The organism is Azospirillum sp. VT-I1, from assembly GCF_055698305.1.
The window spans coordinates 2,189,127-2,246,797 of record NZ_CP168800.1 but is presented as its reverse complement, the minus strand read 5'-3'; the positions used below and the strand labels follow the sequence as shown (position 1 = coordinate 2,246,797).

The 57,671-nt window shown below is 67.3% G+C and carries 45 protein-coding genes, 2 tRNA genes and 3 pseudogenes (2 of these 50 cut by a window edge); 31 read left to right on the top strand and 19 right to left on the bottom strand.

The window, feature by feature from the left end:
• A protein-coding gene (locus AB8P05_RS10780) for a hypothetical protein (RefSeq protein WP_472757928.1) crosses the window boundary here: on the top strand, positions 1-533 show its 3' portion. It extends 460 nt beyond the left edge of the window; the window shows 533 of its 993 coding nt (coding positions 461-993); its start codon lies beyond the left edge, outside the window; it ends in the stop codon at positions 531-533.
• Between the two features lie 128 nt (positions 534-661).
• Positions 662-874, top strand: a complete 213-nt coding sequence (locus AB8P05_RS10775) for a hypothetical protein (RefSeq protein WP_085090343.1) — start codon at positions 662-664, stop codon at positions 872-874.
• Between the two features lie 42 nt (positions 875-916).
• Here AB8P05_RS10775 and AB8P05_RS10770 read toward each other — a convergent pair whose 3' ends face one another.
• Complete coding sequence (locus AB8P05_RS10770; RefSeq protein WP_472757927.1) at positions 917-1,390, bottom strand: ferritin-like domain-containing protein; 474 nt, start codon at positions 1,388-1,390, stop codon at positions 917-919.
• Positions 1,391-1,567: 177 nt separating this feature from the next.
• On the opposite strand from AB8P05_RS10770, the pseudogene hrpB reads away from it, so the two are divergent.
• A pseudogene (hrpB, locus tag AB8P05_RS10765) lies at positions 1,568-4,125 on the top strand (ATP-dependent helicase HrpB).
• 352 nt (positions 4,126-4,477) lie between these two features.
• The gene (locus AB8P05_RS10760) at positions 4,478-4,798 is read left to right on the top strand and encodes an HVO_A0114 family putative DNA-binding protein (RefSeq protein ID WP_472757926.1); all 321 of its coding nucleotides are present in this window, start codon (positions 4,478-4,480) and stop codon (positions 4,796-4,798) included.
• An 849-nt stretch (positions 4,799-5,647) separates the two neighbouring features.
• Here the strand turns inward: AB8P05_RS10760 and AB8P05_RS10755 are convergent.
• From AB8P05_RS10755 to AB8P05_RS10735, 5 genes are all read right to left on the bottom strand, one after another.
• On the bottom strand, positions 5,648-6,781 hold the full coding sequence (locus AB8P05_RS10755) for an RNA-directed DNA polymerase (RefSeq protein WP_472759337.1): 1,134 nt from the start codon (positions 6,779-6,781) through the stop codon (positions 5,648-5,650).
• A 53-nt stretch (positions 6,782-6,834) separates the two neighbouring features.
• On the bottom strand, positions 6,835-7,473 hold the full coding sequence (locus AB8P05_RS10750; RefSeq protein WP_472757925.1) for a hypothetical protein: 639 nt from the start codon (positions 7,471-7,473) through the stop codon (positions 6,835-6,837).
• Positions 7,474-7,925: 452 nt separating this feature from the next.
• Positions 7,926-10,619 carry a pyruvate, phosphate dikinase gene (ppdK, locus tag AB8P05_RS10745; RefSeq protein WP_472757924.1) on the bottom strand — a complete coding sequence of 898 codons (2,694 nt, stop codon included), beginning with the start codon at positions 10,617-10,619 and terminating at the stop codon, positions 7,926-7,928.
• Between the two features lie 355 nt (positions 10,620-10,974).
• The gene (locus AB8P05_RS10740) at positions 10,975-12,633 is read right to left on the bottom strand and encodes a putative bifunctional diguanylate cyclase/phosphodiesterase (protein WP_472759336.1); all 1,659 of its coding nucleotides are present in this window, start codon (positions 12,631-12,633) and stop codon (positions 10,975-10,977) included.
• 879 nt (positions 12,634-13,512) lie between these two features.
• Positions 13,513-17,265: a vitamin B12-dependent ribonucleotide reductase gene (locus tag AB8P05_RS10735; protein WP_472757923.1), complete on the bottom strand. Its 3,753-nt coding sequence runs from the start codon at positions 17,263-17,265 to the stop codon at positions 13,513-13,515.
• 752 nt (positions 17,266-18,017) lie between these two features.
• On the opposite strand from AB8P05_RS10735, the gene AB8P05_RS10730 reads away from it, so the two are divergent.
• The gene (locus AB8P05_RS10730; protein ID WP_472757922.1) at positions 18,018-18,470 is read left to right on the top strand and encodes a PRC-barrel domain-containing protein; all 453 of its coding nucleotides are present in this window, start codon (positions 18,018-18,020) and stop codon (positions 18,468-18,470) included.
• A 378-nt stretch (positions 18,471-18,848) separates the two neighbouring features.
• Here the strand turns inward: AB8P05_RS10730 and rpsA are convergent, their stop codons facing one another.
• The 3 genes from rpsA to aroA form a co-directional block, all read right to left on the bottom strand.
• On the bottom strand, positions 18,849-20,555 hold the full coding sequence (gene rpsA / locus AB8P05_RS10725) for a 30S ribosomal protein S1 (RefSeq protein WP_455170787.1): 1,707 nt from the start codon (positions 20,553-20,555) through the stop codon (positions 18,849-18,851).
• 190 nt (positions 20,556-20,745) lie between these two features.
• Positions 20,746-21,444 carry a (d)CMP kinase gene (gene cmk, locus AB8P05_RS10720; RefSeq protein WP_472757921.1) on the bottom strand — a complete coding sequence of 233 codons (699 nt, stop codon included), beginning with the start codon at positions 21,442-21,444 and terminating at the stop codon, positions 20,746-20,748.
• A 4-nt stretch (positions 21,445-21,448) separates the two neighbouring features.
• On the bottom strand, positions 21,449-22,825 hold the full coding sequence (gene aroA / locus AB8P05_RS10715; RefSeq protein WP_472757920.1) for a 3-phosphoshikimate 1-carboxyvinyltransferase: 1,377 nt from the start codon (positions 22,823-22,825) through the stop codon (positions 21,449-21,451).
• A 405-nt stretch (positions 22,826-23,230) separates the two neighbouring features.
• On the opposite strand from aroA, the gene AB8P05_RS10710 reads away from it, so the two are divergent.
• The 5 genes from AB8P05_RS10710 to AB8P05_RS10690 all read left to right on the top strand — a co-directional run bounded on the left by AB8P05_RS10710 (position 23,231) and on the right by AB8P05_RS10690 (position 25,481).
• Positions 23,231-23,626 carry a TIGR02300 family protein gene (locus AB8P05_RS10710; RefSeq protein WP_455170784.1) on the top strand — a complete coding sequence of 132 codons (396 nt, stop codon included), beginning with the start codon at positions 23,231-23,233 and terminating at the stop codon, positions 23,624-23,626.
• A 160-nt stretch (positions 23,627-23,786) separates the two neighbouring features.
• A tRNA-Ala gene (locus tag AB8P05_RS10705) sits at positions 23,787-23,862 on the top strand.
• Between the two features lie 177 nt (positions 23,863-24,039).
• Entirely contained in the window at positions 24,040-24,858 is an 819-nt protein-coding gene (locus tag AB8P05_RS10700; protein ID WP_472757919.1) for a hypothetical protein, read from the top strand.
• Positions 24,845-25,273 (top strand): hypothetical protein, encoded by a 429-nt coding sequence (locus AB8P05_RS10695; RefSeq protein WP_472757918.1) that lies wholly within the window; start codon positions 24,845-24,847, stop codon positions 25,271-25,273. The genes AB8P05_RS10700 and AB8P05_RS10695 overlap by 14 nt, the downstream gene beginning before the upstream one ends.
• Complete coding sequence (locus AB8P05_RS10690; protein ID WP_472757917.1) at positions 25,233-25,481, top strand: hypothetical protein; 249 nt, start codon at positions 25,233-25,235, stop codon at positions 25,479-25,481. Before AB8P05_RS10695 ends, AB8P05_RS10690 begins: the two co-directional genes overlap by 41 nt.
• A gap of 62 nt (positions 25,482-25,543) precedes the next feature.
• Here the strand turns inward: AB8P05_RS10690 and AB8P05_RS10685 are convergent.
• Positions 25,544-25,618, bottom strand: a tRNA-Val gene (locus AB8P05_RS10685).
• Between the two features lie 181 nt (positions 25,619-25,799).
• Here AB8P05_RS10685 and AB8P05_RS10680 point away from each other — a divergent pair.
• The 7 genes from AB8P05_RS10680 (at position 25,800) to AB8P05_RS10650 (ending at position 32,875) form a co-directional block, all read left to right on the top strand.
• On the top strand, positions 25,800-26,765 hold the full coding sequence (locus AB8P05_RS10680) for an N-formylglutamate amidohydrolase (protein ID WP_472757916.1): 966 nt from the start codon (positions 25,800-25,802) through the stop codon (positions 26,763-26,765).
• A gap of 559 nt (positions 26,766-27,324) precedes the next feature.
• On the top strand, positions 27,325-28,734 hold the full coding sequence (gene otsA / locus AB8P05_RS10675) for an alpha,alpha-trehalose-phosphate synthase (UDP-forming) (protein WP_472757915.1): 1,410 nt from the start codon (positions 27,325-27,327) through the stop codon (positions 28,732-28,734).
• Between the two features lie 37 nt (positions 28,735-28,771).
• Positions 28,772-29,776 carry a glucokinase gene (locus AB8P05_RS10670; RefSeq protein WP_472757914.1) on the top strand — a complete coding sequence of 335 codons (1,005 nt, stop codon included), beginning with the start codon at positions 28,772-28,774 and terminating at the stop codon, positions 29,774-29,776.
• A gap of 163 nt (positions 29,777-29,939) precedes the next feature.
• On the top strand, positions 29,940-30,341 hold the full coding sequence (locus AB8P05_RS10665) for a winged helix-turn-helix domain-containing protein (RefSeq protein ID WP_472757913.1): 402 nt from the start codon (positions 29,940-29,942) through the stop codon (positions 30,339-30,341).
• Positions 30,342-30,646: 305 nt separating this feature from the next.
• Complete coding sequence (locus AB8P05_RS10660; protein WP_472757912.1) at positions 30,647-31,225, top strand: YgjV family protein; 579 nt, start codon at positions 30,647-30,649, stop codon at positions 31,223-31,225.
• A gap of 171 nt (positions 31,226-31,396) precedes the next feature.
• Complete coding sequence (locus AB8P05_RS10655) at positions 31,397-31,975, top strand: YqaA family protein (RefSeq protein ID WP_455170776.1); 579 nt, start codon at positions 31,397-31,399, stop codon at positions 31,973-31,975.
• A 33-nt stretch (positions 31,976-32,008) separates the two neighbouring features.
• A complete protein-coding gene (locus AB8P05_RS10650) occupies positions 32,009-32,875 on the top strand; it encodes a TrmH family RNA methyltransferase (protein ID WP_472757911.1) in 867 nt (288 codons plus the stop codon).
• 33 nt (positions 32,876-32,908) lie between these two features.
• On the opposite strand, the gene AB8P05_RS10645 is transcribed toward AB8P05_RS10650, so the two are convergent.
• The gene (locus tag AB8P05_RS10645) at positions 32,909-33,370 is read right to left on the bottom strand and encodes a hypothetical protein (protein WP_472757910.1); all 462 of its coding nucleotides are present in this window, start codon (positions 33,368-33,370) and stop codon (positions 32,909-32,911) included.
• A 178-nt stretch (positions 33,371-33,548) separates the two neighbouring features.
• Between AB8P05_RS10645 and msrA the strand changes: the two genes are divergently transcribed.
• From msrA to AB8P05_RS10620, 5 genes are all read left to right on the top strand, one after another.
• Positions 33,549-34,190: a peptide-methionine (S)-S-oxide reductase MsrA gene (msrA, locus tag AB8P05_RS10640; RefSeq protein WP_472759335.1), complete on the top strand. Its 642-nt coding sequence runs from the start codon at positions 33,549-33,551 to the stop codon at positions 34,188-34,190.
• Between the two features lie 168 nt (positions 34,191-34,358).
• Positions 34,359-34,904, top strand: coding sequence for a PAS domain-containing protein (locus AB8P05_RS10635; protein WP_455170773.1), 546 nt, complete (start codon positions 34,359-34,361; stop codon positions 34,902-34,904).
• Between the two features lie 415 nt (positions 34,905-35,319).
• The gene (locus AB8P05_RS10630) at positions 35,320-36,849 is read left to right on the top strand and encodes a DNA translocase FtsK (protein ID WP_472757909.1); all 1,530 of its coding nucleotides are present in this window, start codon (positions 35,320-35,322) and stop codon (positions 36,847-36,849) included.
• A 249-nt stretch (positions 36,850-37,098) separates the two neighbouring features.
• Positions 37,099-37,599 carry a DinB family protein gene (locus AB8P05_RS10625; protein ID WP_472757908.1) on the top strand — a complete coding sequence of 167 codons (501 nt, stop codon included), beginning with the start codon at positions 37,099-37,101 and terminating at the stop codon, positions 37,597-37,599.
• Entirely contained in the window at positions 37,596-38,210 is a 615-nt protein-coding gene (locus AB8P05_RS10620) for a pyridoxamine 5'-phosphate oxidase family protein (RefSeq protein ID WP_472757907.1), read from the top strand. Before AB8P05_RS10625 ends, AB8P05_RS10620 begins: the two co-directional genes overlap by 4 nt.
• A 103-nt stretch (positions 38,211-38,313) precedes the next feature.
• Here the strand turns inward: AB8P05_RS10620 and AB8P05_RS10615 are convergent.
• From AB8P05_RS10615 to AB8P05_RS10600, 4 genes and pseudogenes are all read right to left on the bottom strand, one after another.
• Positions 38,314-39,126 (bottom strand): annotated as a pseudogene (locus AB8P05_RS10615) (helix-turn-helix domain-containing protein); the annotation flags it as partial.
• Positions 39,127-39,180: 54 nt separating this feature from the next.
• On the bottom strand, positions 39,181-39,996 hold the full coding sequence (locus tag AB8P05_RS10610) for an alpha/beta fold hydrolase (protein ID WP_472757906.1): 816 nt from the start codon (positions 39,994-39,996) through the stop codon (positions 39,181-39,183).
• A 378-nt stretch (positions 39,997-40,374) separates the two neighbouring features.
• Positions 40,375-42,501: a sensor histidine kinase gene (locus tag AB8P05_RS10605; protein WP_472757905.1), complete on the bottom strand. Its 2,127-nt coding sequence runs from the start codon at positions 42,499-42,501 to the stop codon at positions 40,375-40,377.
• Between the two features lie 79 nt (positions 42,502-42,580).
• Positions 42,581-43,312: an MgtC/SapB family protein gene (locus AB8P05_RS10600; RefSeq protein ID WP_455170766.1), complete on the bottom strand. Its 732-nt coding sequence runs from the start codon at positions 43,310-43,312 to the stop codon at positions 42,581-42,583.
• A gap of 262 nt (positions 43,313-43,574) precedes the next feature.
• On the opposite strand from AB8P05_RS10600, the gene AB8P05_RS10595 reads away from it, so the two are divergent.
• From AB8P05_RS10595 to AB8P05_RS10575, 5 genes and pseudogenes are all read left to right on the top strand, one after another.
• A complete protein-coding gene (locus tag AB8P05_RS10595) occupies positions 43,575-43,769 on the top strand; it encodes a periplasmic nitrate reductase, NapE protein (protein WP_455170765.1) in 195 nt (64 codons plus the stop codon).
• A 10-nt stretch (positions 43,770-43,779) separates the two neighbouring features.
• Positions 43,780-44,046, top strand: coding sequence for a chaperone NapD (locus AB8P05_RS10590; RefSeq protein WP_455170764.1), 267 nt, complete (start codon positions 43,780-43,782; stop codon positions 44,044-44,046).
• 71 nt (positions 44,047-44,117) lie between these two features.
• Positions 44,118-46,618, top strand: a pseudogene (napA, locus tag AB8P05_RS10585) (nitrate reductase catalytic subunit NapA).
• A 160-nt stretch (positions 46,619-46,778) separates the two neighbouring features.
• Positions 46,779-47,168: a nitrate reductase cytochrome c-type subunit gene (locus AB8P05_RS10580; RefSeq protein WP_472759334.1), complete on the top strand. Its 390-nt coding sequence runs from the start codon at positions 46,779-46,781 to the stop codon at positions 47,166-47,168.
• Positions 47,165-47,782: a cytochrome c3 family protein gene (locus tag AB8P05_RS10575; protein WP_455170761.1), complete on the top strand. Its 618-nt coding sequence runs from the start codon at positions 47,165-47,167 to the stop codon at positions 47,780-47,782. Before AB8P05_RS10580 ends, AB8P05_RS10575 begins: the two co-directional genes overlap by 4 nt.
• Positions 47,783-47,996: 214 nt before the next feature.
• Here AB8P05_RS10575 and AB8P05_RS10570 read toward each other — a convergent pair whose 3' ends face one another.
• Both AB8P05_RS10570 and AB8P05_RS10565 read right to left on the bottom strand, forming a co-directional pair.
• Positions 47,997-48,368, bottom strand: a complete 372-nt coding sequence (locus AB8P05_RS10570) for a hypothetical protein (RefSeq protein WP_455170760.1) — start codon at positions 48,366-48,368, stop codon at positions 47,997-47,999.
• A gap of 64 nt (positions 48,369-48,432) precedes the next feature.
• Complete coding sequence (locus AB8P05_RS10565) at positions 48,433-49,260, bottom strand: PAS domain-containing protein (RefSeq protein ID WP_472757904.1); 828 nt, start codon at positions 49,258-49,260, stop codon at positions 48,433-48,435.
• A gap of 261 nt (positions 49,261-49,521) precedes the next feature.
• On the opposite strand from AB8P05_RS10565, the gene carB reads away from it, so the two are divergent.
• Both carB and greA read left to right on the top strand, forming a co-directional pair.
• A complete protein-coding gene (gene carB / locus AB8P05_RS10560) occupies positions 49,522-52,770 on the top strand; it encodes a carbamoyl-phosphate synthase large subunit (protein WP_472757903.1) in 3,249 nt (1,082 codons plus the stop codon).
• A 96-nt stretch (positions 52,771-52,866) separates the two neighbouring features.
• Complete coding sequence (gene greA, locus AB8P05_RS10555) at positions 52,867-53,340, top strand: transcription elongation factor GreA (protein ID WP_063633617.1); 474 nt, start codon at positions 52,867-52,869, stop codon at positions 53,338-53,340.
• 184 nt (positions 53,341-53,524) lie between these two features.
• Here the strand turns inward: greA and AB8P05_RS10550 are convergent, their stop codons facing one another.
• Entirely contained in the window at positions 53,525-54,454 is a 930-nt protein-coding gene (locus AB8P05_RS10550; RefSeq protein WP_472757902.1) for a dienelactone hydrolase family protein, read from the bottom strand.
• A gap of 170 nt (positions 54,455-54,624) precedes the next feature.
• Here AB8P05_RS10550 and chrA point away from each other — a divergent pair, with 170 nt between their 5' ends.
• Positions 54,625-56,031: a chromate efflux transporter gene (gene chrA, locus AB8P05_RS10545; protein WP_472757901.1), complete on the top strand. Its 1,407-nt coding sequence runs from the start codon at positions 54,625-54,627 to the stop codon at positions 56,029-56,031.
• On the opposite strand, the gene AB8P05_RS10540 is transcribed toward chrA, so the two are convergent.
• A complete protein-coding gene (locus AB8P05_RS10540; protein ID WP_472757900.1) occupies positions 55,983-56,549 on the bottom strand; it encodes an Lrp/AsnC family transcriptional regulator in 567 nt (188 codons plus the stop codon). The two genes, chrA and AB8P05_RS10540, sit on opposite strands and share 49 nt — an antisense overlap.
• Before the next feature lie 152 nt (positions 56,550-56,701).
• Between AB8P05_RS10540 and AB8P05_RS10535 the strand changes: the two genes are divergently transcribed.
• On the top strand, positions 56,702-57,671 hold the 5' portion of the coding sequence (locus tag AB8P05_RS10535) for a mitochondrial fission ELM1 family protein (protein WP_455170754.1). Its footprint extends 8 nt past the window's final position; only the first 970 of its 978 coding nucleotides appear in the window; its start codon is at positions 56,702-56,704; its stop codon lies off the right edge, out of view.

Genomic DNA, 57,671 nt, shown 5'->3' with positions numbered 1-57,671 from the left:
CCAGCCGCGGCCCGATGGACGAGTTGGAGCGCTACGGCCACGGCCTGATGCGCCTCTATCGCGGCCAGACCCATGTGCAGGATCAGGTGGCGCTGCAGTACCGGCGCGGCTGCGGCCCCACCCCGTCGGCGTGGCTGACCGGCGGCACGCCCGACGCCGTCACCGGCAGTTCAGCCACCGCGCGGCAGGTGCGCGCCTTCATCGACCGCGCCTGGGCCGCCGGCATCCGCGTCGCCCTGATCGAAGTGCACAGCCGCCCCGCTCCGCGCTCCACCGGCCTGATCGCCACGGCCTCCGCCGCCGAGCCCGCCGCCACCCTGCCGCTGTGGAACTATGCCGCCGGTCAGGATGATGACGGGATGGACGCCACCCCCGCCTGCGCCGACCGCGGGACCGGTGCCGATGGCCGCAACGCCTTCTCGGCCTGGCTGACCGGCGGCATCGCCGGTGCGGTCGCCGGAGCCCAGCCCGACCGCATGCCCGGCCGCGCCCCCGGACATGGCAAGGTGACGGAGGCGGCGGCACTCCCCTGACGCCCCGATACAGGACGCCCCGATACTCTATGCCGCACTGCAACCGGCTCCGTTCTTTCCGCCTTCCGGTTAAACCACTTTTTGATTATGGTTTTCCGGTCGGGCGAGTCGCAACAGGAGACGGATGCATGGCTTCCATCATGATCAAGAAGGCTGGCGAAGGGCTGGTCTCGCAGGCCCACCGCAACGCCGACGTCGGCCCGACCAGCGGCAGCTCGGTCGTTTACGAAATCCAGAATGTGCCGGGCGACGTCACCGTCGACGACGTGATCGCCGCCTTCAAGACCTACAAGCCGGCCGACAAGGTGTACGAGATCGACTGGTCCGCCCTGTCAAAGTGATCAGGGAAGGGGGCAGCCAACGCCCCCTTCCTCACACGCCGTTTACTGCTGCAGCGCCGGATAGCGCTTGGCCCACACCTCCAGCTGGGCGACATGCTCGGCCTCTTCGGCGGCGAACTCCTCGGCCATCATGCGGACTTCCTGGTCGGTGGTGGTCTTCGCCACCTCGGCGTAGAAGGCCTGCCCGCGCTTTTCGCTCTCCAGCGCCAGTTCCAGCGCGTATTCCACCGTCATCAGATAGTGCGAACCTTCCATGGAGGCCGCTTCCGGACTGTCGCCGTCCGGCCACTGGAAGTCCTCCGGCGCAAGGTCCGGGATCTTGCGGAAGCCCGACCGTTCCCGCGCCTCGGCCAGATGCATGCGCGAGAATTTCGCCATCTGGCCGAAGAAGGCCGCGACCTCCTGGTTGCCATAGGTTTTCATCGCCTCCGACAGGTCGGAGAAGCGGTTGGCGGCGTCCTCCTCCAGCGCGCAGGCGTGGGCGAGGAACAGGGCGGCGTCGTGGATATCGGTCATGGATCCCTTTGAGGTGCGAATAAGCCCGACGACCCCAAAACCATACAGTTTTTGCGGTCATCGGTCGTGCGTCCGCGCTCCCTGCCCCGCCCCTGCGACCTTTTGGCGCGCGCCGCCCCGCCCTCCTCGCGAAATCCATTGCCTTTCGCCCCGGTTCGCGGCAGCAGACTCCCCCTCATGAGCAAGCCCGCCTTCCCCGCCCTGCCAATCGATCCCGTCCTGCCCGCCCTGCTGGAGGCGCTGGACCGCCGCGGCACCGCAGTCCTCCAGGCCCCGCCCGGCGCCGGCAAGACCACGCGGGTGCCGCTGGCCCTGCTGGAGGCCGGTTGGTTGAAGGGCCGCAAGATCCTGGTGCTGGAGCCGCGGCGCCTCGCCGCCCGCGCCGCCGCCCGCCGGATGGCGTCGATGCTGGGGGAGGCGGTCGGCGAGACCGTCGGCTACCGCGTCCGCCTCGACACCAAGGTCGGCCCGAAGACCCGGATCGAGGTGGTGACCGACGGCCTGTTCCTGCGCCAACTGCAGGAGGACCCGGAGCTTCCCGCCGTCGGCGCCGTCCTGTTCGACGAGTTCCACGAACGCGGCATCGACAGCGACCTTGCCCTTGCCCTGGTGCAGGAGGCGCGCGGCGCGCTGCGCGACGACCTGCGCCTTGTCGTCATGTCGGCGACGCTCGACGCCGCCCCGGTCGCCACCCTGCTGGCCGACGCGGACGGCCCCGCCGCGATGGTGACCAGCGAGGGCCGCGCCTACCCCGTCGAGACCCGCCACCTCGACGCCCCCACACAGGGCACCCGCATCGAGGATGCCGTCGCCGCCGCCGTCCGCCGCGCCTTGCGCGAGGAGCCCGGCAACGCCCTGGTCTTCCTGCCCGGCGTCGGCGAGATCCGCCGCGTCCAGTCCCTGCTCGACCAGTCCGACCTGGGTCCGAACGTCATCCTCGCCCCACTCTATGGCGACCTGTCGGCCGAGGCGCAGGACCGCGCCATCGCCCCCACCCCGCCCGGCCAGCGCAAGATCGTGCTGGCGACCTCCATCGCCGAGACCAGCCTGACCATCGAGGGCATCCGCATCGTGGTGGACAGCGGTCTGATGCGGGTTCCGCGTTTCGACCCGCGTGGCGGCATGACCCGTCTGGCGACGGTGAAGGTCAGCCAGGCCTCGGCCGAGCAGCGCCGCGGCCGCGCCGGCCGTCTGGAGCCCGGCGTCTGTTACCGCCTGTGGCCGGAGGCGACGCACAAGGCGCTGGCCCCCTTCACCACGCCGGAGATCGCCGACGCCGACCTCGCCCCGCTGGCGCTGGAGCTTGCGGTGTGGGAGTCTCCGACCCCGCCAGCCTGTCCTGGCTCGACCAGCCGCCGGCCGCGGCGATGGCCCAGGCGCGCGAGCTGCTGACCGGCCTCGGCGCCCTCGACCGATCAGGCGCCATCACCCCGCACGGCCGCCGCATGGCCGGTTTCGGCGTGCATCCGCGTCTGGCCCACATGATGCTGGCCGGCAAGGCGATGGGCCAGGGCGCGCTCGCCTGTTTGGTCGCGGCCCTGCTGGGCGAGCGCGACATCGTCCGCAGCCAGCCTGGGTTCCGCGACGCCGACCTGCGCCTGCGCGTCGATCTGCTGCGCGGTGAGGAGCGCGGCGGCCATGGCGCGGCGCGCGGCCTCAGCGTCGACCGCGGCGGCGCCCAGCAGGCGGTGAAGCAGGCGCGGCAGTGGCGCCGGCAGCTCGGCGTGCGCGACGACGACGCGATGGACTCGAACGCCGTCGGCATTCTGGTGGCGCTGGCCTATCCCGACCGCATCGGCCAGCGCCGCCCCGGCGGCCAACCCGGCGGCGTTGCGGCGCAGTATCGCCTGTCGGGCGGGCGCGGCGCCTATTTCCAGGATGCGGAGCCGCTGTCGGCCGAGGAGTGGCTCGCCATCGCCGACCTCGACGGCGCCGCCCGCGAATCGCGCATCTTCCTGGCCGCCCCGGTCACGCTGGCCGATCTGGAGGAGAGCTTCGCCGACGACATCCGCACAGAGACCATCGTCGCCTGGGACGCGCGCGAGCAGATGGTTCTGGCGCGCCGCCGCCGCATGCTGTTCGCCCTGATCCTGAAGGACGAGAAGCTGGCCAAGCCGCCGGCCGACGCGATGACCGCCGCGATGATCGAGGGCATCCGCGCGCTTGGCCCCGCCTGCCTGCCCTGGACCGACGAGCTGCGCAAATGGCGCACCCGCGTGATGTTCCTGCGCGCGCGGGAGGGCGACGTCTGGCCCGACCTGTCCGACGCGGCCCTGATGGACGGCCTGGAGGAGTGGCTGGCCCCCTTCCTCGACGGCGTGTCGCGCCGCGCCCATCTGGAGCGCATCGACTTGTCGAGCGCCTTGCGCGCCCTGCTGCCCTGGGAGTTGCGGACCCGCCTGGACGCCGAGGCCCCGACCCATGTCGAGGTGCCGAGCGGCTCCCGCATCCCCATCGACTATGACGGCGAGGAGCCGGTGCTGGCGGTTCGCCTGCAGGAGATGTTCGGCTTGGCCCAGACCCCGCGCATCGCCGGCGGCCGGGTTCCGCTTCTGCTGCACCTGCTGTCCCCCGCCCGCCGCCCGGTGCAGGTCACCCGCGACCTCGCGAGCTTCTGGGCCAACGCCTACAAGGCGGTGAAGGCGGATTTGAAGGGCCAGTACCCGAAACACTACTGGCCCGACAACCCGCTGGAAGCCGAGCCGACCGCCAGGGCGAAGCCGAGGGGTCGGTAACGGCCCGCCCCCTCCCCTCCCCTCCGCAAACTTCCCCTCTCCCCCTGGGGAGAGGGTCAGGGTGAGGGGGCCGCAAAGGCGCCAGCCTTTGCCAGGGGATCGCGAAGGGGCAGCATGCCCCTTGGCGGCGCGCGACAGCGCGCCCGACCACCCTCTCCCGCCCCGGGAGAGGGCGGGGACCCGCGCCGAAGGCGTGGGGAGGGTGAGGGGTGGATCAAGAATCCAGAACCGCATGGCCCCTGCACATTCCCAACCAAAGCCGGGCGCAAATGTGGTAGCCGCATCCCCTCGCCAAGCGCATATTAGATGCGCCTCACCGACCACTACGCCGAAGACACCAGGGAACCCGACCATGCGGACCTTGCATGATTTGCGCGACGAGATGCTGGCGGTCGCCCAGGGCACCCGCCCGGTTCCCCCGGTACAGTCCGTGACGGATGGCGAGTCGGTCTCCGGCCTTCTCGGCGTGCTGACCCCGGCCAACCGCGTGTTGATGCAACTGATCGCCACCGAACGCCCGGAGACGGTCTCCCGCCTCGCCCAACCCGCCAACCGCGCCGAACCGAGCCTCTCGCGCGCTCTGCAAGACTTGGCGAAGCACGGTCTGGTGCGACTGGTCCGCGACGGCATGAGCATTCGGCCGGAACTGGTCGCGGTGGATAACATAATATAGCTGATTCCATTTTAGAGCGCGGACCATATTCAATCAAAGATTGAAAAAATGATACCTTCAGCGCATCAGACTGGGGTTTTGATAGACGCTTTTTAATATGCTCGCGCGCCTCATGGAACAAAATCGCCACCGACCATCTCAGTCAGAGAAGAAATTATGTCAACTCTCCCAACTCCAGGCAAAGATGATTTTAGGAGAAGATCGAACTTTGCGATCACTCCGCACCCTCTTCTAGGATTTATAAGCGCGACTTCACTCCAACATGTCTCACTCTTTTCCAAAAATCTAGCATACTTTAACATAAAATACATAAGAACTTGTCGATAATCGCTAGAAATGAAGTTTCTGTCAGTATGCTTGACTTCTATAAGTAAAGGTCCAACTGAAAAATCACCATTGCCTGTGGCAATCCATCCCAGCCCTGGAATTCTCGGTGCAATTTCGAGAGAATAACTACTGTACATCGATTCCAGATGTCGTATCATTTTTATTAAATTGTCGCACGCTTGGGACGCGATTTCGCAATCCACGATCTCTAGCACACTTGGTTCTCTAACGTCATAATATCTCTTCTGCCTATCAAGTGCAGATAAAAGACAATCTCCCCAATCTATGCTCCTACTACCAGACAAAATACGCTCAGCGCGGACTGTAGATAGCTCAAACAAAATGGATTTTTGCAGTCTAGACTTTTCTATTAGGTCGCTACCTATAGGATCAACTCCACTAAAATGGAAGATGCCCTTATTCAAAGATGCAACAAATCCCCCACTCAGTCGCGGGAATAGCATGTCAAGTATACCAGGTATATCTCTCGCGACATTCCTGGGATCTCTAACCGCAATTCTACTACGTGACATTCTTCACCCAACCCTCATAGCACTGAGCAAAATTCTTATGGTCCTCTTTTTCAAACCCAAGCCGCCAAGCTTCTCCAAGTGAGCTTCGAAGTTGATCCATTGATTTTTTCCCCTCGTCTCCAAACCTGTCCGCATAATACCAAAATGTTCTTTTCTCATCGAAGCTCAGGCTATACCACTTATTTCTGAGATAGTTAAATTTCTGCCTGTCTTTCCAATGACTCCAAACCTCAATGCAAGAACGCTTAACCATATCTGACTTGCTGCTTTCATAGAGATTATGAACAAATGCACTCCTCAACTCTGTTTTCCTAAAGCGGACATTCTTCATGAAGTGAAGAACATTTGATTCAGGCACCAAAAGGTGAGAGCACTCTTTTATAACTTTATCTAAAAGGTTATCTATTTCATCAAAAACATCTTTATAATCATCATTTGCCCTAACAGAGTAAACTCCACGCATTATTTTTGACCAAGATGCCCTGAAAGAGTCTAGATTTCCCGGATCTAAAAGCGTTGCACATAACTGTTTTGCTACTTTTGGTTCTTGGAATTTTAAAGCTCTGCCTATCTGTGCAAGAACAAAGCTATCAGGCTGTGATTTTTCTTTCTCCAGATCCAGAAGAAAAGAAACATCTATCTCCCTAAATGAGCTTTTAAGGTTTTCATACTCTGTATAAGCCGTATCAGAATATGGGTCAAAATGTAGATCAAGCTCCCTTAATGCATGGCTTTCATCATCAACATCTCCGAGTTGAGCTTTTACGAAGTCCACATAGTGGTTCGCGCCAAGGATAGTTGTCTTGCCTCTGTTGAGAGACATTCCATAGTCGGCAAGAGAATGAGACAGAATAGATAAGGATTTATAAGCATCTTGCTGTGAAGAGCAGACCAAAGTGAAGTCATCAACATACCTGTGCCACACGACTCCCGCATCCGAGAGGGCAGCATCAATAGGTGTCATCATAACTTCAGCAAGAACACGCGCACACTGCCCGCCAACAGGCAATCCGAATGATCGGCCAGACGCAAGATTGCTAAGTATTCTATTTATCTGGACAGAAATACTAGATCCATCTCCACTGAGATCTTTTAAAATATTCTCAAGACGGTGATGATAGATATGTTCGTAGAAGCTAGAAATGTCAGTCTGAATAACGACACACTTCTCATTCTTTAATAATTCTTCTTCAATAGTGGCCGCTTTGTACGCTCTCCATGATTTTGTTTTTTCAAAAAAGCCGGCCCCTGTCTATCAAGGCGGTAAGAATGCACTCTTGCACTTCTATTGCTCTCATTGACCTCAGCAATAGCTAAACCCAATCCATTTAAATACAAATTCCAAAATGGATGTATTTTTGTTGTAATACGAAATCCATGAACACCAGAGGGCGTGAGTACTCGTTCAGAGATGATTGTCAATTTATCAATAAATTTCCATGGCTTGTCCATGGCTTCGATTTGCTGAAATAGTTCAAAACAGATATGGGAAAGCTCTTCAGATCTATCCCTCACAAAACCAGAGTCTATATCGTAGGGCAAAGTATCATTCTCACCATTAAGTCCAATCTCCAAAGCCGCTCTAACGAAATGCTCTCTTTTTACGAGCAATTTATCCTCCGACATCAAACCAAAGAAGAATAAGTTATAATCTACACGCGATCTGCTACTTTCGCAATATGAAGGATGCATTTTGGCGCAACATTGAACGAAAGGTGCTTCATGGTCGAGCCTGCAATTACATTCGAACCAATCGAAATTGAAGCGCTTACCCGCGCCATTATCGAAGCCCGCTCCCAGGCTACCGCGGGTCAAACCAGCCCCCTGCGCGATGTCCCAGACTGGCTCGACAACTGGGGCACACCCGACGAACGACCAGCCCCATCACCACAGTAGACCACACGTCAATCAAGCCTTTCCCACGCCCCCTTACCGCCGACCGCTATCCATGATAGGACTATAAGCCTCAACCACCCGAGGAGTGTCCTGCATGCATCGCCGATGGTGCCACGCCCCCGTGCGCCCATCCTCCCGCGCACCCGCCCCGCCGGATGGAACAGTGAACAGCCCCCGGAAAACCGTTCCAACCTGTTCCAAACGTTCCATCCGACCGCCGCCGGCCGGGCCGGGCGCCCCGGATGGAACAGTGAACACTCCCCCGAATCCTGTTCCACAATGTTCCACCCGCCCAACCCCGCCGCCAAAACGAAACGGCCCCCTTCCCTTGCGGGAAGAGGGCCGAAGTCGTTTCAGCTATCCGAACCGGCTCAGTCGCGCTTGACCGTGTCGCTGTTCAGCGCGGCCTGGGCGGCGGCGAGGCGGGCGATCGGCACGCGGTAGGGCGAGCAGGAGACATAGGTCAGCCCGACCTTCTCGCAGAAGGAGATCGAGGCCGGGTCGCCGCCATGCTCGCCGCAGATGCCCAGCTTGATGTCCGGACGGACCTTGCGGCCGCGCTCGGTGGCGATCTCCACCAGTTCGCCGACGCCGGTGACGTCCAGCGACTGGAACGGGTCCTGCTCCAGGATGCCCTGGCGCTGGTACTCCGGCAGGAAGCTGCCGGCGTCGTCGCGCGACAGGCCCAGCGTGGTCTGGGTCAGGTCGTTGGTGCCGTAGCTGAAGAACTCGGCCGACTCGGCGATCTCGCCGGCCTTCAGGGCCGCGCGCGGGATCTCGATCATCGTGCCGGTCAGATACTCCACCGTCACGCCGGTCTCGGCCTTCACCTGCTCGGCGGCGCGGTCGATCACCGCCTTGAGGATGTCGAACTCCTTCCTGGTGATGATCAGCGGGATCATCACTTCGGGAATGACGGCCTCGCCGGTGGTCTTGGCGACCTCGGCGGCGGCGGCGAAGATGGCGCGGGCCTGCATCTCGTAGATCTCGGGGTACGAGATGCCCAGACGGCAGCCGCGATGGCCCAGCATCGGGTTGGCTTCATGCAGCTGGATGGTGCGGTGGCGCACCCGCAGCGGATCGGTGCCGGTGGCCGCCGCGACCTCCGCCATGTCCTCTTCGGTGTTCGGCAGGAACTCGTGCAGCGGCGGGTCGAGCAGGCGGATCGTCACCGGCAGGCCGGCCATGATCGTGAACAGCTCGACGAAGTCCTTCTTCTGGAAGGGCTCCAGCTTGGCGAGCGCCTTGCGGCGGCCGGCCTCGTCCTCCGCCAGGATCATCTCGCGGACGGCCAGGATGCGCTCCGGGTCGAAGAACATGTGCTCGGTGCGCGACAGGCCGATGCCCTCGGCGCCGAACTTCCGCGCGGTGCGGGCGTCCAGCGGGGTCTCGGCGTTGGCGCGGATCTTCATCCGGCGGATGCCGTCGGCCCAGCCCATCAGGGTGGCGAAGTCGCCCGACAGCTCCGGCTGGATGGTCGGCACCTCGCCCAGCATCACCTCGCCGGTGGAGCCGTCGATGGTGACGATGTCGCCTTCCTTCACGGTGACGCCGCGGACCGACATCTGCTTGGTCTTGTAGTCGATGCGCAGGTCGCCGGCGCCCGACACGCAGGCACGGCCCATGCCGCGGGCAACCACCGCCGCGTGGCTGGTCATGCCGCCGCGGCTGGTCAGGATGCCGCGGGCGGCGTGCATGCCGTGGATGTCCTCCGGCGAGGTCTCGATGCGGCAGAGGATCACCGACTCGCCCTTGCCGGCCATCTGCTCGGCCTCGTCGGCGGTGAACACCACCTTGCCGGACGCAGCACCGGGGGAGGCCGGCAGGCCCTTGGCGATGACCTTGCGGTCGGCCTTGGGGTCCAGCGTCGGGTGCAGCAGCTGGTCGAGCGAGGCCGGATCGATGCGGCGGACCGCCTCGTTCTGGTCGATGACGCCTTCGTTCGCCAGATCGACGGCGATCTTCAGCGCGGCGGGGGCGGTGCGCTTGCCGTTGCGGGTCTGCAGCATGAACAGCTTGTTCTGCTGGACCGTGAACTCGATGTCCTGCATGTCGCGGTAGTGCTTTTCCAGCTTGAGGCGGACCTCGTTCAGCTGGTTGAACACCTCCGGCATCACCTCCTCCATGGCGGGGAGGTCGGACTTGTTGGCGAGCTTGCCGGCGATGGTCAGGTGCTGCGGCGTGCGGATGCCGGCGACGACGTCCTCACCCTGGGCGTTGACCAGATACTCGCCGTAGAAGGCGTTCTCGCCGGTCGACGGGTTGCGGGTGAAGGCCACGCCGGTGGCGCAGTCGTTGCCCATGTTGCCGAAGACCATGCACTGCACGTTGACCGCGGTGCCCCAGTCGGCCGGGATGTCGTGCAGCTTGCGGTAGGTGATGGCGCGGGCGTTCATCCAGGAACCGAAGACGGCGCCGATGGCGCCCCACAGCTGCTCCTGCACGTCCTGCGGGAAGGGCTTGCCCAGCTCGCGCTCGACCGCCTTCTTGTAGTCCTCGATCACCGCCTGCCAATCCTCGGCCGACAGGTCGGTGTCGAGGTTGTAGGACTTGTCGCGCTTGTGGCCGTCGAGGATGTCCTCGAAATGGTGATGCTCAACGTCGAGCACGACGTTGGAATACATCTGGATGAAGCGGCGATAGCTGTCGTAGGCGAAGCGGGAATCGCCCGACCGCTTGGCGAGGCCGGCGGCGGTCGCGTCGTTCAGGCCCAGGTTCAGGACGGTGTCCATCATGCCGGGCATCGACGCGCGGGCGCCGGAGCGGACCGACACCAGCAGCGGGTTGGCCGGGTCGCCGAACCTGGCGTCCATCGCCTGTTCCAGCCGCGCGATGGCGGCGTTCACCTGCGCCGTCAGCTCCGGCGGATAGGAGCGGCCGTTGGCGTAGAAATAGGTGCACAGCTCGGTGGTGATCGTGAAGCCCGGCGGAACGGGCAGGCCAAGATTGGCCATCTCGGCCAGATTGGCGCCCTTGCCGCCCAGCAGGTTCTTCATATCGGCCCGTCCTTCGGTGGCACCGGCCCCGAAGCTGTAGACCCACTTGGATTCACCCTGGCTCGCCATCGCGGAATTCCTCTCGCCCCATGGTCGTCCGGCATGCGGGTGCTCCCCTTGTGCTCCACGGGCGGTCCGCCGGGCGGGTCTGTTCCGCTCAGCGGGACACCGTGGTCAGTTTGCTTGACCGCACATGCCGCTGAGTGGACCTTCTATCGCCCCAAACGTTGGGACACAAGACAGTCGCGTGGTCTAGAACGGGATGACCTGCGCTTCGCCGACAAAGGAGCGTTGCGACTATATCGTATTGGCCGGATCCCCATTACTCCGGCGGATCCGCATAAGCACCGATTCGAATGGTGAATTGCGGCGGAAGTACCCCGTAAATCCAAAGAAAAACGGGACCATTTCCCCTGCAAATGTTTCAGATGCTGAAGCAGGTGTCGGCCGGACACTCCACCCAGTGCTTGCCCTCGCTCGCCAGCCAGTCCGCCAGCGCCGCCGCCGGCATCGGCCGGGCGAAGCGGTATCCCTGGCCGATGGCGCATCCCTCCGCCTCCAGCATGCGGTGCTGGGCCTCGCGCTCCACCCCCTCCGCCACGACGGTCAGGCCCAGCGCCTCGCCGATCTGAATGATGGCGCGCACCAGCGGCCGGTTGGCGGCGTCGATGTCCAGTTCCTTGACGAAGCTGCGGTCGATCTTCAGTTCGCCGACGGGGAAGCGCTTCAGGTAGCTCAAGGACGAATAGCCGGTGCCGAAATCGTCGATCGACAGCGTCACGCCCAGCGCATGCAGGGCATCCAGCGCGTCGTGGGCGCCGACCTCCTCCGACATCATCAGCCGTTCGGTGATCTCAAGCGTCAGGTCGCTCGCCGGGATGCCGTTGGCGGCGAGCACCGAGCGGACCTGGTCCGGCAGGTCGCCGCGGGCGAAACGGACGGCGGAGACGTTGACCGCCAGCCCCGGCACCGGCACCCCGGCGGCACGCCAGCGGCCGAGCTGTGCGACCGAGGTCTCCAGAACCCAGCTGTCCAGCCGGTCGATCAGCCCGCATTCCTCGGCCAGCGGCACGAACTCCGCCGGCGACACCGCCCCCCAGCGTGGGTGGGTCCAGCGGATCAGCGCCTCCACCCGGTAGAGGCAGTTCGGCTTCAGCCGGACCTGCGGCTGGTAATGCAGCTCGAACGGCGCTTCACCCGCCCGATCGCCGCCGGCACCGCCTTCCTGGCGGTCCAACGCCTCGCGCAGCGCCGCTTCCATCTCCAGCCGGCGCACCGCCTGTTCGTTCATGTCGCGGCGAAAGAAATGGCAGCGGTTGCGGCCGGCCTGCTTGGCCCGGTACATCGCCGCGTCGGCCTGACGCAGCAGCGTGTCGAAATCCATCCCGTCGTCGGGATGCACGGCGATGCCGATGCTGGCGGTGGGGGTCAGCGTCAGGTCGGCCACCGCCATCGGCACCGACAGGGTCAGCGGCACCGACAGGCTGGCCAGCACCCGCTCGGCCAGCAGCGAGGCATGGGCCGCGTCGCAGCCCGGCAGCAACGCCACGAACTCGTCCCCGCCCAGCCGGGCCAGTGTATCGCCTTCGATGAACAGGCGCCGCAGCCGGTTCGCCACCTCCACCAGCAACTCGTCGCCCACGGCATGGCCCAGCGAATCGTTGACGGTCTTGAAGCGGTCGATGTCCAGGAACATCAGCGTCACCGGCTGGCGCGTGCGCCCGGCCAGCGCCAGGGCGGCGGTGGCGCGGTCGGCCAGCAGCTGGCGGTTGGGCAGCCCGGTCAGCGTGTCGAAATAGGCGAGCCGGTTGATCTCCGCCCGCGCCCGGTCATGCTCGATGGCCAGCGCGCACAGATGCACCGAGGCCTCCACCAGCCGCCGATGGAAGGGGGCGACCGAACGCGGCTCGCGGTAATACAGCGCGAAGCTGCCCAGCATCCGGGCATTGCGCCCCTTGATCGGCGTGGACCAGCAGGCGGCAAGCCCATGGGCCAGCGGCGCCTCGCGGTAGGGCGCCCAGCGCGGATCCTGGGCGATGTCGGCGGACATCGCCGCCTCCCCCGACTCATCGCGCTGCCGCAGCAGCCGACCTCCGGCCCGATGGCAAGCCCGTCGATGGCGGCGGTATAGGCCGCCGGCAGCGACGGTGCGGCTGCGACCCGCATGCGGTTCCCATCGTCACGCAGCATCACCGAACAGGTGACCTCCGGCGCGCAGGCCTCCACCTGCCGGCACAGGAAATCCAGAACCTGCTTCAGCGACCGGCCGGCGGCCACCAGTTCCAGGACATCCTGCTGCAGGCGGGCCACCGCCTCCGCCCGCTCGCGCTCGTCGAAGCTGCGCATCTCGCACAGGAGCAGGGAGTCGGCACCGTCGGCCAGATGCTGCCAATGCAGATCAACCGGGACCGGATCGCGGCGCGGAACGCAGATCACGCCGCTGCCGGGCGGCGGATGGTCGCCCTGCGCCCCGTCCCACACCGTCCGCCAGTCGCGTCCGCCGAGGTCGAGCAGGGCGGGCAGCGAGCGTCCGATCATGCCGTCCGCCGGACAGCCGGCCAGCCGGGCGAATGCGGGATTGGCGCCGACGATGGTGCCGTCGGCCGTGGTCCAGACCAGTGCCGCGCTCCATTGCGCGGCGGTCGCCCGCAACAGGCGATCGGACGGCAGATGGTCGTCCAGCGCGGCCCCGGCCGAATCCATACCCTCTGATCCCCCCGGACATCCTTCGGGGAACGCCGCGCCGGCGTTCCCGGGAGAATCAGCTAACATGAACACACGCGGGGCGGTCAAGCGCTCGTCGCATTCGGACTGGGCTGGTGCAACCGGCCGGGAATGGGGCCGATCCGCATGCGGCAAGACCGTTCGCACACAAGCAAAAGGGAGGAAGCGGTCTCCCGCTCCCTCCCCCTTATCGTCCGTCACCGTGAGGCGCCGCGATGGGGCGCCGTCCGGGGAAGGCTCAGCTGCAGCCGGTGGTCGACCCGCAGCTGTCGCACTTCAGGCAGGTGCCGTTGCGCACCAGGGTCATGTTGCCGCACTCGCCGCAGGGATCGCCCTCATAGCCGCGGGCGCGGGCCTCGCGGATGCGGTCGAAGCGCTGGTCGCTGGTGCTGCCGCCATAGGCCGTGCCGGTGGCCGCGGTGGCGGCGACATGGCCATGGGCGGTGGCGGCGGCGACCGCCGGGCTGGCCGACATCGCGGCCTGGGCCGACGCCTGGGTGCCGGCCGACGCGGTGGCGCTGACGGCGGCGGTGTCGGTACCGGTGGCGGCGAAGGCCGCCGCGGCGCTGGCCCGCTGGATCTGGCCGCCCGTCTGGCCGCCATGCAGGACGCGCAGGTTGTTGCGGACATAGCCGGTCGACGCGATGCGGCGGACGATGTCGGACGGCTGCACCTGGGTGTCCGGCAGGTCGCCCTGCTTGTCGCCGCTGCCCACCGTGAAGGGCACCAGATCCTCCGGCGTGGCGTGCGCCAGATCGGTGCGGTTCAGATAGGAGATGGCGATCTCGCGGAAGATGTAGTCGATGACCGAGGTTGCCATCTTGATGGTGTCGTTGCCGGTCACCATGCCCGACGGCTCGAAGCGCGTGAAGGTGAAGGCCTCCACGAACTCCTCCAGCGGCACGCCGTACTGCAGGCCGATCGACACCGCAATGGCGAAGTTGTTCATCAGCGACCGGAAGGCGGCGCCTTCCTTGTGCATGTCGATGAAGATTTCGCCCAGGCGGCCGTCCTCATACTCGCCGGTGCGCAGGTACACCTTGTGGCCGCCGACATTGGCCTTCTGGGTGTAGCCCTTGCGGCGGTGCGGCAGACGCTCGCGCGAGCTGCTCTTCCGCTCCACCACCCGCTCGATCACCTTCTCGACGATGCGTTCGGTGACCATCTGGGCGCGGACAGCGGCCGGCGCCTCGATCACCGCCTCGACCGCCTCGCCGTCCTCCTCGTCGTCGAGCAGGGCGGCCTGCAGCGGCTGGCTCAGCTTGGAGCCGTCGCGGTACAGCGCGTTCGCCTTCAGGCCCAGGCGCCAGGACATCAGATAGGCGTCCTTGCACTCGTCGACCGTCGCCGTGTTCGGCATGTTGATGGTCTTGGAGATGGCGCCGGAGATGAAGGGCTGCGCCGCCGCCATCATCGTGATGTGCGATTCCCAGGACAGGAAGCGCTTGCCGATGCGGCCGCAGGGGTTGGCGCAGTCGAACACCGACAGATGCTCGTCCTTGAGGAAGGGCGCGCCTTCCAGCGTCATGGCGCCGCAGCAGAAGGTGTTGGCCTGCTCGATCTGGGCCTTGGTGAAGCCGATGTGGCTCAGCAGGTCGAAGCCGGGGGCGTCCAGCGTCTCCGCCGGGATGCCCAGCGTCTGGGTGCAGAAGTCGGCGCCGATGGTCCAGCGGTTGAAGACGAACTTGATGTCGAAGGCGGTGGTCAGGTTGCCTTCCAGACGCTCCAGCAGCTCGTCGGTGAAGCCCTTGGCCTTCAGCGACTCGTGGTTCACGCCGGGGGCGTTCTTCAGCGTGCCGTGGCCGACCGCGTAGAGCGCGATCTGCTCAATCTGGTCCGGGGTGTAACCGAGCGTCTTCAGCGCCTCCGGCACCAGCCGGTTGACGATCTTGAAGTAGCCGCCACCGGCCAGCTTCTTGAACTTCACCAGGGCGAAGTCGGGCTCGATGCCGGTGGTGTCGCAGTCCATCACCAGGCCGATGGTGCCGGTCGGGGCGACCACCGTGGCCTGGGCGTTGCGGTAGCCGTGGGCCTCGCCCAGCTCCAGCGCCTCGTCCCACACGCGGACGGCGGCAAGCGCCAGCTCCTGGTCCGGGCAGAGGTCGGCGACGAAGGGCACCGGCTCGACCGTCAGGCCCTCATAGCCGTTCATCTCGCCGTTGGCGGCGCGGCGATGGTTGCGGATGACCCGCAGCATGTGGTCGCGGTTGGCCTCGAAGCCCGGGAACGGGCCCAGCTCCTGCGCCATCTCGGCCGAGGTGGCATAGGCGACGCCGGTCATGACGGCGGAGATGCCGGCGCAGTAGGCGCGGCCCTCGTCCGAGTCGTAGGACAGGCCCGACGCCATCAGCAGGCCGCCGAGGTTGGCGAAGCCCAGGCCCAGCGTGCGGAACTCGTAGGAGAGCTGGGCGATTTCCTTGGACGGGAACTGCGCCATCAGCACGGAGATTTCCAGCACGATGGTCCACAGCCGGCAGGCATGCTCGAACGCCTCGACGTCGAAGGAACCGTCCTTCAGACGGAACGACATCAGGTTCAGCGAGGCCAGATTGCAGGCGGTGTCGTCGAGGAACATGTACTCCGAGCACGGGTTCGAGGCGTTGATGCGCCCCGAGGCCGGGCAGGTGTGCCACTCGTTGATGGTGCTGTCGAACTGAACGCCCGGATCGGCGCAGGCCCAGGCGGCGTAGCCGACCTTGTCCCACAGGTCGCGGGCGCGGACGGTCTTCACCACCTTGTTGTTGGTGCGGCCGATCAGGTTCCAGTCGGCATCGTCCAGCACCGCCTGCACGAACTCGTTGGAGATGCGCACGGAGTTGTTGGAGTTCTGGCCGGAGACCGTCAGGTAGGCTTCCGAATCCCAGTCGGTGTTGTAGGTCTTGAACTCGATGGAGGTGAAGCCCTGGCCGGCGAACTGGATCACGCGCTGGATGTAGTTCTCCGACACCTGATCCTTGCGGGCGGCGAGGATCGCCTTCTTGAGTTCCTTGTTCTCCTTCGGGTCCAGGCCCGACTGGGCGGCGGCCATCACCGCCGTCAGGTGCTTCTGGCAGATCTTGGAACCGGTCACGAGCGCCGCGACCTTCTGCTCCTCGTTCACCTTCCAGTCGATGTAGCCTTCGATGTCCGGGTGGTCCATGTCCACCGTGACCATCTTGGCCGCACGGCGGGTGGTGCCGCCCGACTTGATGGCGCCGGCCGCGCGGTCGCCGATCTTCAGGAAGCTCATCAGGCCCGACGACTTGCCGCCGCCGGCCAGCTTCTCGCCCTCGCCGCGCAGCTTGGAGAAGTTGGAGCCGGTGCCCGAGCCGTACTTGAACAGGCGGGCCTCACGCACCCACAGGTCCATGATGCCGCCCTCGTTCACCAGATCGTCGGCGACGGACTGGATGAAGCAGGCGTGCGGCTGCGGATGCTCGTAGGCCGAGGCGGACGAGGTCAGCAGGCCGGTCTTGAAATCGACGTAGAAGTGGCCCTGGCTCGGGCCGTCGATGCCGTAGGCCCAGTGCAGGCCGGTGTTGAACCACTGCGGGCTGTTCGGGGCCGCCATCTGGGCGGCCAGCATGAAGCGCATCTCGTCGAAGAAGGCGCGGGCGTCGGCCTCGGTGTCGAAATAGCCGCCCTTCCAGCCCCAATAGGTCCAGGTGCCGGCCAGACGGTCGAACACCTGCTTGGCGGAGCTTTCACCGACGAAGCGCTTCTCCTTCGGCAGGGCGGCCAGCTTTTCCTGGTCGGCTTCCTTGCGCCACAGCCAGGACGGGACGGTGTTCTCTTCCACGGCGCGCAGCGCGGCCGGGACGCCGGCCTTGCGGAAATACTTCTGGGCCAGGATGTCGCTGGCGACCTGCGAGAAGTTGTCCGGCACCTCGATGCCGGTCTGCTGGAAGACGATCGTTCCATCCGGGTTGCGGATCTCGCTGGTCGCCTGGCGGAAGCCGAGGCTGGCGTAGGCGTCCTGACCTTCGTGCGTGAAACGACGCTCGATCCGCATGATGACACTGTCCCCTGCTTGGAGCCCGCCGCGGCGGACTCGAATGGAAATATGGTGCGACCCGTCCCGAAGAGCAGCCGGCGGTCCTGTCCGCCGTCCGGCCCGGCAACGCAGATGGCGCCGTACAAACAGGGGCCCGATGCCCGACTGTCCGCCGTCGCCGCTGTGCTTCCGGGACCGGGGCCGCCACTCAAGCCGGCCGGGTCACGTGGGCGGCATCCTAGCCAGCGTGACGGGGCCAAGCAAGCCCCACTCTGCTAGATATTGTGGTTGACATCACCGAACCCCTCAAAACCTTGATCTTGTGGTGTTCAACCCGTGACCGGGGATCCTGTTCCCGCCTGCCAAGCAAATTTTTCGGGGGCGGCGGTCGGCCGCATCGCGACCGCGAGGCATAAACTGTAGGCACTCGAATCACCGTCCCTATCGGAGAGGACGGCGCCACGCCCCGATTAGAGCGCAAAACGCCGCCGGCCGCCAGTGCTTCGTTGCGGGGAAAATCAACATCTTGTTGCCTATGCCCCGTTGCACCCACCACCGATTCGTTGCGCTGCGACTCGAGGCAAGTTGGCGGAATCCAAGGAGCGACTCGAAAAGCGGGGCCATGCCGGCCCCCGAGTCGCCGCCGAAGGCCCGGGTTCAGGACACGGAAGAGGGGCAGAAGCCGCCCCCCGCAACTATTCCCCGAGTGCCCGGTTGAAGGCCCTGGAGCCAAGTGACTCCGTCGTGGGTCTGGGGGAGGAGAGGCACCCATGCTGAAGATCACGCACAAGATGTGGTTGGCACTGCCTGCGCTGACACTGCTGGTCGGCATGGCGGCCCCGCCGGACTCGAGAGCCCAGACATTGGTCGCCAACGGCTCGACTCCGGTCGTCGGCGCCGCGGTGGAGCGCAAGACCGGTCCCAGCGTCGACCAGTTGATGAACCGCAGCGTCGTGGGTGCCGACGGGGCGAAGATCGGCACCGTCACCGACGTGATCCTCGACGACAAGGGCGAGGCCCAATACATCGTCATCCACTCCGGCGGCATCCTGGGCTTCGGCGGCAAGGACATCGCGGCCGACCTGACCCTGGCCGACATCCGCGCCGGAACCGAAGCGATCCAGCTCCGCGACGTGACCGCCGCCAGCGTCCGCGACATGCCCGAATTCCGCTACGACGACAGCATCACCTCGCTGACCCGCAGCCCGGAGCCGCGGCGGTGAGCGGCTGGAGAAGTCGGGGATGAGCACACAAGATCTGACACGGATTTCACGGATTTAAGCACGGATTACACGGATTTTTCTTTGGCTTGGGAAACGCATGCCCCGCCGACCGGCGACCGCGATGCAAGCCCGATCCTGGTGCAGGGATGATGCCACTGCTTGGCCGGCGACGGCCCGGCAACGCCACATCCGTAAAATCCGTGTTCAAATCCGTGAAATCCGTGTCGATCCTGCCCGACACCGCAGCACCTGACCGTCCATCGGCCGCCCACAACGAAAAAGGCCGCGCCCAATCGGGACGCGGCCTTTCTCTTACCCTTCCGGGAGATCGTGAGCCTCTTCCCCCACGTTGCCGCAGGGGAAAACGGCGTCAGGCGATCACTCGTCGTTCTGCTGCTTGCGCTTCAGAGCGGCGCCCAGGATGTCGCCCAGCGAGGCGCCCGAGTCGGACGAACCGAACTCGGCCATCGCCTGCTTCTCTTCCTCCATCTCGCGGGCCTTGATGGACAGCGAGATGCGGCGGGAAGCGCGGTCGATCTGGGTGACCTTGGCGTCGACCTTCTCGCCGACGGCGAAACGGTCCGGGCGCTGTTCGGAACGCTCGCGGGACAGGTCCGACTTGCGGATGAAGCCGGTGTAGCCCTCGCCGACGGACACTTCGATGCCGCCGTCCGTCACCTGCGTCACGGTGCAGGTCACGACCTCGTTCTTCTTCAGACCGGCGGTGGCAGCCTCGAACGGGTCGTTCGCCAGCTGCTTGATGCCCAGGCTGATGCGCTCCTTCTCGACGTCGACGTCGAGAACCTTGACCTTGACGCGGTCGCCCTTCTTGTACTCGGCGATCGCCTCTTCACCCGACTTGTTCCAGTCGAGATCGGACATGTGGACCATGCCGTCGATGTCGCCCGGCAGGCCGACGAACAGACCGAACTCGGTGATGTTCTTGACTTCGCCTTCCAGCTCGGTGCCCGGACCGAACTTGTCGGTGAAGGTCTCCCACGGGTTGTCCAGGCACTGCTTCAGGCCGAGGCTGATGCGGCGCTTCTGCGGATCGACGTCCAGGACCATGACCTCGACTTCCTGCGAAGTCGACACGATCTTGCCCGGATGGACGTTCTTCTTGGTCCAGGACATTTCCGAAACGTGGACCAGGCCCTCGATCCCCGGCTCCAGCTCCACGAAGGCGCCGTAGTCGGTGATGTTGGTGACGCGGCCCTTGAACTTCGCGCCGACCGGATACTTCGCCTCGACGCCTTCCCACGGGTCGGCTTCGAGCTGCTTCATGCCCAGGCTGATGCGCTGGGTTTCCGGGTTGAAGCGGATGACCTGGACCGTGACGGTCTGGCCGATCTGCAGGGCTTCCGACGGATGGTTGATGCGGCGCCACGCGATGTCGGTGACGTGCAGCAGGCCGTCCACGCCGCCCAGGTCGACGAACGCACCGTAGTCGGTGATGTTCTTGACGACGCCCTGGAGGATCTGGCCTTCCTTGAGGTTGGCCACCAGTTCCGAACGGGCCTCGGCGCGGCTCTCTTCGAGCACGGCGCGGCGAGACACGACGATGTTGCCGCGCGAGCGGTCCATCTTCAGGATCTGGAACGGCTGCGGGGTGCCCAGCAGCGGGGAGATGTCGCGGACCGGACGGATGTCGACTTGGCTGCCCGGCAGGAAGGCCACGGCGCCCGACAGGTCGACCGTGAAGCCGCCCTTGACGCGGCCGAAGATGACGCCGGTGACGCGGGTCTGGTCGTTGAACGACTTCTCCAGCAGGGCCCAGGCCTCTTCGCGCTTCGCCTTCTCACGGCTCAGCATCGCCTCGCCGTTCTTGTCTTCCATCCGCTCGAGGTAGACCTCGACGGTGTCGCCCGCCTTCAGCTCGGGCGGCTGGCCGGCAACGGCGAATTCCTTCAGCGCGACGCGGCCTTCCGACTTCAGACCGACGTCGATGGTGACCATGTCGTTCTCGACGGCGACGACGCGTCCCTTGACGACCGTGCCTTCGAGCGACTCGGCCGCGCCCAGCGACTCTTCCAGCAGAGACGCGAAGCTTTCCTTTTCGACCGTGCGGGCCAGTGACTGTGCCATTGAAACTCCTAAAGGTGGCGCGAAAGCGGCCCCGTTCCGGTTCCTCCCGCGGCAAAACGGGTGGGACCTCGACCGAACCGCCGCGCCGGGCACCACGCCCGGCGACTTGGTTGATGGTTTTCCTTGGAGGGAGTCGGACCCGTTCGTGCCGCCACCGGCGGCCCGTCAACGGAGGTCGAAAGCGGCGGCGTTACGCCGTGGGCTTCAGACCGGTTTTCGAACCGATGTGGGCGACCGCCATCGAGAACACCTGATCGGCATCGAGAGCGGACGTATCAAGCACAAAAGCGTCGGCAGCCGGACGGAGCGGGGCCACCGCTCTCTGGCTGTCGCGCGCATCACGAGCCTTCATGTCCTCCAGGACATCGGAGGATATAGCCGGAATCCCCCGTCTCTGCAACTCCTTGAGTCGCCGTTCGGCCCGGACCTCCACCGAAGCGGTAACGAACAGTTTGGCCTGGGCATCGGGGCAGACCACCGTTCCGATGTCCCGCCCGTCCAGAACCGCCCCCGGCGCGCCGCCCGGCGGATGGGCCGCGAAGCGCCGCTGGAAGTCGAGCAGCGCCGCCCGCACCTCCGGCACCGCCGCCACCTTGCTGGCCGCCTGTGCCGCCTCGTCGGTGCGCAGCGCCACCTCCTGCAGGATCGGGTGTTCGGGGTGCAGCTCGTAGGCCGCGCGCGCCGCCGCCGCATTGTCGGCCGGATCGCCGCCGGCCCGCAGCACCGACACGCCGACCGCGCGGTACAGCACGCCGGTGTCGAGATGGGCGAAGCCGAAGGCGTCGGCGATGCGCTGCGACAGGGTGCCCTTGCCGCTGGCGGCCGGGCCGTCGATGGCGACGACGACCGCCTTGGCAGTCGCCGGCTGGTTGGAAAGCGGCTGGGTCATCGCCTCACGCCTCCACGATCTTCGCGCCCAGCCCGTTCATCAGCCCGACGAAGCCGGGGAAGCTGGTGTCGATGAAGGCGCCGTCGTCCACCGAAATCGGCTCCTCCGACGCCATGCCCAGCACCAGGAAGCTCATGGCGATGCGGTGGTCCATGGCGGTGAGGACGGTGGCGCCGCCCTTCGGCCCCTTGCCGGTTCCGCCGGTGCCGTGCACGGTCAGGCTGTCGTCGGCGCCGACCTCCACCGACACGCCGCAGCGGGTCAGCCCCTCCGCCACCATGGCGAGGCGGTCGCTCTCCTTCACCCGCAGTTCCTTCAGGCCCAGCATCACCGTGGTGCCCTCGGCGCAGGCGGCGGCGGCGGCCAGGACCGGGTATTCGTCGATCATGCTCGGCGCACGGTCGGCCGGCACCACCACACCCTTGAGCACGCTGTGCTTCACCCGCAGGTCGGCCACCGGCTCGCCCGCCTGGTCGCGGCGGTTCTCGAAGGCGATGTCGGCGCCCATCTCCACCAGCGTGTCATAGAGGCCGGTGCGGCGCGGGTTCATGCCGACGTCGTTCAGCAGCAGCTCCGAGCCCGGCCGCAGCAGGGCGGCGACCGCCGGGAAGGCGGCGCTGCTGGGATCGGCCGGCACATGGATGGTGCGGCCGGTCAGCTCCGGCTGGCCGATGACGGTGACGGCCAGCGCGCCGTCGGCCTGCCGCTCGGTCGTCACGGTGGCGCCGAAATGGCGCAGCATCAGTTCGGTGTGGTCGCGCGTCGGCTCCGCCTCGATCACCGTGGTGGCGCCGGCGGTGTTGAGCCCGGCCAGCAGGATCGCCGACTTCACCTGGGCCGAGGCCACCGGCAAGCGGTAGGAGATCGGAACCAGATCGCCGCTGCCGACGACGGTCAGCGGCAGCCGCCCGCCAGAGCGGCCGACAAAGCGGGCGCCCATCTCCTCCAGCGGCTTGGTGACGCGGGCCATCGGCCGCTTGTTCAGCGAGGCGTCGCCGGTGAAGACGCTGGTGATCGGGTGGCCGGCGACCAGCCCCATCAGCAGGCGGGCGGCGGTGCCGCTGTTGCCCATGTCCAGCACCTGGGCCGGTTCCTGCAGCGCCCCCAGCCCGACGCCGCGCACGCGCCAGACGCCGGCGGCATCGCGTTCCGCCTGGGCGCCCAGCAGCCGCATGGCCGCCGCGGTGTGCAGGACGTCCTCCCCCTCCAGCAGGCCATGGATCACCGTCTCGCCCACGGCGATGGCGCCCAGCATCAGCGACCGGTGCGAGATCGACTTGTCGCCGGGCACGCGGATGCTGCCCTGGATCGCGCCGGTGGCGGCGGAGCGCAGCGGCTTCACCTGCGTGATGGGGGCCTGCGTGGCGGGGGCCTGCGTCATGGGACGGGTCCTTCGGATCGGAACAGAAAGCGGTTGTGGCCGCCGTTCCTATCACAGCCCCCGCCCCGATGCGAGAGGGCCGGGCCCTCGTCCCGCCTTCCCTGCCCCGCCCTGCGGATGCCGGCCGGGCACAAATGAAAAGAGGCCGCCCGAAGGCGGCCCCGAGTTCAAGGAGGAAACCAAATGGAGGAGTTGCACGGTGTGCAGGTCCGTTCTAGCCAATTATGGTTAACGCCCCGTAAAGGCAACCCCTGCCCATTGGGAATAGCTCTTTCCAGTGGCGCCCGCGCCCCGGCGGCATCCGGCCGCGACGACGATCCGCCATCTTTTTTTGACAAGCGCCTCTGGCCGTGGCAAAGGGCGCCTCTTGAGAACCCCCTGATTTTTGTGACGGAGGACACTGGCGTGGCCAAACCCGAATGGGGCGTCAAGCGCATCTGCCCGAGCTGTGGCGCTCGCTATTACGACATGCGCAAGGACCCGCCGGTCTGCCCGAGCTGCGGTGCGCAATTCGATCCCGAGGCCCTGCTGAAGTCCCGCAAGGCCCGCCCGGCCCCGGCCGACGACACCAAGAAGGTGGCGGCCGTGACCGAGGATGAGGATACCGAGAACGAAGCCGAGGAGAGCGATACTCCGGAGCTGGAGGATGTCGAGGACGACATGTCCGTCGAGGACATCGAGGAGACCGACGACACCGCCGACGATGAGGACGACGTCCTGATCGAGGACACGTCCGAACTGGGCGAGGACGACATGGACGAGGTCGTCGACGTCGAGGGCGAGGACGAGGAGGAGCGCTGACCAGCGCCCTTCCCGGTGGGACGGGAAGCTTGTCGGGCGCGGCGGGGATGCCGGCGAAAAAAAGCGCGAAACGGTCGATTTTCCGCTTGCATCACTCCGCCGCCTGACTATTATCCCGCTCCACCAAGGCCGGACGGAAACGACCGGCCCCCAGAGTTAAGGGGCCATAGCTCAGCTGGGAGAGCGCTACAATGGCATTGTAGAGGTCAGGAGTTCGATCCTCCTTGGCTCCACCAATTCAAAGGCTCGGCAGGCGACTGCCGGGCCTTTATTGTTTCGGGCTCGGTTCTGCCTGATGACGGCTCCGGGCTCCTTGGCAGGTGGCGGCATTAACGCGCACCTCCATACGGTGGTTTTTCATCGTTATCCACTCTACCATGAGGCGGCACAACTCTCTGGATGCGAGCATTTTCATGCTGCACGCAAAATTGCACGGGAAACTGCGTTACGATCCGGAAGGAAATGCCAAGCTTCTGGAGGACAGTTTAACGTCGACGATCTTCGAGCGGCTGGCCTATCTCCCGGACCATCAACTCGTCGCGATCCTCTTCGATCCTTCGCTATGGCCCCTGAATCCTCCGTCCGGATGTCCCGCGTCGCTCGGACCCATCACCTTCTGGCCACTCTGGGCATGGCCCAAAGCCACCGCTCCCACCGTCACCCGCAGATCGATCGAACCCGATCTCGTCATCGAATTCGATGACCGGATTCTGTTGGTCGAGGCCAAGCGGCATGACGAGACACTGGCCCAATATGGCGACCAGCTTGCCGACGAATGGTGGACGGCCCGGCACATTTTCACGGATGGACGGCCCATATCTGTCCTGGCGGTATCGGGGCTGCGCAATCCAAAGCACGAGCTGGAAGGCCTGAAGCGCGAAGCGCTGAACCGTTTGACCAAGCTTTCGCCAGGCGACCAACTGGATACCTTTGAACTCGGATACGCGTCATGGCGGGATCTGTATCTCCTGACCAGGACGGCACTATCACATGACTGTCCTGAACAGTGCAGACTCCTTGACGACATCGGCAGCGGGCTTATCAGGCACGGCGTAAGACTGACAGAACCTTGCTGGCTCGACGAACTGCCGACCAAATCGTGGGCGGCTTTGAAGGCCCCTTTTGCCGCCGGCCACTTCCGTCGGCCGGACCTTCCGCCTCTGACTTCCCAAGGCGGCATGCTCACCAGTCCCGACTTCTTTCAGGATGGACAATTCCATGAGCAATTTTGAAAGTAACGATCTGAACGCGGCGCTTGCTGACGTCCGTAGGGCTTACCGACTGCTCTGGGGGTACCAGAAACGGATTCTGTACATCGTCGCGGAAATTCGCGAGCAACTCGGCTTTATCCCAAGTCAGGTCGAGTATCAGTTCGATACGCCGGACCAGAAGATCGAGGATCCGCGTCGGTGGATGTGGGATGCCTTGCCATTCAGCATGATCGGCTTCGAGGCGGAGCAGGGAGAGGATCGCGCACAGCGCGGCAGCCGCCTGCTCTACATCGACGTGGTGTCGGACACCGGCCTTGCGCAGGAAAAAACGGAGCGGGGGCGAGTGGGAACCCAAACCGGACCGTTTCCCGTCGCCCGAGGACTGCCGCAGCGAATTGCGCCTGTACATCCTGCAAAACAGCAGGGAGCGGGATGAAAATTTCAACTGGCACCGGGACGTCGTCATCGAGGTCGGGCATTGGAAAGCCGAGGGTACGGCGTACAAGGACGAGAGCGCCAACGTCCTGATCTATGGGGAAACGATCGACCTGATCGAACTGGGCAACCGGGCGGCACTCGCCGCTCGCATCGACCGCTTCCACGTCAGCGCGCAAACCCAATTGAAGGCTCTTGCCCGGCGCTAAAGGCTACAGAAACCCCAAAACGGCGAAGGCCGCGAACCCGTTCCGGTTCGCGGCCTTCAGAATGGTGGGCGGTACTGGGATTGAACCAGTGACCCCTACGATGTCAACGTAGTGCTCTCCCGCTGAGCTAACCGCCCACTGTATCGGCCGGCGGAGAAGCGCGTGGCGTCGTTCCGTCCGGCGTGGGCGGGTGTATACCGACCTCGGCGCGGGCGCGCAAGCCCTTTCGTCAGCGCTTGCGCTTTTTTTGTCGGACGGCGGCGGGGCGGCGGGGGTTCCCGTGACAAAAGGCCCCACTGTCCATTACATCATTGAACCATGGATGCCTCCTTCGACGCGCAGCGCGACGCCGGTGCCGGCACCGGTCCGGCCCCCGATCAGGCCGGCATTCCGGCCGCGGACACCCCGGCCGCCGATGTCCCGGCCTTCGAGATTCTGGCCCCGCAGAGCCAGAGGCTGCCGCTCGTCCTCGCCTCGCCGCACAGTGGGAACGCCTACTCGGCCGAGTTCCTCGCCTCGTCCCGGCTGGATGCGCGCGCCCTGCGCAAGTCCGAGGACTGTTTCGTCGACGAGATCTTCGCCTTCGCCCCCGGCTTCGGCGTGCCGCTGATCCGCGCCCTGTTCCCGCGCGCCTATCTGGACGTCAACCGCGAAGCCTACGAGCTGGATCCGGAGATGTTCGCCGATCCGCTGCCGGCCTACGTCAACACCCGGTCGCCCCGGGTGGCGGCTGGGCTGGGCACCATCGCCCGCGTGGTCGCCAACGGCGAGGACATCTATCGCGGCAAGCTGCGCTTCGCCGAGGCGCTGGACCGCGTCAGCCGCTGCTACACCCCCTACCACGAGGCCCTGCGCCGGCTGGTGGACGGCACCCGCGACGCCTTCGGCCATGCCCTGCTGATCGATTGCCATTCGATGCCGTCGGCCAGCACCACCGCAGCCACCGGCAAGGGCGGCGGGCGGGGCGGCCCTCCCGAAATCGTGCTGGGCGACTGCTACGGCAACGCCTGCGCCCCGGCGGTGATCGACGCGGCGGAGGAGTTCCTGCGCGGGCTCGGCTATGCAGTCAGCCGCAACAATCCCTATGCCGGCGGCTACACCACCCGCCATTACGGCCGGCCGCGCCAGGGCATCCACGCCCTGCAGATCGAGATCGCCCGCGACCTCTACATGGACGAGGCGGCCCTGACCCGCCTGCCCTATCTGGACGTGTTGGCCCGCCACATGACCGAGCTGGTCGACACGCTGGGCCTGCTGCCGCCGCACGGCCTGGGACCGCGCTGAGCCCGCCGGCGGATCGGCCGGCCCAGCCGCTTGCCAATCCGCTGCCCCGTCCCTGCCACAGTTCCCCGCTATCGCGTCATGGCCAAGCTTCCGCTCGGCATCGCCCCGCAGCCCGGCCTTCGCACAAAAAAGGGCCGCGGGCGAACCCGCGGCCTTCAGTCTAGGGAGGAAACGCCCAAGAAGTGCGTTACGCCAACACCCGTGCCGAAACACGACCGTTGCCGCACTGCACAATATGAACGCGCACCCGGCCGGCTTCAAGGGCAAAAAGAATTTCTCATGCATTACATCGCGTTAACCTGCGTCGGAGGTATCGCGAAGCGGATAGCGCCCAGAGACGTTCGCTGCATCGCAGCATAACCCTTCGTGCAAGGGCATGACCGAAGGGACAGGAGAGGCGCCGGACCTTCGGACCGGTGTCTTGAGCTTGACGGCCGGTGCCCGGAACCAAGCTCGCCGACGGTCGTTTCAAACTGGTCCCATGCCGGGTCTCCGCCGATGCGGTCCGGTTTGCGGGCTGCGGAACGCCCTGCAGGCGGCCAATAAGGAGAAGAAGATCGTGAGCAGGCTCGTCGTCGTATCCAACCGCGTGGCCCTGATGGAAGAGGGCAAACAGGCGGCCGGCGGTCTCGCCGTCGCCATCCTGGCGGCCCTGAAGAAGACCGGAGGCATCTGGTTCGGCTGGAGCGGACGGGTCGTCGACGGCGAGTCCCAGGCGGAGCCGACCCGGACCGACGCCGGGAAGCTGACCTACGCCACGCTCGATCTCGGCCGCCGCGACCATGACGAATATTACAACGGTTTCGCCAACCAGACCTTATGGCCGCTGTTCCACTACCGTCTCGGCCTGATCTCGGTGAACCGGCGCACGCGCGAGGGGTATGAACGGGTCAACGCCTATTTCGCCGACAAGCTGGAGCCGCTGCTCCGCGCCGACGACATGATCTGGGTCCACGACTATCACCTGATCCCCTTCGGCGACGAACTGCGCCGCCGCGGCTGTTCGCAGCGCATGGGCTTCTTCCTGCACACGCCCTTCCCGCCGCCGGAGCTGCTGACCGCCCTGCCCAACCACCGCGACCTGATCCGCGAGCTGTGCGCCTACGATCTGGTCGGCTTCCACACCGCCACCGACCTGCGCGGCTTCTGCGACTACATCCGCACTGAGACCGACGGCACGGTGGAACAGCGCGGCGCCTACGGCAGCGCCATGATCCGCGCCTTCGGCCGCACCCTGCTGGCGAAGGTCTTCCCCATCAGCATCGACACCGAGGCGCTGGAAAGCCTCGCCCGCACCGCCGGCCGCTCGCGCCAGGCCGAACGGCTGCGCGAAAGCCTGGTCGGCCGCCGGCTGATCATCGGCGTCGACCGGCTCGACTATTCCAAGGGCCTGCCGCAGCGATTCGCCGCCTTCGAACAGCTTCTGGAAAGCTATCCGGAGCATTGCAACCGCGTCTCCTTCCTGCAGGTCGCCCCGCCCTCGCGCGAGGACGTGCCGGAATACATCGCCATCCGCCGCGAGCTGTCGGAGATGGCCGGCCGCATCAACGGCCGCTTCGCCGAGTTCGACTGGCAACCGATCCGCTACCTGAACCGCAGCTTCGGCCAGCGCGTGCTGGCCGGCTTCTACCGGCTGGCGAACGTGGGTCTGGTGACGCCGCTGCGCGACGGCATGAATCTGGTCGCCAAGGAGTATGTCGCCTGCCAGGACGACGACAATCCGGGCGTCCTGGTGCTGTCGCAGTTCGCCGGCGCCGCGCATGAGATGGGCGAGGCGCTGATCGTCAACCCCTTCGACATCGAGGGCGTCGGCGACGCGCTGCAGCGGGCGCTGACCATGCCGCTGGGCGAACGCAAGGAACGCCACGCTGCCCTGATGCGGACGCTGCGGCGCCACGACATCAGCTGGTGGCGTGAAAGCTATGTGGACGCGCTGACCCGCGCACCGTATGACTTTCCGGTCAGCTGAGCATCCGCTCGGCCACCAGCAACGCAGAACCGGATCCATGGCCGCCGACCCCACCCCTGCCGCTGCCGGCACCGCCGCCTCTCCCATCCTTGTCGCCGACATCGGCGGCACCAACGCGCGCTTCGGCCTGATCGACGGCCGGGTGGTGCGCGACACCCGCGTGCTGCGCTGTGCCGACTATGCCTCGATCGAGGATGCGGCCGGCGCCTACCTGTCGGCGGTCGGGCTGGCGGCGCCGGGCACGCCGGGTCGACCGCGGCGCGGCGCCTTCGCGGTGGCGGGGCCGGTCACCGGCGACCACATCGCCATGACCAATCTGGTCTGGCAGTTCTCCGTCGGCCGGGTGCGCGACGCCCTGGGGCTGGACGGGCTGGCCGTCATCAACGACTTCACCGCCGTCGCCCTGTCGGTGCCGCGTCTGGCCGAAGAGGACCGGCGGCAGGTCGGCGACGGCACGCCGCAGCCCGGCGCCGTCGTCGCCGTGCTGGGGCCGGGCAGCGGGCTGGGCGTGTCGGGTCTGGTGCCGGGCGCCAACAACCGCTGGACCGCCCTGTCGGGCGAGGGCGGCCATGTCACCATGGCGCCGGTCAGCGACCGCGAGAGCGCCGTGCTGGGCCAGCTGCGCAAGGAGTTCGACCATGTCTCGGCCGAACGGGTGCTGTCAGGGCCGGGCCTCGTCAACCTCTACAATGCCCTGTCGATCCTCGACGGGCGCGAGCCGGCCCCTCTGACCCCCGCGCAGATCTCCGACAACGCCCTGGCCGGGACCGAGCCCCATTGCGTGGAGGCGGTGGAGATGTTCTGCGCCATGCTGGGCACCGTCGCCGGCAACCTCGCCCTGACGCTGGGCGCCCGGGGCGGCGTCTACATCGCCGGCGGCATCGTGCCAAGGCTGGGGACGCTGTTCACCCATTCCCGTTTCCGCAAGCGCTTCGTCGAGAAGGGCCGCATGCGCGATTTCCTGGCCCCGATCCCCACCTACGTCGTCACCCACGAGCTGCCGGCTTTCCTGGGCCTCGCCGAGGCCGCCGGGGCGGACTGAGCGCCGGCAACACACCGGGGGTGCGACGTATCGCCCCCTCGGTGGCGCCCCTTATCGGGCCACTTGTCGCTTGAACCGGTGGGAACGCCCCCACATGGTTGTTCCGGTCCCTGTTCGGACCGCATCGGAACGCCATCCCACCGGAAAGCCTCCAGTACACGCCATGCCCACCGACCTTCGCGTCCGCTTCATGCACCCGTCGGGCGCCATCGGCCCCGGCAAGATCGCGTTGCTGGAGGCCATCGACCGCACCGGCTCCATCTCCGCCGCAGCGCGCTCGCTGGACATGACCTTCCGCCGCGCCTGGTTCCTGGTGGAGACAATGAACACCGCCTTCCGCGAGCCGGTGATCCGCACCAGCGTCGGCGGCCGCGAGGGCGGCGGCGCCGGCCTGACCCCGCTGGGGCAGGAGGTGGTCGCCCGCTACCGCCGCATCGAGGAGGAGGCCCGCAAGGCCGCCGAACCGCACCTGCGCTGGCTGGACGAGGTGCTGAAGGAGGAGGGGTCCGGGGAGGAGGGAGTCGGGAAGGAGTCAGGGGCCGCCGGGACGCCGCCGGCCGGCTGAGCGCTTGATTTGACAGCCAAGTCATCGGCTTGGCCGCCTCAAGTCATCGGCGAAGACCACCCAAGCACTGCCGTCCGTTTTTTCTTCCATGCACGCGGTGCAGCCCTGGGCAACGGGAAGCCCGGTGGTGCGGCGGAGTGGCACGCCGTACATATGGTTCCGTTGCAGCTTGGTCCCAGCGTGGCCGATCGGCAACAGACGCTTTTCCCGACACGCCTTCCCCCACCCGAACGGGCCGCTTACGCGGTGCCGAACGTCCTTCCTGCGCTCTCCAGCCCCCGTCCTCCCCGAGGCTCCCCGCCGCCATGCTGTCCCTTCCCCTGCCCGTCACGGCCGCCGACGTCTTCGGTGCGGCCGCCTTTGCCGGTTCGTGCCTGTGGCCGCTGATGAAGAAGCGCCGCGCCCTGCTGGCCGGGCAGGCGGTGACCAACCTGATGTTCATCATCCACTATGTGCTGCTGGGCGCCCACACCGCGGCGGCGCTGTGCCTGCTGGTGGTGACGCAGGCCCTGGCGGCGATGCCGGAGGGGCGCAGCCGCTGGCAGACCGCGGCCTTCGCCGCCACGGTGCCGGCCATCGCCGCCATCGCCGTCTTCACCTGGTCGGGCCTGCCCTCGGCGCTGTCCAGCCTGGGCATCACCTTCTCCACGCTGGCGCGCTGGCAGTCGGACGCGGTGCGCATGCGCCTGTTCCTGCTGGTGGCCGGCGCCTTCTGGATCAGCCACAACGCGGTGGTGATGTCGCCCTTCGCCATGGCGTCGGACGTCTTCAGCGCCGCCGCCAACCTGCTGCGCCTGCACGGCGAGCGCCGCAAGGCCGCGACGCCGGTGCCCGTCCCCACGGCCAACGCCAACGCGACGCCGGGGGGCCTGGCCGCCGCCTGACCGGACCCGGCCGACTCCGCCCCGCATGACCGGGCTAACGCCTCCGGATGGGCCCTGCCTGTCCGGGGGCGATCGAATTGGGCACTGGCGCGCCGGTACGCTCCCGCATAAAAGGAGCCACCGGCGCTTTATGGCGCACCGCAACGGCAGCGACGAAGGGCAGCCCAATTCATGCTGAAGCGTCTTTACGACTGGACCATGGCCAAGGCCGCGTCGAAGGATTCGACCAAGTGGCTGGCCGGGGTGTCCTTCGCCGAAAGCTCCTTCTTCCCGCTGCCGCCGGACCTGCTTCTGGTGCCGATGGTCATCGCCAACCGCAAGGCGGCCTGGAAGCTGGCGACGATCTGCACGCTGGCCTCGGTGGTCGGCGGCATCGCCGGCTACATGATCGGCTATTTCCTGTACGAGACCATCGGCCGCTGGGTGATCGAGTTCTACCACCTGACCGACAAGTTCGAGCAGCTGCGCCAGACCTTCGTCGATTACGGGGCGGAGATCCTCATCATCAAGGGCATGACGCCCATCCCCTACAAGCTGCTGACCATCACCGCCGGCGTGGCGCACCTGCCGCTGTGGGTGTTCATCGGCGCCTCGATCATCTCGCGGGCGATGCGCTTCTATCTGGTCGCGGCGCTGCTGTATTTCTTCGGCCCGCCGATCCGCGCCTTCATCGAGAAGCGGCTGACGCTCGTCACCAGCGTGTTCGCGGTGGCGCTGATCGGCGGCTTCCTGGTGGTGAAGCTGCTGTAACCCGCCGCCCCATTTCAGACAGACAGGACCCCCATGCCTCCGCGCGGGCGCCCGCCCCATCCCAGCCACGCCCGCAACCGTCCCCACCACCCCAGGCCCGCTGCCCCCTCCGCTGCCACAGCCCCGGAGCCGGCCGAGCAGCGCAAGCTGTTCCGCGTCGCCGGGCTGGCCGCCGTCTCCGCCCTCTTCGCCCATGAGCCGGAGAGGGTGGAGCGGCTGTTCTTCGACGAGCGGCTGAAGCCGGCGGTAGGTGCCTTCTGCAAGGCGATGGCGGCCGCCCGCAAGCCCTACCGCATGGTGGAGGGCGAGGAGCTGGCGAAGGTCGCCGGCACCGTCCTGCATGGCGGGGTGGTGGCGCTGATGGCCCCGCGAACCATCCCACTGTTCGATCCGGAGGTCGCCCGGCGCACAGCCGAGCCGCTGCTGATCCTCGACGGGGTCGGCAACCCGCACAATCTGGGCGCCATCCTGCGCACCGCCGCCTTCTTCGGCCTGCCGCGGGTGCTGGTCTCCGACCATCCCGGCCAGGCCCTGCCGTCGGAGGCCGCCTACCGCGTGGCGGAAGGCGGGTTCGAGTGGGTGACGCTGGAACGCGCCCCAGCATTGCCCGCCCTGCTGAAGCGGCTGCGCACCAGCCACCGGGTCTTCGGCACGGCGCTGGATCAGAGTCGCCCGACCGTCGATGCCGGCGCGCTGACCGGCTGGCGCGGCCCTGCCAATTCCAAGATGCAGACTGCAAAGCCGCCCGCGCTCATCCTGGGCAACGAGGAGGACGGCATCCCGCCGGCCACGCTGGCGGCCTGCGAGGCGGTGCTGACCATCCCCGGCAGCGGGCGCGTCCAGTCGCTGAACGTCGCCGCCACCGCCGCCATCCTCATCCACGCCCTGACGGCGGGCTGAGAAGGCGGGCTGAGAAGGCGGGCTGAAGCCCCCTTACCCGAGCATCAGGATCAGCACCACCGCCACCGCGGCGACGGAGGCCAGCGGCAGCAGTTCCACGCCGTCGCGCCTCCAGGTCGGCGCGGCGCCATGATGGTGGCCGCCATGGCCGCTCCCGGCTTCGTCGGCCCAGCCGTGGCGCGACGGCACCGCACCGGGGGCCGAGACCGCCGGTGCGGCCGGGCTCGCCATGTCCACCACGCCGTCGCCGCGGCGGTAGTCGCCGGCCTGCCGGGCCAGCGCCGGGTTGGGGCGGCCCTGCATCAGGCGGGCATCGTCCAGTTCGACCTCCACCCCGGCGGCCTCGACCCGCTCGATCACCGCGGCGGTTTCCTCCGGCGTCATCGTGTCCACGGGCAGGATCGCGCCCAGCGCCTCGGCGCTCAGACGGTTGCCGTTGCGCCGGCCATGGTCGATCAGCGATTCGATAATGCGGTCGTCGGTGGTGCTCGCCATGATGGCTCTCCTTTTTAAGGTTCCTCCTGGGTCACAGGGTCAAACACGGGGAAACGCCCGAAGGTCCCGGCGCCGTCGATCTCCCCGGCCGGGAGCCCTGCGCCATCTTGCCGCGGCAGGACCGCCACCCGACATAAGGGGTCCCTCCAACGGATCGCTACTGATGGGAGACCCGACCATGCTGGGGCATTTCATGCGCAAGCCGCCGACGCTGCCGACGCCGGAGGAGGCGCTGCCCGGCCGCAGCCAAGCCGTTCCGCTGCCTGACCAGCACCATGTCAACGGCCACCGCCTCGCCCCGCCCTACCCGCCCGGACTGGAGGTCATCGACCTCGGGCTGGGCTGCTTCTGGGGGGCGGAGCGCAAGTTCTGGCAGGTTCCCGGCGTGTGGGTGACCGCCGTCGGCTATCAGGGCGGCCATACCCCGAATCCGACCTATGAAGAGGTCTGCACCGGCCGCACCGGCCATACCGAGGCGGTACGCGTCGTCTACGACCCGGCGATGGTGACGGTCGAGGATCTGCTGCGCGTCTTCTGGGAATCGCACGACCCGACCCAGGGCATGCGCCAGGGCAACGATGTCGGCACCCAGTACCGCTCGGCCGTCTACACCCACAGCCCCGCCCAGAAGGCGGCGGCGGAGGCGACGCTGGCCGCCTACCAGGAGCGGCTGGCCCAGGCCGGCTACGGCCCGATCACCACCGAGATCCGCGAGGCTCCGCCCTTCTACTTCGCGGAAGCCTACCACCAGCAGTATCTCGCCAAGAATCCCAACGGCTATTGCGGCCTGGGCGGCACCGGCGTCACCTGCGCGGCGTGATGAAGCGCAGGTAGGAGCCGGCCGGTAAAAGCCGGATTACGGCGCAGCCGCCGGGCTTGGCCCTTGCGGTTGCGCCGCACCGGCCCTTGCGGGTATGGTTCCGGCGGCTCTTGAAAGCTCCGGCGGCGTTACCTCCGCGGGAGCGCCGCCCGTCCAGCTGCGATTGTCATGACCAAGGAAAGAACCGAGCTGGCGACGCCGTCCCTCAGCGGCCTGCTCGAATTCTGGCTCACCAAATCCGTCGCCGGCCGGCCGCCGGTCCCGAGCAGCATCTCCCCGGCCGATCTCCGGCCGTGGAAGGACAACATCGTCGTGTTCGAGGTGATCGGGGAGGAATCCGGCACCTTCGTCTATTCCTATTACGGCAAGGCGCTGGTCGCGGCCTTCGGCCAGTCGCGCCTTGGCGCCACGCTGGACGACCTGCCGCCGGAACAGCGCGCCGTGCTGCAGCCGGAATACGAGACGGTGCGCCGCGAACGGCTGCCCGTCGCGCGTGTCCACACCGCCGTCTTCGGCGGCCGCACCCGCAGCTTCGAACGGCTGGTCCTGCCGATGTCCAGCGACGGGGTCGGCATCGACAAGCTGCTGGTCGCCGCCTACGAGATGACGCCGCGCGAGCTGGCGGCCCGCCCGCCTCTGCCTGCCCCGGGGCCGGGCGGCTCCTCCTCCGGTCCAGTCCCCCTCACCGTTCAGAAGCCGGGAGCCTCGGCATGACCCCGCGTATGCCGCATCTCGCCGCCCCGCCCACCCAGGCGGGCGTGGTGACCGCCGACGAGTTCAATCTGTGGTGCGCGCTGAACGGCCGCCCCTTCAACCTCGTTCCCAACCCGCGCCCCGACGGCCGCGTGATGTGGGACGTGGAGGTTCTGCCCGGCACCCCGCGCGCCGGCACCGTCTATTCCACCAACCTGTCGGACGAGGCGCTGGCGGTGGTCGCCGGCTTCGCCTTCCTGTCCGGCGTCGAATGGGCCTATGAGGCGCGCGACCCGGCGCCGGCGGAAACGCCCGCCGCCCCCCGTGCGAAGCTGCGCCGGCGCCGGAGGCGGCAAGCCCCTGCGCGCCCGCCCCGGCCGCGCCACAGTCCGCGCCGCAGGCTGCCCCCTGCGCGCCCGCCGCTCCGGCGGAGCCGGTGGACTATCCCGCCGTCTATTCGCTGCCCGCCGTCTCGCTGCTGCAGAATCCTCCGCCGCGCCCGGTCCAGCAGCATGACGAATCGGTCCTGGCCCGCAACGCGCGGATGCTGGAAACCGTCCTCAAGAACTTCCGCGTCCGCGGCGAGATCATGGACGTGCGCCCTGGCCCGGTGGTGACGCTGTACGAGTTCGAGCCGGCGCCCGGCACCAAGTCGGCCACCGTCATCAACCTGACCGACGACATCGCCCGTTCGATGAGCGTGGTGACCGCCCGCATCGCCATCGTCCCCGGCCGCAGCGTCATCGGCGTCGAGCTGCCGAACCCGGTGCGCGAGATGGTCTACCTGCGCGAAAGCTTCGACCACGACGCCTTCCGCAACACCACGGCCCAGCTCGCCATCGCGCTCGGCAAGGATATCAGCGGCGAGCCGGTGGTGGCCGACCTCGCCCGCATGCCGCACCTGCTGGTCGCCGGCACCACCGGCTCGGGCAAGTCGGTGGCGATCAACACCATGATCCTGTCGCTGCTCTACCGGCTGCCGCCGGAGCGCTGCCGCTTCATCATGGTCGATCCCAAGATGCTGGAGCTGTCGGTCTATGACGGCATCCCGCACCTGCTGACCCCCGTCGTCACCGATCCCAAGAAGGCGGTGGTGGCGCTCCGCTGGGCCGTGCGCGAGATGGAAAGCCGCTACGAGGCGATGTCCAAGCTCGGCGTCCGCAACATCGAGGGCTACAACGCCCGCATGGCGGAGATGATCGCCGCCGGCGAGAAGATGCCGCGCCGCGCCCCGGCGCCGGGTGAGCCGGAAAACGTCTTCGACCTGACGCCGCAGGAACCGACGCCGCTGCCCTACATCGTGGTCATCGTCGATGAGATGGCCGACCTGATGCTGGTCGCCGGCAAGGAGATCGAGGCGGCGATCCAGCGTCTCGCCCAGATGGCGCGTGCCGCCGGCATCCACCTGATCATGGCGACGCAGCGCCCGTCGGTCGACGTCATCACCGGCACCATCAAGGCCAACTTCCCGACCCGGATCAGCTTCCAGGTCACCAGCAAGATCGACAGCCGCACCATCCTGGGCGAAGCCGGGGCGGAGCAGCTGCTGGGCCAGGGCGACATGCTCTACATGCAGGGCGGCGGCCGCATCACCCGCGTCCACGGCCCCTTCGTCTCCGATTCGGAGGTCGAGGAGATCGTTCAGTACGTCAAGGCGCAGGGCGCCCCCAACTACGTCACCGCCATCACCGAGGAGGAGGAGGAAGCCGCCGCGGTGGAGGACGAGGAGGGCGGTTCGGGTGCGACCGGCGACGACCTCTACATGCAGGCGGTCAATCTGGTGGTGCGCGAAGGCAAGGTGTCGGTCAGCTTCATCCAGCGCCAGCTGCAGATCGGCTACAACCGCGCCGCCCGTCTGGTCGAGCGGATGGAGACCGAACGCGTGGTCGGCCCCGCCAACCACCAGGGCAAGCGCGAAGTCCTGCTGTCCCCCTCGGGTCTGTCGGCCAAGCGCGCCGGGGTTTGATCGATCCTCCCTCTCCCGCCCCGGGAGAGGGAAGGGGCCCATGCGGAGCATGGGAAGGGTGAGGGGCAGCGCAGGGAACCATGCGGTTCGGGATGCTTGCCCTACCCCTCACCCTCTCCACGCCTTCGGCGCGGGTCCCCTCCCTCTCCCGGGGCTCTCAGCGGATCTTTGATCCGCCTGACGCCGTCAGTACAAACGAAGTTTGTGCGAGAGGCGGGAGAGGACACCACGCAAGCCAAAGGCTCCCCCATGGACCCCAAGCCGCATTTCGAGACCCTTGCCCGCTACAACCGCTGGTCCAACCGCCGCCTGTACGACGCCGTCGCCCAGCTGTCCGACGCGCAGTTCCGCGAGGATCGCGGCGCCTTCTTCGGCTCGATGCGCGGCACGCTGAACCACATCCTGGTTGCCGACCGGATATGGCTGGAGCGGATCGAAGGCGCCGGGCCGAAGCCCTCGGCGCTCGACGAAATCCTCTGCGACGACTTCGCCACCCTCCGCGCCGCCCGCGAGGCGGAGGACGAGCGCATCCTGCGCGTGCTGGCCGCCACCACGGCGGAGCGGTTCGAGTCGGTGCTCTCCTACCGCAGCATGGCCGGCACGGCCCACGCGCTGCCCTTCGCCCAGGTGTTGACCCACGTCTTCAACCACCAGACCCACCATCGCGGACAGGCCCACGGCCTGCTGACCCAGTTCGGGCTGGACGCGCCGTCCATCGACTTCGTCTATTTCCTGCTGGAGGCGAAATGAGCCGCCCCGTCACCGACCTCGCGGCGCTGGAAGCCCTTTATGGCGAGCCGGTCGCCGCCTCCATCGCCAAGGAGGTGCCGGCGCTGACCCCCGGCTACCGCGCGCTGATCGAGGCGTCGCCCTTCTTCGTCCTCGCCACCAGCGGACCGGGCGGGCTGGACGCCTCGCCGCGCGGCGACGAGCCGGGCTTCGTGCGGGTGGCGGACGACCGCACCCTGCTGATCCCCGATCGCCGCGGCAACAACCGCATCGACAGCCTGCGCAACATCCTGGCCGATCCGCGGGTCGGGCTGCTGTTCCTGGTGCCGGGGCTGAACGAGACGCTGCGGGTCAACGGCCGCGCGGTGATCGACACCGATCCGATGCTGTGCGAGAGCTTCGCCGTCGACGGCAAGGCGCCGAAATCGGTGCTGGTGGTCACCATCGAGACGGTGTTCTTCCAGTGCGCCCGCGCCCTGCTGCGCTCCCGCCTGTGGGACCCGGCGGCCCAGGTGCCGCGCGCCAGCCTGCCGTCGGTGGGATCCCTGCTGGCGGAGGCCAGCGCCGGGCGCGAGGGCGGCGACGCCTACGACCGCTCGCTGGCGGAGCGGATCCCGAAGTCGCTCTATTAAGAAGCGGTTTTCGGAATGCGCTGATGCGGTTAAAGCGGATCGCAATCCGCTTTATCCCTCTCCCCGGGGGAGAGGGCATTTCGGCAAGGGTCCGGCGCAGACGGTCCGCCGTTTCGGCATCGGCCGGAAAGAACGCCTCGATCGCCAGTTCCGACAAAGTGACATCCACCGCCGTCCCGAAGACGGTCGTCGTGCTGAACAGGTTCAGCGGTCCGGCCGAGCTGTGCAGGCGCAGCGGCACGACCACGTCGGGATGGTGGCCGGCCTCGCTGTCGCCATTGTCCGAAAAGGGCGGGGCGGGATAGCCCTGCAGCTCGCTGTGCAGCGCCACCAGCGCCGGGTCGGCGCTTGCCTCGATCTGGCGGGTCAGGCGGGACAGCACATGGTCGCGCCATTGCGCCCAGTTGCCTATGCGGCCGGCCAACCCGTCCGGATGCAGGCTGAGCCGCAGGACGTTGACCGGCGGGGCCAGCAGTTCGGCCGATACCCCCTCCAGCAGCGGCGCCACCGCCCGGTTCGCCGCAATCAGGTGCCAATGCCGGTCCACCGCCAGCGCCGGGAAGGGCTCATGCCCGGTCAGCACGAGGTCGACCGCCTTGCGCGCAGCCTCCATCGCCGGGTTGTCCAGGCTGTGTTCGCTGTAGACCGGGGCGAAACCGGCGGCGACGAGCAGGGCGTTGCGGTCCCGCAGCGGCACGTCCAGCCGTTCGGCCAGATGGATCAGCATGCTGCGGCTCGGCTGCGAGCGGCCGGTCTCCAGGAAGCTGACATGCCGGGTGGAGATGTCGGCCTCGCAGGCGAGATCGAGTTGGCTGAGGCCGCGGCGCTGACGCCAGGACCGCAGCAGGGCGCCGACCGCCGGCCCGGCCGGCGTCCTGCCGGTGCGGGTGGCGGTTTGAGGACTGCCATGGGGCATGAAACCTGCTCCGAATTCGTGGCGGCTGCCTGCTCTCGGCAGCCATGGTTGCCGTCATCGGCGGGCGAAGGCCAGCAGTTCCGCGTTGAAGCGGTCGCGGTGGGTTAGGAACAGGCCATGCGGAGCCCCCTCATAAAGCGACAGGGCTGCATTCGGCATCAGCGCCACCGTGCGCTCGGCGAGCGCCAGCGGGGTGGTCACGTCGCGGTCGCCATGCACGACCAGGGTCGGCACAGCGATAGCCGGCAACTCTTCCCGGAAATCGGCCGAGGTGATCGCGCGGTGGCACTCCAGCAAAGCGTTCAGCGAGGATTGCAGTGCCATCCCCGTGACCCAGCTCTTCATCTCCGCCGATGTTTCTTCGTTCACGAAGGGGTCGATGTTGTCGCCCAGCCATTTGGGGAAGTCGCGCAGCAGCTGTTCCGACCGGAAGATTTCGAACATCGCCGGGTCGACGCCGTCGGGGTTGTCGCCGGTCCTCGCCATCAGCGGCGTTATGGTACCCACCATCACCACGCCCGCCACCCGCCCGGAGCCATGCCGGCTCAGGCAGCGCACGATCTCTCCCGTCGCCATGGAGTGGCCGACCAGCGTCACGCCGCGAAGGTCCAGCGCCTCCATCACGGCGGCGATGTCGTCCGCCAGCCGGTCGAAGCCATAGCCGGTGGGCGACTCGTCCGACCGGCCATGGCCGCGGCGGTCGAAGGCGATGCAGCGGCACCCCTGCTCGGACAGCGGCGCCATCTGATAGGCCCAGGCGTCGGAGGTCAGCGACCAGCTCGACACGAAGAGGATCGGGCGGGCGCCCTCCCGGTTGCCCCAATCGCGGTAGAACAGCCGCACGCCGTCGTCGGTCCGAATGTATCCCATGGTCGTTCTCCCTCGTCAGTCCGCCGGTTTGTCCCGGTGAACCCAGGATTGCCCGTTGGAGGGAGCCGAATCGATTACGTCGCAGGTAACGGCGGCCACAAACCCGCGCGCGGCGCTCGACGTTGCAGCGGACCTTGCCGAGCCCCGAGCCCCGACCCCCGAGCCATGAGCCATGAGGCTCGCCGATCTTACGGATGTGCGGCTGAACCCCGTCACGTAAGCAGAGCCGGCGGTTGTCGGCGCTGTCGTGGCGTGCGTCGGCGCAGAGCCTGCCGATGGTGGTGCAGCATGCCTGCGAAGGCAGGCGGCCGGACGGCCGTGCCCGCCGTTTGAGGGCGAGCGCAAAGCCTGATGTGTCAGGCTTTACGCTCGACGTTATCACTGGGCCGCGAGACGGCTTGCCGCCGCTGACCGCGCGCCGTCATCCGGCAACCGTATGGTGAAGGCCGAACCTTCTTCACGCGCGCTTTCCACCACCAAAGTGCCGCCATGGGCGGCGACGATCTTCTTCGTCATGTAGAGCCCCAGCCCGGTGCCCTTCGTGCCCTTCGAGGAGGAGGCGCGGAAATAGATCGAGCCGATCCGCTCCACCTCCTCCGGCGCCATGCCGCGCCCGCGGTCGGCGACGCGGATGACGATTCCACCTCCGTCTTCGGCCGCGTCGTACCCGGCCGTCACCCGCACCGGCGCATCCGGCGGGGAATAGCGCAGCGCGTTCTGCACGAGGTTGCCGATCGCCACCCCCAGGAAGGGCGCGTCCACCAGCAGCGGGTGGTCCGGCGTCTCCACCGCCACCGCCAGCCGGTCCTCCGCCTCCGTCTCCTTCAGGCCGCCCAGCGCTTCCTCCATCAGCTGGCCCAGCGCCACCGGTTCCGGCTTCAGCGCCAGCGCCCCCTGGTCCAGCGCATCGGCGGACAGGAACAGTTCCACCAGCTCCACCATCTTGCGCGTGGTGTTGCGGATGCGCCCCAGCCGGGTCAGCGCCGCCGGCGCCGTGACCGCCCCCGACAGCTCGATCATCTGCGCCGCGCTGTCGATGGAGGCGAGCGGGGTGCGGAACTCGTGCGACAGCATGGCGACGAAGGTGCGCTGCTCCTCCGCCCGCTTGGTGGCGAAGGCCGACTCCTCGCGGGCGCGCAGCCGCTCGGACTGCAGGCGGCCGATGCGCAGGGCCAGACCGACGCCCAGCACCAGCACCGCCACCATTGAGGAGATCTGGTAGGGATCGGCGACGGCGAAATCGGCCGGCAGCACGCCGCGCAGCGACATCTGGGTCAGCAGCAGGCCGGCGAGCGAGACCAGCGTGCTGGCCAGATAGAAGCGCGGGCTGAGGTCGCCGGGGTTCAGCCAGGTCATGCGCGCGGTCAGCACCAGCGCGATCACCACCACGACCAGCGCCGACACCGTCACCACCGGGTTGGTCAGGGCATAGAGCGGCGACACCGTCGTCGGCAGCATCAGCACGGCGAGCAGCGCCAGCCCCTGGTAACAGCGGCGCAGCCACGGCGCCCGGCTCCGCAGGTCGAGGATATGGACCCACATCATCAGCGCCGCGGCAAAGCCCAGGAAGCCGCTGCTGCCCACCATCATGTTGATGAACCAGCCCGGCATGTCCGGCAGCAGGGTGGCGGCGGTGCCGTTGGCGAACAGGTAATAGAAGAAGACGGTGGCGACATAACCGGTATAGGACAGCAGCGCCCCGTCACGCAGAAGCAGCCCCAGCGCCACGTAACCCAGCGTCAGGATGCCCAGCACGCCCAGGAACAGGCCCTGGAACAGCAGATCGGGCGTCTGGTGGCCGATATAGGCCGCCGGCGTCCAGATCCGGGCCGACAGGCGGATGGCGCTGACCGAATCGACGCGCAGATAGAGCGAGACCGCCCGCCCCTCCGGCAGGCTCAGCGGCAGGGCGTGCAGCCGCGTCTTCATCGGCCGCTGGCTGAAGGGCACGAAATCCCCCATCCGGACCAGCCGGTAGGCGTCCGGACCCTGCGGCCGGCCATCCTCCGCCATCGATGCCGCCACCATGGATTTGGGGATGAACAGGTCGAGATGGTCGATGTAGGCCTCGCCCATCTCCAGGATCCAGTCGGCCGGAGCGCCGGGCGCGCGCATCAGGTCGAACCGGTACCAATGGATGTCGCGGGTCTGGCCGGCGCCGCGGAAATCGCTGCGCGGTTCCATCCCCCCGGCGGCGTCGGCCTTCAGGATGTCGGCGAAGTCCAGCTTGCGCCCGGGATCGACCAGCCGGGCGAAATGGCCGGCCAGCGTGGCGCCGGCGGTGGACGGCTCCAGCCGCAGCGGCTCGACTGGCGTCCCGGCCGGCGGCGCCGCGGCCGCGACGGACACCGCGCAGAAGCAGAGCAGGACCGCGCCCAGCACGAGACGCAGAAGATCGGAAGGCAGGCGCCCCGCCAAGCTGCGAATGCGGATGGCCGGCAGGCCGCGGCGCCGCCTTTCCGTCCACCGGCCGCTTGCGCCGCGGTCTGTCGCATCCTTGGTCATCGTGCCGCTTCGATAAAGCTAAAGTTTTAGGAAAAGATTAAGCACGTATGCATTCGACCCTACCCCGAGCCAGGCCGCGTCAGATGCGCGAGGGCGAAAGCTTGAACTCCACCAGGGCGTCGGTCGAGGCGAGTGCTGCGACCAGCACCATCGGGTCGAGGTCGCCCTTGCCCTGCAGAACCAGCTGGCATTCGAACTGGCCGCTGCCGTTGGCGAGGTGGAAGGCCCAGTCGACCACCTCGAAGCCATGCTTGGCGACCTGCGCCCTCAGCTCGTCCGGGGGCGGCGCCTTGTCGCGGGGAAAGACCAGCGTCAGATGGATCACGGAGCGGTGCGGCAGCAGCCGCTCGATCGGCCGCAGCAGGCTCATCACCAGGATGGTCAGGACCGCCGCGGCGATGGCGACGGCGTAGAAGCCGAGCCCGATGGTGATGCCGATGGCCGACGTCGCCCAGATCGACGCCGCGGTGGACAGGCCGCGAATCGACAGCCCCTCGCGCATGATGACGCCGGCGCCGAGAAAGCCGATGCCGGTGACGATGCCCTGGATCACCCGGGTCGGGTCCCCGGCGCCGGTCGCCCCTTGGGGGCCCATACCGCCGTACCACATGGCGGGATAGGCGTTGACCACCGTCAGCGCGGCGGACGCCAGGCAGACCAGCCCATAGGTCCGCATCCCCGCCGCCCGCCCGTGATAGCTGCGCTCGTAGCCCAGCAGCAGCCCGACCGCCAGCGCCCCCAACAGATGCAGAAAGATCAGCCCGTTGGTCACCAGCTCGGCCGGCGACCAATAGGTTCGCAGCAAATCCATGGCCATCCCATCTCGAACCGAAGCCTCAGGACCTTCCGGCAAGGCCCGGCTTTAGTTTAGCGCGGTCCGGGCCGGAACGCCTGCACGACGCGACGGCAGGGTTCGCCGCGCCATTCCGTCACAGGCGTGAATAGCCCCGCTTGATTTGGGTCAATTCCAGTCCGCTCGAAAGTACCGATACTAAGGGCCGAAAACCGATACCTAAGGACCATACTTTGGTACCGGCCGATCATCCGTTCCCGCACCGACCGAGAGTGCAGCCATGAGGCCCAACAGCTCCCCCGTCCTGTCCCATCCGTCCGATCGGATCGCGACCGAGTCCGATCCGGCTCCGACCCGCCGGGCCGAGGGACTGATGTTCCTGTGGCTGGCCTTCCTGGTCTGGCCGCTGATCGCCATCGGCACCGTGTCGGCCTACGGCTTCTCGATCTGGATGTACCAGCTCCTCACCCACTGAGTCTTCCGACATGCCCCGCGCCCCCGAAGTCCACATCTCCAGCCTCGTCATCCAGCACAGCCCCGACCGCACCGAAGCGGTGCGCGAGGCGGCGGGCGCCGTCGCCGGGCTGGAGTGGTGCGCGTCGGAGAACGGCAAGGCCGTGGTGACGCTGGTCACCGCCAGCGCCGCTGAGGTGGTGGACCGCATCGCCCTGCTGAACGCCGTCCCCGGCGTGCACAGCACGACCATGGTCTACCACCACTACGAACCCGCGGACGCGATCGACGCAGCCTGACGGAACAGCCGTCCAGGCGCGCCGCATCCGCCCATTCCGAACGAAATTCCTCCAAGACTGGAGTCCCCCGCATGTTCCTGTCCCGCCGCGATTACCTGAAGGCGCAAGCCGCCGCTGCCGCCGCCGCGGCGGCCGGAATCTCGCTGCCCGCATCGGCCGCCCCCTGCTGACCGGCGAAGGCGCCAAGCTGACCTGGTCCAAGGCGCCCTGCCGCTTCTGCGGCACCGGCTGTGGCGTCATGGTCGGCGTCAAGGACGGCCGCGTCGTCGCCACCCACGGCGACGTGAAGGCCGAGGTGAACCGCGGCCTGAACTGCGTGAAGGGCTATTTCCTGTCCAAGATCATGTATGGCGAGGACCGGCTGAACCAGCCGCTGCTGCGCATGAAGGACGGCAAGTACGACAAGGACGGCGAATTCCAGCCGATCAGCTGGGACGCCGCCTTCGACATCATGGCGCAGAAGTGGAAGGAGACCCTGAAGAAGAAGGGTCCGACCGCCGTCGGCATGTTCGGTTCCGGCCAGTGGACCATCTATGAAGGCTATGCCGCCTCCAAGCTGATGAAGGCCGGCCTGCGCTCCAACAACCTGGACCCGAACGCCCGCCACTGCATGGCGTCGGCGGTGGCCGGCTTCATGCGCACCTTCGGCATGGACGAGCCGATGGGCTGCTACGACGACATGGAGCAGGCCGACGCCTTCGTGCTGTGGGGCTCCAACATGGCGGAGATGCACCCCATCCTGTGGACGCGCGTCACCGACCGCCGCCTCAGCCATCCCGACTGCAAGGTCGCCGTCCTGTCGACCTTCGAGCACCGCAGCTTCGATCTCGCCGACATCGGCCTGGTCTTCACCCCCGGTTCCGACCTGGCGATCCTGAACTACATCGCCAACCACATCATCAAGACCGGCCGGGTGAACAAGGAGTTCATCGAGAAGCACTGCAACTTCAAGCGCGGCCGCGACGACATCGGCTATGGCCTGCGTCCCGAGCACGCGCTGGAGCAGAAGGCGAAGAACGCCGCCAAGGCCAACGACTCCGACCCGATCAGCTTCGAGGAGTTCGCCAAGTTCGTCGAGCCCTACACGCTGGACAAGGCGCACGAGCTGTCGGGCGTGCCGAAGAACCGGCTGGAGGCGCTGGCGGAGCTGTATGCCGACCCGAAGGTGAAGGTCGTCTCCTTCTGGACCATGGGCTTCAACCAGCATGTCCGGGGCGTCTGGGCCAACAACCTCGTCTACAACATCCACCTGCTGACCGGTAAGATCTCCCAGCCCGGCAACGGCCCCTTCTCGCTGACCGGCCAGCCCTCGGCCTGCGGCACCGCGCGCGAGGTCGGCACCTTTGCCCACCGGCTGCCCGCCGACATGGTGGTGACCAACCCCGAGCACCGCAAACACGCCGAGGAGATCTGGAAGCTGCCGGAGGGGACCATCCCCGACAAGATCGGCTACCACGCCGTTCTGCAGGACCGCATGCTCAAGGACGGCAAGCTCAACGCCTACTGGGTCATGTGCAACAACAACATGCAGACGGCCCCGAACACGGCGAAGGAGACCTTCCCCGGCTACCGCAACCCTGAGAACTTCGTCGTCGTCTCCGATCCCTACCCGACCGTGACGGCGCTGGCCGCCGACCTGATCCTGCCCACCGCCATGTGGGTGGAGAAGGAGGGCGGCTACGGCAACGCCGAACGCCGCACCCAGTTGTGGCGCCAGCTGGTCGACGCGCCCGACGGCGCGCGGTCCGACCTGTGGCAGATCATGGAGTTCTCCAAGCGCTTCCGCATCGAGGAGGTGTGGCCGGAGGAGCTTCTGAACAAGAAACCGGAATACCGCGGCAAGACCCTGTACGACGTGCTGTTCCGCAACGGTCAGGTCGACCGCTTCCCGCTGTCCGACCTCGATCCGAACTACAGCAACCAGGAGGCCAAGGACGCCGGCTTCTACGTCCAGAAGGGCCTGTTCGAGGAATATGCCGCCTTCGGCCGCGGCCACGGCCACGACTTGGCGCCGTTCGACCTCTACCACCAGGAGCGCGGCCTGCGCTGGCCGGTGGTGGACGGCAAGGAGACCAAGTGGCGCTACCGCGAGGGCTCCGACCCCTACGTGAAGGCCGGCGAGGGCATGCGCTTCTACGGCAACAAGGACGGCAAGGCCAACGTCTTCGCCCTGCCCTACGAGCCGCCGGCCGAGGCGCCCGACGCCGACTACCCGTTCTGGCTGTCGACCGGCCGCGTGATCGAGCACTGGCACAGCGGGTCGATGACCCTGCGCGTGCCGGAGCTGCGCAAGGCCTTCCCCAACGCCGTGGTGTTCATGCACCCCGACGACGCCAAGGACCTGAACGTCCGCCGCGGTCAGGAGGTGCGCATCACCTCGCGGCGCGGCGAGGTTCGGGTGCGGGTCGAGACGCGCGGACGCAACAAGCCGCCGCGCGGCCTGGTCTTCGTCCCCTTCTTCGACCACACGGTCCTCATCAACAAGGTGACGCTCGACGCCACCGATCCCATCAGCAAACAGACCGACTTCAAGAAATGCGCGGTCAAGATCACGCCCGTCGTGAACGCCTGAGGAGTGCCGGCATCATGAAGACCCGTTTCCTGATCGCCGCGCTGGCCCTTCTGGCCGGCGTCCCGGCCCTGACCATCGGCGTCACCTCCGGGGTCGTCGCCGCCGACAAGCCGGTCGTGATGGCCCAAGCGGCCGCCAACGCCACCGGCACCGTGGGGGGATCAAGGTCCCCTCCGCCAACCATCCGATCACCACGGATGTCCCGGCCGAGGCGACCCACCGCGAGATCACCGACGACCAGAAGCGCGTGCGCAACTACGCCGACCAGCCGCCGCTGATCCCGCATGCCATCCGCGACTACCAGATCGACCTGAACATCAACAAGTGCCTGACCTGCCACGACCGCCGCAACACGGCCGGCTCGCAGGCGCCGATGCTGTCGGTCACCCATTTCCAGGATCGTGACGGCCAGACGCTGGGCACGGTGGCGGCGCGCCGCTACTTCTGCACCCAGTGCCACGTCCAGCAGACGGACGCGCAGCCGATCGTTCCCAACAGCTTCCGCGACTTCGACGCGGTCCTGGGCCATGCCCAAGGCGGCCAGAAATGACGATCCGCAACGCATTTCTGGGCCTGTGGCGGCTGTTCGCCCGCCCCAGCGTCCACTTCAGCCTGGGTTTCCTGACGCTGGGCGGCTTCATCGCCGGCGTCCTCTTCTGGGGCGGCTTCAACACCGCGCTGGAGGCGACCAACAAGGAGGCCTTCTGCATCAGCTGCCACGAGATGCGCGACAATCCCTATGAGGAGCTGAAGCAGACCATCCACTTCACGAACCGGTCGGGTGTGCGCGCCAGCTGCCCCGACTGCCACGTCCCCCACGAATGGACCGACAAGATCGCCCGCAAGATGCAGGCATCGAAGGAGGTCTGGGGCAAGATCTTCGGCACCATCGACACCCGCGAGAAGTTCCTGGACAAGCGCCGCGAGCTGGCCGAGCACGAGTGGGCCCGGCTGAAGTCCAACAACTCGCTGGAATGCCGCAACTGCCACAGCGCGGACTCGATGGACATCACCAAGCAGAACCCGCGCGCCGCGAACATGCACGAGACCTACCTGTTCACCGGCCAGAACACCTGCATCGACTGCCACAAGGGCATTGCCCACCGCCTGCCCGACATGCATGGGGTGGAGCCGGGCTGGACCATGAAAACCAGCCAGAAGTGAGTGCTTGGTTGCTGCAACAGCCCCGTCTCCGCAAGGAGCGGGGCTGTTTGCGTTTCACGGGAAACGTGGCTTCGGTTTCCCCACCCCAACCCTCCCCCGCTGGGCGGGGGAGGGAGCAAGCGCTTGTGCAGAAGAACACTCACTCAATTAGAGCGGCGGCAGTCCCTCCCCGCCCAGCGGGGGAGGATAGGTGGGGGCATTCGAAGCCGACACCTCACCCCAGCATCGCCACCGCCCACAGCGCCAGCAGCGTCACCAGCACCGCCTCGCCCAGCCCGATCAGGACGCGCAGCCCCAGCGCGATGGCCCAGGTGGCGAGGTCGAAGCGATGGCGGACCTCCTTCAGCAGGCGCTCCTGGATGCCGGCGACCGTGCGGCGGGCCGACAGGCTGGCGATGCCGCCGACCAGCGCCACGACGCCGGTGCCCAGCACGAAATACAGCGCCCCCTTCCAGCCGGCGAAATGGTCGGGGTCGTTCAGGTAATGCCCGGCGCCGACGACGATCCACACCGCCGCCGGCCAGACGCCGACGATCTCCGGCCCGGGTCCAGTCCGGCCTGCCTCGTCCTTTTGGCCCTCACTCATCGCCCCCTCCCACGGCTACCCCGGCGATAATCGCCCTCTCCCGGGGCGGGAGAGGAGTCTCCCCTCAGCCGCCCGGCACATGGCGGTAGGCCAGCACGCGCGTCGCCGGACCGCCCTCGACATCGGCAAGCGGCAGCAGCAGTTCGACGAACTTCGCCCCCGGCAGCATCGGGTCGTCGCGCACCAGCAGGCAGCGCGGCTCGCCGCTTTCCAGGCAAAGGCGCAGGTCGGACAGCCAGCGCCGCGCCGCCTGTTCGGGATGGCACTCCGTCACCCGCCGCGTCGTCGGTCTGCCGTCCAGCCGGCGCTGCAGTGCGCGGCCGCAGGATTTGTAGACGAAATCGCTGCCGTCGGCGGTCGGCTCCATCAGGGCGATGCGCGGCACGCTCTCGCGCACCTGGGCGGTGTCGATCTCGACCGCCAGCGGCATGCGGCGCTTGCGCTTCAGCCGGAGCCAGTGGGTGTAGAGCACGCGGACCTGCGGCGACTGCTCCACGTCGATCGGGTCGGCGCGGCAGGGCGGCGGCGGAACGTCGAGCACCGGCGTGGCGACCGGAGCGTCCGCGAAGGCCGCGGCGGCCGGCACCGGCTGGGAGACCGGCGGCATCGGCCGCGACGCCGCGGCGGTGACCGGCGCATGCGCCTGGCCCACCGGCGTATGGCCGATCCGCCCGCCATGCTTCTTCAGCATCGGCAGCGGCGCCCAGGCACTGCAGGTGTGATAGCCCTTGGTGATGCGGCGGTAGTCCTGGCTGCTGGCGGTGCGGCATTCGCCCTCCACCCCGTGGCGGGCGACGTACACCAGCGTGTTGTCCTCCGACAGCGCGCGCTCGCCACCCCACGAGACGCAGGCGGCGCAGGCGCGGCTGTCCTTGGCGAATGCGTGGCTCATGGGGGCGTATCTCCAAAGGGGACCCGAAAAAGGGAGAATGGGAATTGATGCCTCCCTTTCACCACCGGTTCAAGGGCCGCATCGCCCCGCGGTGCCGCGCCCGAGATTCAGTCATGCGAGGGTGACATCCATGCCACCCCTTCCCCCCGGCCCGGAACCCCCTATAAGGGGGCCTTGCACGACATGCCCATCCCCGCTCTCCGTCTCCGGTCCTCCGGCGCCGGGGGTTTTCGGCTGACCACACTTCAGAGAAGCGGACCCATGCCCAAACGCACCGACATCAAATCCATCTGCATCATCGGCGCGGGTCCGATCGTCATCGGACAGGCTTGCGAGTTCGATTATTCCGGCGTTCAGGCGTGCAAGGCGCTGCGCGAGGAAGGCTACCGGGTCATCCTCGTCAACTCCAACCCGGCCACCATCATGACCGACCCCGGTCTGGCCGACGCCACCTACATCGAGCCGATCACCCCGGCCGTGGTCGCCAAGATCCTGGAGAAGGAGCGTCCCGACGCCCTGCTGCCGACCATGGGCGGCCAGACCGCGCTGAACACGGCGATGGCGCTGTCCGACGACGGCACGCTGGAGCGTCTCGGCGTTGAGATGATCGGCGCCAAGCGCGACGTCATCGCCAAGGCCGAGGACCGCATCCTGTTCCGCGACGCCATGGACAAGCTGGGCCTGGAGTCGCCGAAGTCGCGCATGGTCCGCACCCTGGACGAGGCGATGGACGCGCTGGAGTTCGTCGGCCTGCCCGCCATCATCCGTCCCAGCTTCACGCTGGCCGGCACCGGCGGCGGCATCGCCTACAACCGGGCGGAGTTCGAGGACATCGTGCGCGGCGGCCTGCGCGCCAGCCCGGTCGGCGAAGTGCTGATCGAGGAGTCGGTGCTGGGCTGGAAGGAGTATGAGATGGAGGTCGTGCGCGACGGCGCCGACAACTGCATCATCGTCTGCGCCATCGAGAACATCGACCCGATGGGCGTCCACACCGGCGACTCGATCACCGTGGCGCCGTCGCTGACGCTGACCGACAAAGAATACCAGATCATGCGCGACGCCTCGATCGCGGTGCTGCGCGAGATCGGCGTGGACACCGGCGGCTCGAACGTGCAGTTCGCGGTCAACCCGGCCAACGGCCGCCTGATCGTGATCGAGATGAACCCGCGCGTGTCGCGCTCCTCGGCGCTGGCCTCCAAGGCCACCGGCTTCCCCATCGCCAAGATCGCCGCCAAGCTGGCCGTCGGCTACCGCCTGGACGAGCTGACCAACGACATCACCGGCACCACCCCCGCGAGCTTCGAGCCGACGATCGATTACGTCGTCACCAAGATGCCGCGCTTCACCTTCGAGAAGTTCAAGGGCTCTGAGCCGCTGCTGACCACCTCGATGAAGTCGGTGGGCGAGGCGATGTCGATCGGCCGCACCTTCCAGGAGTCGGTGCAGAAGGCCCTGCGTTCGATGGAGACCGGCCTGACCGGCTTCAACGAGGTGAAGATCGGCGGGGAGGAGAACCCGGACCGCACCGCAATCCGCGGCGCGCTCGCCACTCCCACGCCCGACCGCCTGCTGGTCATCGCCCAGGCCTTCCGCCACGGCTTCACCGTGGACGAGGTGCAGGCCGTCTCCAAGTACGACCCGTGGTTCCTTGAGCAGATCAAGGCCATCGTCGACCGCGAGGCGGCGATCCGCGACGGCGGCCTGCCGACCGACAAGGCCGGCTGGCTGAAGCTGAAGCAGATGGGCTTCTCCGACGCCCGTCTGGCCGAGCTGGCCAAGACCACCGAGGCCGCGGTCGCGACCGCCCGCCGTCTGGCCGGCGTCACCCCGGTCTACAAGCGCATCGACACCTGCGCCGCCGAGTTCGCGTCCGCCACCCCCTACATGTACTCGACCTACGAGACCGACGGGACCGGCGAGGCGGAGTGCGAGTCGGAGCCGACCGACAAGCGCAAGGTGGTCATCCTCGGCGGCGGCCCGAACCGCATCGGCCAGGGCATCGAGTTCGACTATTGCTGCGTCCATGCCGTCTACGCCCTGCAGGAGGCCGGCATCGAGACCATCATGGTCAACTGCAACCCGGAGACCGTCTCCACCGACTACGACACCGCTGACCGCCTCTACTTCGAGCCGCTGACGGCCGAGGACGTGGTGGAGCTGGTGCGGGTCGAGCAGCGCAACGGCAACGTCCTGGGCTGCATCGTGCAGTTCGGTGGCCAGACCCCGCTGAAGCTCGCCGCCGCGCTGGAGGCCGCCGGCATCCCGATCCTGGGCACCTCGCCCGACGCCATCGATCTGGCCGAGGACCGCGAGCGCTTCCAGAAGCTGCTGCATGAGCTGAACCTGAAGCAGCCGGCCAACGGCCTCGCCCGCTCGCTGGAAGAGGCCGAGGCGGTCGCGACGAAGATCGGCTTCCCGGTTGTCATCCGTCCGTCCTACGTGCTGGGCGGCCGGGCGATGGAGATCGTCCACGACATGGCCGGGCTCCAGCGCTACATGGGCACCGCCGTGCAGGTGTCGGGCAAGAACCCGGTCCTGATCGACAGCTACCTGCAGGACGCCATCGAGGTGGACGTGGACGTCGTCTGCGACGGTACGGACGTCTATGTCGCCGGCGTGATGGAGCACATCGAGGAGGCCGGCATCCATTCCGGCGACAGCGCCTGCGCCCTGCCGCCCTACTCGCTGCCGGCCGAGACGATTGCCGAGATCAACCGCCAGTCCGACGCGCTCGCCCATGCGCTGAAGGTGGTCGGGCTGATGAACGTGCAGTTCGCGGTCAAGGACGGCACCGTCTACATCCTGGAGGTCAACCCGCGCGCCAGCCGCACGGTGCCCTTCGTCGCCAAGGCCACCGGCACCGCCATCGCCAAGATCGCCGCCCGCGTCATGGCGGGGGAGAAGCTGTCCGCCTTCACCCTGAACGGCCCGACCCCGCCGCACACCGCGGTCAAGGAAGCGGTCTTCCCCTTCGCCCGCTTCCCCGGCGTCGACATCGTTCTGGGTCCGGAGATGAAGTCGACGGGCGAGGTCATGGGCCTCGACCACAACTTCGCGCTCGCCTTCGCCAAGGCGCAGCTCGGTGCCGGCGTCACCCTGCCGGTCAAGGGCAGCGTCTTCGTCTCGGTCAAGGACCGCGACAAGCCGGCGCTGGCGGTGATCTCCAAGAAGCTGCACGACATGGGCTTCCGCATCCTCGCCACCTCGGGCACCGCCAAGGTGCTGAAGGATGCCGGTGTGCCGGCGGAGACCATCAACAAGGTGGTGGAAGGCCAGCCGCACATCGTCGACGCCATGATCAACGGCGACGTGCATCTGGTCATCAACACCACGGAAGGCGCCCAGGCCCTGTCCGACAGCTTCAGCCTGCGCCGTACCGCGCTGACCTACAACATTCCGTATTACACCACGGTTGCGGGGGCACGCGCAGCGGTGGAAGCGATTGCCGCACTCCGGAACGGCAGCCTTGAAGTCGCCCCGTTGCAGTCGTACCTTAGCGGATCGTATTAAGGACGGACGACGGCGCGGCGGACCTCCTCCGCGCCGTCTTCGTCCTTGATGTCGCTTTGGACAGGTCGAACGACTGCAAGCGGTGATGGACCGAACATGGAAAAAGTTCCGATGACAGCGGCGGGCTTCAACCGCCTCCAGGAGGAATTGAAGCACCTTAAGATCACCGAACGCCCGGCGGTCATCAAAGCCATCGCGGAGGCCCGCGAACATGGCGACCTTTCGGAAAACGCCGAGTACCACGCGGCGCGCGAACGTCAGAGTTTCATCGAAGGCCGCGTGCTGGAGCTTGAGGACAAGATCAGCCGTGCCGAGGTCATCGACCCGGCCAAGCTGACCGGCAACACCGTGAAGTTCGGTGCGACCGTGACGCTCGCCGACCAGGACACGGACGAGGAGACGACCTACCAGATCGTCGGCCAGGACGAGAGCGACATCAAGAACCGCCTCCTGTCGATCCAGGCGCCGCTGGCCCGCGCCCTGATCAACAAGTCGGTCGGCGACAGCGTGGAGGTTTCCACCCCCGGTGGCTCCAAGCTGTACGAGATCGTTTCGGTCGAGTTCCGCTGAGAGTTCTCGATCTTCCCTCTCCCGCCCCGGGAGAGGGAAGGGGCCCATGCGCAGCATGGGAAGGGTGAGGGGTATTACAAGGAACCATGCGGTTCGGGATCCTCGCCCCACCCCTCACCCTCCCCACGCCTTCGGCGCGGGTCCCCTCCCTCTCCCGGGACGGGAGAGGGCGATCAAAGCCCCCTTACCCCCGCAGCTTATCCCTGAAGAATTCCGTCACCCGCCGGATCGCGTCCGCGCGGGCGTCTTCGTTCGTGCCGACATGGGCCGTTCCATCGGGTGCGGTGGCGAGGTCCTTGCGCTTGCGCACCGGGGCGTCGGGCGCGTCGAAGCCGTGGTAGGTGTCTGGATAGACCACCAGTTCCATCCGGTCCTTCACCCCCTCGCGCGCGGCCAGTTCGACGCAGGCGTCCGGCGGTGTCCAGTCGTCCTTGTCGCCGACCAGCAGCAGCAGCGGGCCGTCGGGCTGCCAGTCCTCATTGCTCAGCGGCGCCCGGCAGCCGGGATAGAAGGCCACCGCAGCGCGGAATCCGCCCTGCTCCGATCCGGCCGGCCCATCCTCGCCGGCGCCATAGGCGGCCAGCACGGTGCCCGCCCCCTGCGACCAGCCGATCAGGCCGATGCGGCCATGATCCACCTCCGGCCGCTTGCGCAGGAAGGCCAGCGCCCCCCAGGCGTCGCGCTTGCGCTCCACCGTGGCGCGGACGGTGCGGTCCTTCAGCGCGGTGGTGCAGACCTCCTCCACGTCGCGCGGGCCGAAGCTGTCGACCATCAGCACCTCGTAGCCCTGGCGCTGCAGGTGAGTCGCCCACCAGACATGGCGCGGCGACACCCGGCCGTTGCGGGCATACAGGCCGCCGCAGCCATGCAGCATGACCACCGCCGGATGCGGTCCGGCACCCGCCGGGCGCAGCAGGCGGCCGGTCAGCATCGTCGGCGCTCCGCCGGTCAGGTCGCCGTCGGCGGACGGAAAGCGGACGATCTCCTCGGCATGGACGCCGGCCGCGGCCTGGACCGGCCCCGCAACTGTCAAACTCCCGGCGGCGAACATCCCGATACCGGCACACAGCGCCGCACCCAGCACAGCCGCGCGACCGCGGGCGGAAGCCTTCATTCTCCAGCGTCCCCGACACCCGGCGCCGGCCACCACGGCGGCGCTCGCGGTCGCAATATTAAACCCCGGCGATGCGGAAGGCCATGGCCGCCCCTCAAATGTCTCCGGCCCCTGCCCTGACCGATGGTGGACGCTGCCTTGCAATCCTGTTTGCGCTAGGCTGCGGTCCCATGACCGACACCCCCGCCCCGCCCCCGCCCGCCCCGCCGCCCGCCGCCGCAGTCCCCGCCTTCGGCATCTTCTGCCTCTACTGGCTGAGGCTGGGGCTGACCAGCTTCGGCGGACCGGCCGGGCAGATCGCGATGATGCAGAGCGAGCTGGTCGACCGGCGCCGCTGGATCGACCAGACGCGCTTCCTGCACGCGCTGAACTTCTGCATGCTGCTGCCGGGGCCGGAGGCTCAGCAGCTCGCCACCTACATCGGCTGGCGGCTGCACGGGGCGCGCGGCGGGCTGGTGGCGGGCGGGCTGTTCGTGCTGCCGGGCGCCCTGGTCCTGCTGGCTCTGTCCTGGATCGCCGCCGCCCATGGCGACACCGGGCTGGTCGGCGCGCTGTTCGACGGGATCAAGCCGGCGGTGGTGGCGATCATCATCGCCGCGGTCTGGCGGATGGGCCGCCGCACGCTGAAGGGGCCGGCGGCGGTGGCGATGGCCGGCGCCGCCTTCCTGGCGCTGGCGGCATTGCACCTGCCCTTCCCGCTGGTCATCGGCGTGGCGGCGGTGGTCGGCGGCGTGGCGGCGCGGATGGGCCGGCACTGGTTCGCCCACCCGCATCCGGTGGCGGACGGCGGCTCCGCGGCCGACGATCCGGACGAGCCGGCGCCCAAGCCCGCCCGGCTGCTGACCCTCGTCGGCCTGTTCGTCCTCTTGTGGTCAATTCCGGTGGGTGCGGTGCTGCTGGCCTTCGGGCCCGACCCGTGGCGCGGCATCGCGGCGCTGTTCACCAAGGCGGCCTTCGTCACCTTCGGCGGCGCCTATGCCGTGCTGCCCTACATTGCCGGGCAGGCGGTGGACGCCTATGGCTGGCTCGGCCCGCGGGAGATGGTGGACGGTCTGGCCCTGGCCGAGACGACGCCGGGGCCGCTGATCCTGGTCACGCAATATGTCGGCTTCTTCGCCGGCTGGAACCGGCCGGGCGACCTGTCGCCGGCGCTGGCGGGGACGCTGGGGGCGGCGCTGACGACCTACCTCACCTTCCTGCCCTGCTTCCTGTTCATCTTCGCCGGCGCCCCTTATGTGGAGCGGCTGATCCACAACCGTCTGGCCGCGGGTGCGCTGGCCGCCATCGCCGCGGCGGTGGTGGGGGTGATCCTGAACCTGGGCGTCTATCTGGGGATGGCGGTGCTGCTGCCGGACGGGCGGTCCACCGGGCACATGATCTGGACCTGGGCGATCATGCTGGCCTCGCTCTACGCCCTGACCCGCCGGGGCGTGGCGATCCATTGGGTGGTGCTGGGGGAGCCGCGGCGGGCCTGCTCCAGGCGCTCGCCGCATCTTCCCTCTAAAAGGCGCCGAGACGCCTTTCCCGATCAGCGCCGGGTGGCGCGGGCGGGCGTCTCGGTCTCGTCCTCGACGTAATCCTCGTCCTCCTCGTCCTCCGTCCCTTCCGGGATGTCGGGCGAATCGACGTCTATCGGAACGCCGGGGGTGTGCTTGCTGGTGCGGATCGACAGGGCCGACTTCACATGGGCGACGTTGGGCGCCGCCGTCAGCTTGGTCGTCAGGAAGCGCTGGTAGTCGTCCCAGTCCTCCGCCACGATCTTCAGGACGAAGTCGTATTCGCCGGCGAGCATGTTGCACTCACGCACGAGCGGCCAGCTGTTGACGAGCTCCTCGAATTTCTTTAGGTCCGCTTCGGCCTGGCTGCTGAGGCCGACCTGGGCGAACACCGTGACGCCGAACCCCAGTGCGTCGGGGTTGACGTCGGCATGGTAGCCACGGATGAATCCCGCCTCCTCCAGCGCGCGGACGCGGCGCAGGCAGGGCGGAGCGGAGATGCCGGCACGTCGGGCAAGCTCCACATTGGTCATCCGGCCGTCGTTCTGCAGATCGCGCAGAATCCGACGGTCAATTCGGTCGAGTTTGACCCGCCGCATGGTTTACTCGGTCGCTCCGGGGATGATTTGGAGAAAGGATATTACACGGGCATGGTGTCTACGCCAAGACCGAAACCCCCGCAAGGGCGAGCAACCCGGATTGCGGTCATTTCGCCGCAATCCCCTCCGCAGCCCCAACGATCCGAGTTCAAATGCAACCTTTGACCTGCTGGGTGGTGTCGGACGGCAAGGCCGGCATGGAAAACCAGTGCATCGGGCTTGCCGAGGCGCTGGGCCTGACGCCGGTGATCAAGCGCGTCCGTCTGCGCACCCCCTGGCGCCAGCTGACCCCCTACTGGCGCATCGGCAACCGCTTCGCCGCCGGTCCCAAGGGCGACCCGGTGGAGCCGCCCTGGCCCGATATCCTGATCGGCACCGGCCGGCAGTCCATCGCCGTCTCGCTGGCGGTGCGCCGCCAGTCGCGCGGGCGGACCTTCACCGTCCAGATCCAGGACCCGGTGATGAACCCGCGCCATTTCGATCTGGTCGTCGTGCCGCGCCACGACAAGCTGCGCGCCGACAACGTTCTGGTGACGCGCGGCGCGCTGCACCGGGTGACGCCCGCCATCCTGGCCGACGCCGCCGAACGCTTCGCCCCGCGGCTGGCCCATCTGCCGCATCCGCGCATCGCCGTGCTGATCGGCGGCGACAACGGCGTCTACCGCCTGACGCCCACCATCATGGGCGACGTGGCCGAACGGCTGGCCAACCTGACGCGCACCCATGGCGCCGGGCTGATGGTCACCCCGTCGCGCCGCACCGGCGCCGACAACGAGGCGATCCTGCGCGCCCGCCTGTCCGGCCTGCCGGCGGAGGTGTGGGACGGCACCGGCGAGAATCCCTACTTCGCCTATCTCGGCCTCGCAGACGCGGTGGTGGTGACCTGCGACAGCGTGTCGATGACGTCGGAGGCCTGTTCCACCGGCAAGCCGGTCTATGTGATCGAGCTGGACGGCGGGTCGCCCAAGTTCCGCGCCTTCCATGACGGGCTGTACCGGGACGGCATCACCCGGCCCTTCGACGGCTCGCTCGACCACTGGAGCTACCAGCCGATGGACGAGACGCGGATCGTCGCCGAGGAGGTGATGCGCCGCCTCCCCGCCCACCGGAAGCGGCACGGTC

Bases quoted from the DNA above. Each gene is read 5' to 3' on its own strand.
- AB8P05_RS10775 (WP_085090343.1), top strand. From the start codon at position 662: ATGGCTTCCATCATGATCAAGAAGGCTGGCGAAGGGCTGGTCTCGCAG.
- AB8P05_RS10770 (WP_472757927.1), bottom strand. From the start codon at position 1,390: ATGACCGATATCCACGACGCCGCCCTGTTCCTCGCCCACGCCTGCGCG.
- AB8P05_RS10760 (WP_472757926.1), top strand. From the start codon at position 4,478: ATGCGGACCTTGCATGATTTGCGCGACGAGATGCTGGCGGTCGCCCAG.
- ppdK (WP_472757924.1), bottom strand. From the start codon at position 10,619: ATGGCGAGCCAGGGTGAATCCAAGTGGGTCTACAGCTTCGGGGCCGGT.
- AB8P05_RS10735 (WP_472757923.1), bottom strand. From the start codon at position 17,265: ATGCGGATCGAGCGTCGTTTCACGCACGAAGGTCAGGACGCCTACGCC.
- AB8P05_RS10730 (WP_472757922.1), top strand. From the start codon at position 18,018: ATGCTGAAGATCACGCACAAGATGTGGTTGGCACTGCCTGCGCTGACA.
- rpsA (WP_455170787.1), bottom strand. From the start codon at position 20,555: ATGGCACAGTCACTGGCCCGCACGGTCGAAAAGGAAAGCTTCGCGTCT.
- cmk (WP_472757921.1), bottom strand. From the start codon at position 21,444: ATGACCCAGCCGCTTTCCAACCAGCCGGCGACTGCCAAGGCGGTCGTC.
- aroA (WP_472757920.1), bottom strand. From the start codon at position 22,825: ATGACGCAGGCCCCCGCCACGCAGGCCCCCATCACGCAGGTGAAGCCG.
- AB8P05_RS10700 (WP_472757919.1), top strand. From the start codon at position 24,040: ATGCTGCACGCAAAATTGCACGGGAAACTGCGTTACGATCCGGAAGGA.
- AB8P05_RS10695 (WP_472757918.1), top strand. From the start codon at position 24,845: ATGAGCAATTTTGAAAGTAACGATCTGAACGCGGCGCTTGCTGACGTC.
- AB8P05_RS10680 (WP_472757916.1), top strand. From the start codon at position 25,800: ATGGATGCCTCCTTCGACGCGCAGCGCGACGCCGGTGCCGGCACCGGT.
- AB8P05_RS10670 (WP_472757914.1), top strand. From the start codon at position 28,772: ATGGCCGCCGACCCCACCCCTGCCGCTGCCGGCACCGCCGCCTCTCCC.
- AB8P05_RS10665 (WP_472757913.1), top strand. From the start codon at position 29,940: ATGCCCACCGACCTTCGCGTCCGCTTCATGCACCCGTCGGGCGCCATC.
- AB8P05_RS10660 (WP_472757912.1), top strand. From the start codon at position 30,647: ATGCTGTCCCTTCCCCTGCCCGTCACGGCCGCCGACGTCTTCGGTGCG.
- AB8P05_RS10655 (WP_455170776.1), top strand. From the start codon at position 31,397: ATGCTGAAGCGTCTTTACGACTGGACCATGGCCAAGGCCGCGTCGAAG.
- AB8P05_RS10650 (WP_472757911.1), top strand. From the start codon at position 32,009: ATGCCTCCGCGCGGGCGCCCGCCCCATCCCAGCCACGCCCGCAACCGT.
- AB8P05_RS10645 (WP_472757910.1), bottom strand. From the start codon at position 33,370: ATGGCGAGCACCACCGACGACCGCATTATCGAATCGCTGATCGACCAT.
- msrA (WP_472759335.1), top strand. From the start codon at position 33,549: ATGCTGGGGCATTTCATGCGCAAGCCGCCGACGCTGCCGACGCCGGAG.
- AB8P05_RS10635 (WP_455170773.1), top strand. From the start codon at position 34,359: ATGACCAAGGAAAGAACCGAGCTGGCGACGCCGTCCCTCAGCGGCCTG.
- AB8P05_RS10625 (WP_472757908.1), top strand. From the start codon at position 37,099: ATGGACCCCAAGCCGCATTTCGAGACCCTTGCCCGCTACAACCGCTGG.
- AB8P05_RS10620 (WP_472757907.1), top strand. From the start codon at position 37,596: ATGAGCCGCCCCGTCACCGACCTCGCGGCGCTGGAAGCCCTTTATGGC.
- AB8P05_RS10610 (WP_472757906.1), bottom strand. From the start codon at position 39,996: ATGGGATACATTCGGACCGACGACGGCGTGCGGCTGTTCTACCGCGAT.
- AB8P05_RS10605 (WP_472757905.1), bottom strand. From the start codon at position 42,501: ATGACCAAGGATGCGACAGACCGCGGCGCAAGCGGCCGGTGGACGGAA.
- AB8P05_RS10600 (WP_455170766.1), bottom strand. From the start codon at position 43,312: ATGGATTTGCTGCGAACCTATTGGTCGCCGGCCGAGCTGGTGACCAAC.
- AB8P05_RS10595 (WP_455170765.1), top strand. From the start codon at position 43,575: ATGAGGCCCAACAGCTCCCCCGTCCTGTCCCATCCGTCCGATCGGATC.
- AB8P05_RS10590 (WP_455170764.1), top strand. From the start codon at position 43,780: ATGCCCCGCGCCCCCGAAGTCCACATCTCCAGCCTCGTCATCCAGCAC.
- AB8P05_RS10575 (WP_455170761.1), top strand. From the start codon at position 47,165: ATGACGATCCGCAACGCATTTCTGGGCCTGTGGCGGCTGTTCGCCCGC.
- AB8P05_RS10570 (WP_455170760.1), bottom strand. From the start codon at position 48,368: ATGAGTGAGGGCCAAAAGGACGAGGCAGGCCGGACTGGACCCGGGCCG.
- AB8P05_RS10565 (WP_472757904.1), bottom strand. From the start codon at position 49,260: ATGAGCCACGCATTCGCCAAGGACAGCCGCGCCTGCGCCGCCTGCGTC.
- carB (WP_472757903.1), top strand. From the start codon at position 49,522: ATGCCCAAACGCACCGACATCAAATCCATCTGCATCATCGGCGCGGGT.
- greA (WP_063633617.1), top strand. From the start codon at position 52,867: ATGGAAAAAGTTCCGATGACAGCGGCGGGCTTCAACCGCCTCCAGGAG.
- AB8P05_RS10550 (WP_472757902.1), bottom strand. From the start codon at position 54,454: ATGAAGGCTTCCGCCCGCGGTCGCGCGGCTGTGCTGGGTGCGGCGCTG.
- chrA (WP_472757901.1), top strand. From the start codon at position 54,625: ATGACCGACACCCCCGCCCCGCCCCCGCCCGCCCCGCCGCCCGCCGCC.
- AB8P05_RS10540 (WP_472757900.1), bottom strand. From the start codon at position 56,549: ATGCGGCGGGTCAAACTCGACCGAATTGACCGTCGGATTCTGCGCGAT.